This is a genomic window from uncultured Methylibium sp., from assembly GCF_902826655.1.
In the GTDB taxonomy this organism is placed as follows: domain Bacteria; phylum Pseudomonadota; class Gammaproteobacteria; order Burkholderiales; family Burkholderiaceae_C; genus Methylibium.
This window is the reverse complement of record NZ_CADEFR010000031.1, coordinates 1-40779: the sequence shown is the minus strand read 5'-3', so window position 1 is coordinate 40779 and position 40779 is coordinate 1. Positions and strand designations below refer to the sequence as shown.

36 protein-coding genes are annotated in these 40779 nt (G+C 71.5%); 20 read left to right on the top strand and 16 right to left on the bottom strand.

Translation table 11 applies throughout. From position 1 onward, the window contains the following. Positions 1–683: ABC transporter substrate-binding protein (locus QZV97_RS13275; RefSeq protein WP_295642800.1), on the bottom strand; the 683-nt coding region annotated here is incomplete at its 3' end. A 299-nt stretch (positions 684–982) separates the two neighbouring features. Here QZV97_RS13275 and QZV97_RS13270 point away from each other — a divergent pair. The 10 genes from QZV97_RS13270 to QZV97_RS13225 all read left to right on the top strand — a co-directional run bounded on the left by QZV97_RS13270 (position 983) and on the right by QZV97_RS13225 (position 13000). Continuing rightward, the gene (locus QZV97_RS13270) at positions 983–1921 is read left to right on the top strand and encodes an ABC transporter permease (RefSeq protein ID WP_295642797.1); all 939 of its coding nucleotides are present in this window, start codon (positions 983–985) and stop codon (positions 1919–1921) included. Further along, positions 1918–2973 carry an ABC transporter permease gene (locus QZV97_RS13265; protein WP_295642794.1) on the top strand — a complete coding sequence of 352 codons (1056 nt, stop codon included), beginning with the start codon at positions 1918–1920 and terminating at the stop codon, positions 2971–2973. Before QZV97_RS13270 ends, QZV97_RS13265 begins: the two co-directional genes overlap by 4 nt. Continuing rightward, the gene (locus QZV97_RS13260) at positions 2973–4703 is read left to right on the top strand and encodes an ABC transporter ATP-binding protein (protein WP_295642791.1); all 1731 of its coding nucleotides are present in this window, start codon (positions 2973–2975) and stop codon (positions 4701–4703) included. Before QZV97_RS13265 ends, QZV97_RS13260 begins: the two co-directional genes overlap by 1 nt. A 22-nt stretch (positions 4704–4725) precedes the next feature. Beyond that, positions 4726–6111, top strand: coding sequence for a hypothetical protein (locus tag QZV97_RS13255; protein WP_295642788.1), 1386 nt, complete (start codon positions 4726–4728; stop codon positions 6109–6111). 46 nt (positions 6112–6157) lie between these two features. Further along, the gene (locus QZV97_RS13250; protein ID WP_295642785.1) at positions 6158–6772 is read left to right on the top strand and encodes a helix-turn-helix domain-containing protein; all 615 of its coding nucleotides are present in this window, start codon (positions 6158–6160) and stop codon (positions 6770–6772) included. Positions 6773–6990: 218 nt separating this feature from the next. After that, positions 6991–7872 carry an alpha/beta fold hydrolase gene (locus QZV97_RS13245; RefSeq protein ID WP_295642782.1) on the top strand — a complete coding sequence of 294 codons (882 nt, stop codon included), beginning with the start codon at positions 6991–6993 and terminating at the stop codon, positions 7870–7872. Between the two features lie 232 nt (positions 7873–8104). After that, the gene (locus QZV97_RS13240) at positions 8105–8347 is read left to right on the top strand and encodes a hypothetical protein (protein WP_295642779.1); all 243 of its coding nucleotides are present in this window, start codon (positions 8105–8107) and stop codon (positions 8345–8347) included. A 48-nt stretch (positions 8348–8395) separates the two neighbouring features. Beyond that, positions 8396–8599: a hypothetical protein gene (locus QZV97_RS13235; RefSeq protein WP_295642776.1), complete on the top strand. Its 204-nt coding sequence runs from the start codon at positions 8396–8398 to the stop codon at positions 8597–8599. Positions 8600–8837: 238 nt separating this feature from the next. Beyond that, on the top strand, positions 8838–10928 hold the full coding sequence (locus tag QZV97_RS13230) for a GGDEF domain-containing protein (RefSeq protein WP_295642773.1): 2091 nt from the start codon (positions 8838–8840) through the stop codon (positions 10926–10928). Further along, positions 10925–13000, top strand: a complete 2076-nt coding sequence (locus QZV97_RS13225) for a GGDEF domain-containing protein (protein ID WP_295642770.1) — start codon at positions 10925–10927, stop codon at positions 12998–13000. Before QZV97_RS13230 ends, QZV97_RS13225 begins: the two co-directional genes overlap by 4 nt. Here the strand turns inward: QZV97_RS13225 and QZV97_RS13220 are convergent. After that, entirely contained in the window at positions 12950–15442 is a 2493-nt protein-coding gene (locus QZV97_RS13220) for an ATP-binding protein (protein ID WP_295642766.1), read from the bottom strand. The genes QZV97_RS13225 and QZV97_RS13220 overlap by 51 nt on opposite strands. Positions 15443–15526: 84 nt before the next feature. Continuing rightward, positions 15527–16498: a tripartite tricarboxylate transporter substrate binding protein gene (locus QZV97_RS13215; RefSeq protein ID WP_295642764.1), complete on the bottom strand. Its 972-nt coding sequence runs from the start codon at positions 16496–16498 to the stop codon at positions 15527–15529. Between the two features lie 140 nt (positions 16499–16638). Between QZV97_RS13215 and QZV97_RS13210 the strand changes: the two genes are divergently transcribed. Further along, positions 16639–17622, top strand: coding sequence for a tripartite tricarboxylate transporter substrate binding protein (locus QZV97_RS13210; protein ID WP_295642761.1), 984 nt, complete (start codon positions 16639–16641; stop codon positions 17620–17622). 72 nt (positions 17623–17694) lie between these two features. On the opposite strand, the gene QZV97_RS13205 is transcribed toward QZV97_RS13210, so the two are convergent. Both QZV97_RS13205 and QZV97_RS13200 read right to left on the bottom strand, forming a co-directional pair. After that, the gene (locus tag QZV97_RS13205) at positions 17695–18075 is read right to left on the bottom strand and encodes a tautomerase family protein (RefSeq protein WP_295642758.1); all 381 of its coding nucleotides are present in this window, start codon (positions 18073–18075) and stop codon (positions 17695–17697) included. A 23-nt stretch (positions 18076–18098) separates the two neighbouring features. Continuing rightward, positions 18099–19187, bottom strand: a complete 1089-nt coding sequence (locus QZV97_RS13200; RefSeq protein WP_295642755.1) for an alkene reductase — start codon at positions 19185–19187, stop codon at positions 18099–18101. A 102-nt stretch (positions 19188–19289) separates the two neighbouring features. Here QZV97_RS13200 and QZV97_RS13195 point away from each other — a divergent pair, with 102 nt between their 5' ends. Beyond that, the gene (locus QZV97_RS13195; protein ID WP_295642752.1) at positions 19290–20156 is read left to right on the top strand and encodes an HDOD domain-containing protein; all 867 of its coding nucleotides are present in this window, start codon (positions 19290–19292) and stop codon (positions 20154–20156) included. 2 nt (positions 20157–20158) lie between these two features. On the opposite strand, the gene QZV97_RS13190 is transcribed toward QZV97_RS13195, so the two are convergent. Both QZV97_RS13190 and QZV97_RS13185 read right to left on the bottom strand, forming a co-directional pair. Next, the gene (locus QZV97_RS13190; RefSeq protein WP_295642749.1) at positions 20159–21130 is read right to left on the bottom strand and encodes an NAD-dependent epimerase/dehydratase family protein; all 972 of its coding nucleotides are present in this window, start codon (positions 21128–21130) and stop codon (positions 20159–20161) included. Positions 21131–21155: 25 nt separating this feature from the next. After that, positions 21156–22991 carry an OPT/YSL family transporter gene (locus QZV97_RS13185; protein WP_295642746.1) on the bottom strand — a complete coding sequence of 612 codons (1836 nt, stop codon included), beginning with the start codon at positions 22989–22991 and terminating at the stop codon, positions 21156–21158. A gap of 137 nt (positions 22992–23128) precedes the next feature. Here QZV97_RS13185 and QZV97_RS13180 point away from each other — a divergent pair, with 137 nt between their 5' ends. After that, complete coding sequence (locus QZV97_RS13180) at positions 23129–24142, top strand: ABC transporter substrate-binding protein (RefSeq protein ID WP_295642743.1); 1014 nt, start codon at positions 23129–23131, stop codon at positions 24140–24142. Positions 24143–24151: 9 nt separating this feature from the next. On the opposite strand, the gene QZV97_RS13175 is transcribed toward QZV97_RS13180, so the two are convergent. After that, positions 24152–24922 carry a response regulator gene (locus tag QZV97_RS13175; RefSeq protein WP_295642740.1) on the bottom strand — a complete coding sequence of 257 codons (771 nt, stop codon included), beginning with the start codon at positions 24920–24922 and terminating at the stop codon, positions 24152–24154. A gap of 160 nt (positions 24923–25082) precedes the next feature. Between QZV97_RS13175 and QZV97_RS13170 the strand changes: the two genes are divergently transcribed. Then, the gene (locus QZV97_RS13170) at positions 25083–25568 is read left to right on the top strand and encodes a glutathione peroxidase (protein ID WP_295642737.1); all 486 of its coding nucleotides are present in this window, start codon (positions 25083–25085) and stop codon (positions 25566–25568) included. A gap of 13 nt (positions 25569–25581) precedes the next feature. Here QZV97_RS13170 and QZV97_RS13165 read toward each other — a convergent pair whose 3' ends face one another. Continuing rightward, positions 25582–26607 carry a hypothetical protein gene (locus tag QZV97_RS13165; protein WP_295642734.1) on the bottom strand — a complete coding sequence of 342 codons (1026 nt, stop codon included), beginning with the start codon at positions 26605–26607 and terminating at the stop codon, positions 25582–25584. Between the two features lie 4 nt (positions 26608–26611). Further along, entirely contained in the window at positions 26612–27340 is a 729-nt protein-coding gene (locus QZV97_RS13160; protein WP_295642731.1) for a hypothetical protein, read from the bottom strand. 327 nt (positions 27341–27667) lie between these two features. Here QZV97_RS13160 and QZV97_RS13155 point away from each other — a divergent pair, with 327 nt between their 5' ends. The 3 genes from QZV97_RS13155 to QZV97_RS13145 all read left to right on the top strand — a co-directional run bounded on the left by QZV97_RS13155 (position 27668) and on the right by QZV97_RS13145 (position 31483). Further along, positions 27668–28864, top strand: a complete 1197-nt coding sequence (locus tag QZV97_RS13155; RefSeq protein WP_295642728.1) for an amino acid aminotransferase — start codon at positions 27668–27670, stop codon at positions 28862–28864. Between the two features lie 13 nt (positions 28865–28877). Next, positions 28878–29282, top strand: a complete 405-nt coding sequence (locus QZV97_RS13150; RefSeq protein WP_295642725.1) for a VOC family protein — start codon at positions 28878–28880, stop codon at positions 29280–29282. 203 nt (positions 29283–29485) lie between these two features. Beyond that, positions 29486–31483, top strand: a complete 1998-nt coding sequence (locus tag QZV97_RS13145; protein ID WP_295642723.1) for a prolyl oligopeptidase family serine peptidase — start codon at positions 29486–29488, stop codon at positions 31481–31483. Between the two features lie 13 nt (positions 31484–31496). Here the strand turns inward: QZV97_RS13145 and QZV97_RS13140 are convergent, their stop codons facing one another. After that, a complete protein-coding gene (locus QZV97_RS13140; RefSeq protein ID WP_295642720.1) occupies positions 31497–32162 on the bottom strand; it encodes a glutathione S-transferase family protein in 666 nt (221 codons plus the stop codon). Then, positions 32159–33055: an EamA family transporter gene (locus QZV97_RS13135; protein ID WP_295642717.1), complete on the bottom strand. Its 897-nt coding sequence runs from the start codon at positions 33053–33055 to the stop codon at positions 32159–32161. Before QZV97_RS13135 ends, QZV97_RS13140 begins: the two co-directional genes overlap by 4 nt. Positions 33056–33130: 75 nt before the next feature. Here QZV97_RS13135 and QZV97_RS13130 point away from each other — a divergent pair, with 75 nt between their 5' ends. Continuing rightward, a complete protein-coding gene (locus QZV97_RS13130) occupies positions 33131–33565 on the top strand; it encodes a hypothetical protein (RefSeq protein WP_295642714.1) in 435 nt (144 codons plus the stop codon). 92 nt (positions 33566–33657) lie between these two features. Beyond that, complete coding sequence (locus QZV97_RS13125; protein ID WP_295642711.1) at positions 33658–35736, top strand: TonB-dependent receptor; 2079 nt, start codon at positions 33658–33660, stop codon at positions 35734–35736. Here QZV97_RS13125 and QZV97_RS13120 read toward each other — a convergent pair. After that, positions 35730–36431, bottom strand: a complete 702-nt coding sequence (locus QZV97_RS13120; protein WP_295642802.1) for a YafY family protein — start codon at positions 36429–36431, stop codon at positions 35730–35732. The genes QZV97_RS13125 and QZV97_RS13120 overlap by 7 nt on opposite strands. Positions 36432–36672: 241 nt before the next feature. Between QZV97_RS13120 and QZV97_RS13115 the strand changes: the two genes are divergently transcribed. Beyond that, positions 36673–37623, top strand: coding sequence for a cyclase family protein (locus QZV97_RS13115; protein ID WP_295642708.1), 951 nt, complete (start codon positions 36673–36675; stop codon positions 37621–37623). 13 nt (positions 37624–37636) lie between these two features. On the opposite strand, the gene urtE is transcribed toward QZV97_RS13115, so the two are convergent. From urtE to urtC, 3 genes are read right to left on the bottom strand one after another with little or no spacing between them, the layout of a single operon-like run. Continuing rightward, positions 37637–38329, bottom strand: a complete 693-nt coding sequence (urtE, locus tag QZV97_RS13110; RefSeq protein ID WP_295642705.1) for an urea ABC transporter ATP-binding subunit UrtE — start codon at positions 38327–38329, stop codon at positions 37637–37639. Positions 38330–38331: 2 nt separating this feature from the next. Beyond that, positions 38332–39216 carry an urea ABC transporter ATP-binding protein UrtD gene (gene urtD / locus QZV97_RS13105; protein WP_295642702.1) on the bottom strand — a complete coding sequence of 295 codons (885 nt, stop codon included), beginning with the start codon at positions 39214–39216 and terminating at the stop codon, positions 38332–38334. Further along, entirely contained in the window at positions 39213–40337 is a 1125-nt protein-coding gene (gene urtC, locus QZV97_RS13100) for an urea ABC transporter permease subunit UrtC (RefSeq protein WP_295642699.1), read from the bottom strand. The genes urtD and urtC overlap by 4 nt, the downstream gene beginning before the upstream one ends. Positions 40338–40779 lie beyond the last annotated feature (442 nt).

Here is a 40779-nt window from a genome sequence, read left to right as displayed (position 1 = left end):
CGGAACGGCCCGGTGCCGACCGGGTGCTCCATCGTCTTGCCCGCGTAGGCCTCGATCACCTCGCGTGCCACCGCGCCCGCGCGCGACGGGTCGGCCAGGCTCTGCTCGAAGCGCGGCTGCGGTTCGGCCAGCTTGATCTGGAAGCGGTAGCGGTCCAGCGTACGCAGGCCCTCGACCTCGCGGTCGTAGTCGAACGGCGTCTTGTTCTTCAGCGCGTCCTGGCGCAGCTCGCTCAGGCCCAGGATCCTGGCGTTCTCGTACTGGTAGAGCGTCGGGCTCTTGTTCTTCGGGTCGTAGTGGCGCTTGAGCGAATAGACGTAGTCGGCCGCCACCAGCTCGCGCTTCTTGCCCTTGAAGGCCGGGTCGTCGGCGAAGTAGATGCCGGGCTTGATCGTGACGGTGTAGGTCGTGAAGTCGGCCGAGATCTCCGGCATCGCCGCCGCGGTGTTGGGCCGCAGGCGTGCCGGGCGGGCCAGGAAGGACATCTGCAGCGGCGCGTCGTAGATGTTGGCCGCGACCGTGGCCGAGTACAGGTCCGACAGCTGGGCCGGGTCGAAGCCGGTCTCGGCGACGCGGAAGGCGTAGCGCAGCACCTTCTTCTCGGAGGCGGGCTGCACCGTCTGTGCCGGCGCGGCGGCGCCGATCGTCAAAGCCAGGGCCAGGATCAGGCCGGAACGCAACATCGACAACTCCTCGGGGCCTCGTGGGCCGGGCCGGCCGGCGTCGCCCGGCCGAAGGCGCGAAGTCTAGGGCCTGGAACTGCCGCGAGCCATGTGGCCGACCCGCATCGGCGGGCTTCGCAACCCGCTTGGACGCTCGGGCGGCATGCGAGTTGCATGCCGTGGTGGGGCGCGCCGCGGGCCCCGGGCAAACGCGGGCCGGGGCCCGTCGGCCCAGGCCCTAGACTTCGCGCCTGCACAAGAACGGCAGCCGGTCGTCACGAGCGATCCGGCTGCCGCGGTTTTCTGGAGTACCCCTGACGATGGCGGCCTATCTGACAAGGCGCCTGTGGCAAATGATCCCGACCCTCGCCGGGGTCGTGCTGCTGGTGTTCTTTCTCTTCAAGTTCTTCGGCGGCGACCCCGCCGAGATCCTCGGTGGCCTGAACGCCACGCCCGAACAGATCGACGCGATCCGCGAGCAGCTGGGCCTGAACCGCCCGGTGCTCGAGCAGCTGTGGATCTTCGTGCGGCAGATCCTCAGCTTCGACTGGGGCAAGAGCTGGGCGACCAACGAGTCGGTGGCGAACCTGTTCGCCACGCGGCTGCCGGCCACGCTGACGGTGATGGTGCCGATCCTGCTGCTCGAGGTGCTGCTGGCGATCCCCTTCGCCCTGGCCGTCGCCTACGTGCGCGGCTCGCTGACCGACCGCACGATCATGGTCGTCACGACGGTCGCGCTGGCGATCAGCTTCCTCGTCTACGTGATCGTCGGGCAATACGTCTTCGCCTTCCGCCTGGGCTGGTTCCCGGTGCAGGGCTGGAGCGACAGCCTGTGGACCAACCTGGTCCAGTACGCGCCGCTGCCGGTGCTGCTGGCGGTGCTGGTCGGCCTGGCGCCGCAGACGCGGCTGTACCGCAGCTTCTTCCTCGACGAGATCGGCCAGGACTACGTGCGCACCGCGCGCGCCAAGGGCCTGACCGAGACCACGATCCTGCTCAAGCACGTGCTGCGCAATGCGCTGATCCCGATCCTGACCAACGTCGCGGTCTCGCTGCCCGGCATCTTCGTCGGCTCCTTCCTGATCGAGGTGTTCTTCTCGATCCCCGGCCTGGGCCGCGAGGTGCTGCTGGCGGTGAACCGCAGCGACTACCCCGTCATCCAGGCGGTGACGATCTACATCGCGGTGCTGACGATGGTGATCAACCTGCTGACCGACGTGCTCTACAAGGTCGTCGACCCCCGGGTGGTCCTCAAATGAGCGCCGTGCTTCCTTCTTCTTCGGCACCGACCGCCGCGACGGCGCGCTCCGAGGGCGTCTGGGCCTCGGCCTGGCGGCGCTTCAAGGGCGACCGCGTCGGCATGGTGTCGCTGGTCATCGTCGCGGGCTTCGTGGCGCTGGTGGTGCTGGCCGGCATCGGCGTGCTGGCGAGCCAGTGGCAGCAGGAGATCGGCGTGCCCAACGCGCCGCCGACCTTCGTCGGCCCGGCCGCGCCGCAGGAGCAGGCCGCCGTCGCCGCCTCGACGACCCCGCGCATCGACCTGTCCGACATCGACCCGCTGGCGCCCAAGTACGCCGAATGGGCCGAGGCCGCCAAGAAGTACGCCACCGCCGAGCAGCCGCGCGCCCAGACCCTGCCCTTCGGCGCCGACCGGCTGGGCCGCGACGTGCTGGCAAAGGCCATCAAGGGCGCCGAGATCTCCATCCTGGTCGGCGTGTCGGCCGCGCTGCTGGCGACGCTGATCGGCACGCTGCTGGGGGCCTTCGGCGGCTTCTTCGGCGGCAAGGTCGGCGACGCGCTCGAGTGGGTCTACAACGTCTTCACCTCGATCCCCAGCATCCTGCTGATCTTCGCCTTCGCGGCGGTCACGGGGCGGGGCGTGCTGTCGGTGGTGCTGATCCTGGGCCTGACCGGCTGGACCGGCATCTACCGGCTGGTGCGGGCCGAGTTCATCAAGCACTCGGTGCGCGAGTACGTGCGCTCGGCCGAGGCCATCGGCGCATCAGCCGGCTCGCGCATGTTCCGCCACATCCTGCCCAACGTGAGCCACGTGGTGCTGGTGCAGTTGTCGATCCACGTGGTGCAGTTCATCAAGGCCGAGGTCATCCTCAGCTACCTGGGGCTGGGCGTGTCGGTCGACCAGGTCAGCTGGGGCACGATGCTGGCCGAGGCGCAGGGTGAGCTGATCCTCGGCCACTGGTGGCAGCTGGCCGCGGCGACCGCCTTCATGGCGCTGTTCGTCACGGCCTTCTCGCTGATGACCGATGCGCTGCGCGATGCGTTGGATCCCAAGCTTCGCGGAGCCGAGTGATGCTGTTGAACGTCGAGAACCTCCGCGTGCGCTTCCGCTTCGGCCGCGGCGCGCAGGCCAGCTATGCCGAGGGCGTGGGCCGCGGCGACCAGGGCGTCAGTTTCCAGATCCCCGAGAACCGCACCGTCGCGCTGGTCGGCGAATCGGGCTCGGGCAAGAGCGTGACCGCGATGTCGATCCTGAACCTGCTGCCCGAGAACGCCGAGCGCCAGGGTGCGATCAGCTTCCAGGGCCGCGACCTGCTGGCCGCCAGCCTGGGCGAACTGCAGGACCTGCGCGGCAAGGACATCGCCTGCGTGTTCCAGGACCCGATGACCTCGCTGAACCCGGTCTTCACGATCGGCGCCCAGCTGGCCGAGCCGCTGCGCGTGCACCTGGGCCTGAGCCGGCGCCAGGCGGCCGAGCGCGTGCTCGCGCTGCTGAATGAGGTCGGCCTGCCCGACCCGAAGCGCCGCATCGATGCCTATCCGCACGAGCTGTCCGGCGGCCAGCAGCAGCGCGTGATGATCGCGATGGCGATCGCCTGCGAGCCCAAGCTCTTGATCGCCGACGAGCCGACCACCGCGCTCGACGTCACCATCCAGCGCCAGATCCTCGAGCTGCTGGCGGGGCTGAAGGAGCGGCATCGCATGAGCATGCTGTTCATCAGCCACGACCTCGGCGTGGTCGGCGAGATCGCCGACCACGTGGTCGTGATGCGCCAGGGCACGGTGCGCGAGCAGGGTCCCGTGGCCGGCATCTTCGCCGCGCCGCAGGACCCGTACACCAAGGCGCTGCTGGCCTGCCGCCCGACGCTCGAGCGTCCGCCGGCGCGGCTGATGGTGATCGACGACCACATCGAGGGCCGGCAGGCCGCCAATGCCGCGCGCGTCGCCAAGCCCAAGGACCCGGACGCGCCGGTGGTGCTGAAGGTCGACGCGCTGAGCAAGAGCTTCTGGCTGCGCACGGGCGTGTTCGGACGCAAGGAGTTCAAGGCCGTCAAGGGCGTGAGCTTCGAGTTGCGGCGCGGCCACACGCTGGGCATCGTCGGCGAGTCCGGCTCGGGCAAGACCACCACCGGCCTGGCGTTGCTGCGTCTGCACGAGGCCAGCGGCGGGCCGATGCAGGGCCGGGCGATGTTCCAGAGCGCCAAGACCGGCGACGGCGCGGCGCCGCGCGACCTGCTGCAGCTCAGCAAGTCCGAGTGGCTGCCGATGCGCCGGCGCCTGCAGGTCGTGTTCCAGAACCCCTATGCCTCGCTGAACCCGCGTTTCACCATCGGCCAGACCCTGGTCGAGCCGATGAGCATCCACGGCCTGGAGCCCAGCGCCGCGGGCCGCGAGGCCAAGGCGCGTGCGCTGCTGGCCAAGGTCGGGCTCGACGCCAGCGCCTGGGGCAAGTACCCGCACGAGTTCTCGGGCGGCCAGCGCCAGCGCATCGCGATCGCGCGCTGCTTGACGCTGGACCCCGAGGTGCTGGTGCTCGACGAGGCCGTCAGCGCGCTCGACGTGTCGGTGCAGGCCCAGGTGCTCAACCTGCTGAAGGACCTGCAGGACGAACTGGGCCTCGCCTACATCTTCATCAGCCACGACCTCGCGGTGGTGCGCTTCATCGCCGACGAGGTGCTGGTGATGAAGGACGGCGAGGTGGTCGAGCGCAACCAGGTCGAGGCCCTGCTCGGCGACCCGCGTGAGGCCTACACCCAGCGCCTGCTCGGCGCCGTGCCGCGGGGCTACCGCGCGGCCGCCTGAGCCCGGCCCCCGCGAGGCGCGCGTGGACCCGCGACGAGGGCGACGCACGCTGGTGGCGGCGCTGCTCGCCCTGATCGTCGTCGCCTGCGGCGAGCCCCCGCGCCCCGACCTGAAGCGTCTCTACCAGTTCGGCATGAGCGACGCCGAGGCCGCGCCGGTGATCCTGATCCCCGGCGCCTTCGGCTCGCGGCTGCGCGACCGCGACACCGGCGAGGAGGTCTGGCCGGGCCCGTGGTGGCGCATCCTGTTCTCGTCCTATGCCGACCTCGCCGTCGGCATCGACGCGGCCACCGGTGCGCCGCTGCCGTCGCGGCTCGAGGCCTACGACATCGCCGAGCAGGCCTTCGGCCGCGACTTCTACCGACCCATCGTCGAGACGCTGACCCGCCACGGCGGCTATGTGCGCAGCCGCGTCGGCACGCCGGTCACGAAGAAGGGCGAGCGGCGGCTCTATGTCTTCAACTACGACTGGCGCCAGGACAACGTCGTCAGTGCGGGCGAGCTGCACCGCCTGATCGAGGCGGTTCGCCGCGACCACGGCGACCCGGCCCTGCGCGTGGATTTGGTCGCGCACAGCATGGGCGGTCTCGTCGCACGCTACTACCTGCGCTTCGGCACGCGCGACGTGCTGGACGGCGAGCAGCAGCAGGTCACGATGGCCGGCGCCGCCCAGGTGCGCAAGCTGGTGCTGCTGGGCACGCCCAACCTCGGCTCGGTCAGCTCGCTGCACGCCTTCCTGAGCGGCGAGCGGGTCGGCCTGGGGCGCATCGCGCCGCGCACGCTGGCGACGATGCCCAGCGGCTACCAGCTGTTTCCGCATCCACTGGCGAGCTGGCTGGTCGGCCTCGATGGCCGGGCGGTGCCGGACGACCTGTTCGACGCGGGCACCTGGCAGCGCCACCGCTGGTCGGTCTACGGCGACGGTGGCCCGGCCGATCCGGCGGCACTGGCGGCACAGCGCCGCTACTTCGTCCACCAGCTCGAGCGGGCTCGCCGCTTTGCCTGGATGCTGTCGGTCGACGAGCCGCGCTCGCCGATCCGCTACGTGATGTTCGGCGGCGACTGTCACCTGACGCCGGCGCGCCTGCTGATCGAGCAGGACGAGGGGCGCGACATGGTCCGGGTGGCACCGCAGGAGGTCCGGGCGCCGCGACCCGGCATGGACTACGAGGCCTTGATGCTCGAACCGGGCGATGGCCGGGTCACCAAGCCTTCGCTGCTGGCGCGCGACACGCTGGACCCCAGCGCACCGCAGCACGAGGACAGCTTCCTGCCGGTGGCCTACCCCTTCTTCCTGTGCGAGCACCACCAGGCCCTCACGGCCAACATCAACTTCCAGGACAACCTTCTGAACGTGCTGCTCAGCCGTCACCTGCCCTGGGACGGCGAGCGCCGCGATCGGCCGTGAAGGCCTGCGGCTTGCAATTTCGCACGACTGTGCTAAATTGCAGCTCATGGACGCCAAGACCGACCGCAGCGAGCTGACCCGCGCGGCCATCCTCGACACCGCGCTCGAGATGGCCACGGCCGAGGGCCTGGAATCGCTGAGCCTGGGCGAGGTGGCCAAGAAGCTGGGCCTCAGCAAGAGCGGCGTGTTCTCGCGCGTCGGCTCGCGCGAGGCGCTGCAGCAGGCGGTCATCGCCGAGTTCGAGCGCCGCTTCGTGCAGGCGGTGGTGATCCCGGCGCTGCGCGAGCCGCGCGGCCTGCCGCGCCTGAACGCGCTGATGCGGCTGTGGCTGCAGCGCGCGCGCGACGTCGACATCCGCTCGGGCTGCATCTTCAGCGCCGGGGCCTTCGAGTTCGACGACCGCGAGGGCCCGCTGCGCGACGCCCTGCTCGACGGCGTGCTGCGCTGGCGCGCGGCGCTCCGCCGCAGCATCGTGCAGTCGATGGAGACCGGCGAGCTGCGGGCCGACACCGACCCCGACCAGCTGGTGTTCGAACTCGACGCCCTGTTCATCGCGCTGATGCGCGACGCGCGCTTCCTGCGCGACCCCAAGGCCGCCGACCGCGCCTGGGCTGCCTACGAGCGGCTCATGCGTGGCCTGCGGACCGACCCCCAGGACTGACGGAGCCGGCCATGCCCGAGTTTCGTTCTGGCCTGCCCAAATTTCGCACAGTCGTGCGATATCGCCCGCGACGCGGGTCTGTTCGTTGAAGGAGCCTTTCATGTGGATCTTCGCCATCGCTTTCGTCGGCTACCTGGCCTACCGCGGCGCGCGCCGCATCGCGGCCGTGCTGCGCAGCATCCCGGCGCGCAACGCCGACTTCGACCTCGCCTGAGGCCATGGCCTCGACCGCGCAGGCGGCCGCCAATCCGGCCGCCGATCTGTTCGGCGGCGCGCGCGTGGCCGCCTGGCTGGGCGCCGGCCTGCGGCTCGCGCATGCGCTGCGGCCGGCCCTGGGCACGCGGCTCGCGGCACGGCTGTTCTTCACGCCGTTGCCGGGCAAGCGCGTCGCGCGCCGGCTGGCCGCCCCGCCGGGCTGGCAGATCGAGCGCTGGCCCTTCGAGCGGGCGTCGCTGACCGTCTATCGACTCGCCGGGGCCGGCGCCGGACGGCGCGTGCTGCTGCTGCACGGCTGGGGCGGCCACGCGCTGCAGCTGCTGCCGCTGGCCGAGGCCCTGCGCGCCGACGACTTCGATCCGGTGCTGCTGGACTTCCCGGCCCACGGCCGCAGCGACGGCGAGCGCAGCACGCTGCCGCAGTTCCTGCGCGCGCTGGAGTACGCCGTCGCGCGGCTGGGTCCGATCGACGCGGTGGTGGCGCATTCGCTCGGCGCGCTGGCCGCCGCCGCCGCGCTGCAGCGCGGCCTGGCGTGGCGCCGGCTGGTGTTGCTGGCGCCTTCGCCACCGCCGCGCCAGGTGCTGGGCTGGTTCGCCCGCGGCCTGGGGCTGGACCCGGCGCAGCGCGAGCGCATGCAGGCCCACATCGAAGCCAGCGAGGGCCTGCTGCTCGACCGCTTCGAGCCCGAACAGCTGGGCCGGGCGCTGCAGCTGCCGACGCTGATCGTCCACGACCGGGCCGACCGCGTTGCGCCTTTCGACATCAGCCGCCGGCTGGCCGCGCTGGGCTCCGGCGTGCGCCTGTGGCCGACCGAGGGCCTGGGCCATCGGCGCCTGCTCGGCGATGCCGAGGTCGCGGCCGCGGTGCTCGACCACCTGCGCTGAGCCCCTCGTGCAACCCGCTGTTACGCGAAGGGCGCAACGCCCTGTCGCCCGGTCGACGAAAAACGTCGCCCGTGTGACCAACGCCCGGCGCGGCGGCGGCGCCTGCGAGCTTGCCGTGTGACCCAGTGCACGCACTGGAGCCGGTGGCCGGTGGCGGGCGCCGTCGCCAGGGGCGCGCGGGCCATGGCACACAAGATGCACTTGTGCTGCCAACACGGCAGGAGGAATCCGCATGGCCCCGACCCTCAGACCCCGCTTGCGCACGCAGGCCGCCCGCGGCGGCACGCTCGGTTCGGTGTCCTCGATGCTGCGGCTCGCGGCTCGCGAGCGGCAGGCCAGCGCGGCAGCGCCGGGCTGGCTCAAGGGCCTGCAGCGCGCACTGCGCTCGGCGGGTCCGGGCCAGGGCGCAGCGCCGATCAACGGCGTGCTCGCGGGCATGGAGTTCGCGCCCAGCGAGTGGCTGAGCGGCCGCTGACACGGATACAGAGAAAGCGTCGTTGGAAATCTCGTTGGCGAGCCTCCCATGAGCAGCAGCCCCCGCTTCAGCCTTGCCTCGCAGATGGCCCGTCTCGCCACGGCCCCTCAGCGCGACAGCGGCTTCGGCGGACTCGGGCCGGCGGCGACGGGCAAGGGTCAGGTGCTGCCCACGCGCAGCGCCTCGCGGCAGCTCGAACTGCCGTTCGTCATGCCCGCGGCACTGCCGCGGCAAAGGTTGCGGACTGGTTGACGTCCAAGGGGGAGCGGGCGGGTCGGGGTGGATGAGAGCGAGCCCCTGACCAGCACGTCCCGCTCCCCTCATTTTTTTCCCTCATCGAACTTCGCGCGCTGCGGCGTGCTGCATTGCCGCTGCTGCGACGTCGGCATGCGCCCGGCCGCGGTGCGGCTGCCTACACTGCGCAGGGCCGGCCCGGCGGCGGCCTTCGGCCGCGGTTCAAGTCCGGCCCGCGATGGACGATAGAACGACGATGAGACGCCTTGACCGCACCGGCCTCCTGGCCCGTGCCTGCGTGGTGGCCTGCCTGCTGGCCGGCGCCGCGGCGGCGTCTGCCCTGGCGGCGACCGGCGAGACGACGCCCCCGGCGGCCACGGGCGACGCGGCCCTGCCCGCGCCCGCCGACCTGCGCGCGCTGGCCGAGCGTGCGCGCAACCGGCCCGATGCCACCGTGTCCAGCCTGCAGACGCTGCGTCTGCGCAGCGCCGGCGCCGGTGCGGTGCGGCTGGAACTGCTGACCGTGCTGGGCCTGACGCTCGGCGACCTGAACCGCGCCGCCGCGATGGCCGAGGTGCAGCGCGAACTGGAAACCCTGGGCCGCGACCACGCCAGCGCCGCGGCGCGTGCGGCCGCGCTGGCGGTCGCAGCCAACCTCGAGCGCCAGCAGGGCGAGCTGGCGCGCGCCGAGGCCGACCTGGGCACGGCGTTGAAGCTCAGTCCGGCGCCGGCCCTGAGCGTCGAACGCTTCCGCCTGCAGCACATGCTGACGCGGGTGCGCTACGAGCGCGGCGATCTCGACCACGCGCTGGCCGCAGCCCAGGAGACCGCGCGCATCGCCCGCGCGCTGCAAGGCGAACCGGACGGGGCCCTGCTGCAGGCGCGCGCGCTCGACCAGCTGGCCTACGTGCTGCAGCGTGCCGGGCAGAACGAGCGGGCGGTCGAGTTCAACGCGCAGGCCTGGCAGTGGGCCGTGCGCGCCGACAACCCGGCCGAGCAATCGCGGGTGCGCAACACCGAGGGCAACATCCTCAGCAACTTCGAGTCGCCGGCGCGCAGCCTCGTGTCCTTCAACGCCGCGCTGTCGCTGGCCCGCGAGGCCGGCTGGAAGGCCCAGGAGGTGCTGGTGCTGAGCAACGTCGCCGACGTGCACCTGCGCGGCGGCGCCTTCGATGCCGCGCTCGCCGCGTCCCAGCAGGCCCTGGCGGGTGCGCGCGCGCTGGGCGACAGCAGTGCCGAGTCGCTGGCGCTGACCAACCTGGGCCTGGCCGAAGTCGGCCTGCGGCGCGTCGACGCGGGCCGCCAGCACATCGACCTCGCGCTGGCCATCGAACGCCGCAAGGGCGCCCGCGCCGAGGAGGCCGCCATCCTGGTCGATGCCGCCGCCGCCTACGAGCGCGCCGGCGACCTGCGCGCCGCGATCGCTGCCCACCACCAGCTGCGCGGGCTGCAGGACAGCCTGGGCCAGCGCGACCACCAGCGGGCCGTGCTCGACCTGCAGGAACGCTACGAACGCGAGCAGCGCGAGCGCGAGATGACGGCGCTCAGCGAACAGGGCGCGATGCAGGATGCCGAGCTGCGCGGCCACGGCATGCGCCAGCGCGCCTGGGCGCTGGGCACCGTGGCCGGCGTGCTGCTGCTGGCCTTGGGCGTGCTGCTGCTGCGCCAGGACCGGCGCGACAACCGGGCCATGGCGCAGGCCAACGAACAGTTGCGCGTGCAGGGTGGGCAGGACCCGCTGACCGGCCTGTCCAACCGGCGTCACGTGCAGGCCGTGCTGCGCGAGCGGCCCGTGTCCTTCACCGGCACGCTGCTGATGCTGGACCTCGATCACTTCAAGCGCGTCAACGACAGCGCCGGCCACGCCACCGGCGATGCAGTGCTCGTCGAGGTCGCCCGGCGCCTGCGCGAGGTGCTGCGCGAGGCCGACCTGCTGGCCCGCTGGGGCGGCGAGGAGTTCCTGATGCTGCTGCCGGCGCTGCCGGCCGAGCAGGCCGAGCAGCTGGTCGAGCGCCTGCTGGCGGCGATCGGCGGCGCGCCCTTCGAGGTCGGCGGGCGCCGCCTGCCGGTCACTGCCTCGATCGGCTTCGCGACCTTTCCGCTGGTGCCCGCGCAGCTCGCGCTGCCCTGGGAGCGTGCCGTCGGGCTGGTCGACGCGGCCCTGTTCCACGCCAAGACCGAGGGCCGCAACCGCGCTTGCGGCATCCGCCTGATGCGCGCGGCCGACGACGCCGCGGTGGCGGGCATCGAGCGCGGCCTGGCGACGGCCTGGCGTCGCGGCGACGTGGCCCTGGCCGAGGTGACGGGGCCCGTGACGCCGGCCCTGCGCGCGGAGGCACTGGCATGACCCCGTCCTGGCGGCGCCGAGTGGCGGTCGGGCTGCTGGTCGCGGCGTCGAGCGCGGGCGCCGCGACGCCGTCGGCACCCCTGCCCGGCAGCGAAACCCTGGTGGCCCTGGACGCTGCGCAGCGTGCCGTCGCCAGCGACCCCGACATCGCCGCGCAGCGCCTGCGCCTGCTGACCGTGTCGGGCGCGCCGGCGCAGCGCGCGCTGGCCTGGTGGCTGCTGGACGGCCTGCACGAATCCCGGCACGACGCGGCCGCGGCGCGCGCCGCCGCCGAACTGCTGTCGCGGGACACCGAGCCGCTGCTGCGCAGCGTCGGTGCGCTGGTGCGCGCGCGGCTGGCGCGCGAGGCCGGCCAGCTCGACGTGGCTGGCCGCGAGGCGCGCCAGGCGATGAACGGCATCGAGCAGGCCTACGCCGAGGTTCGCCCCGGCGTGCTCGACGATGCGCTGCGCGCCGAGGCCTTTCGCATGCTCGGCAGCATCACCGGTGCGCTCGGACAGCTCGAGGACGGCATGCGGCAGCTGCGCACCGCCCGCCACCTGGCGCGCGCGCTGCACGATGCGCCGCGCGAGGCGCTGGCGCTCGACGAGGAAGCCCGGCTGCTGGCGGACTACGGCTACGTCGAGCGCGCGCAGGCGGCGCAGGGCGAGGCGTGGCGGCTGCTGCAGGGTGCGGCGATGCCGGAGCCGGCGTTGCAGGCCCGGCTGCTGGTGGGGCAACTGCGGCTGGCCCTGCAGCGCGGCCAGCACGAGCTGGGCAAGCTGCTGGCGCAGCGCGCACTCGCCAAGGCCGACGAGGCCGACGCGCGCCTGCTGCGCGGCGCGGCATTGACGCTGGGGGCGCAGGCGCTGCGCCTCGCGGCCGAGCCGGCCACGGCGCGGCGCTCGGCCGAAGCGGCGCTTGCCGCCGTCGCCGAGCTGCCGGCCGACGCGCCGCAGCGTCGCAGCGCGCAGGCCCAGCTGGGCCTGGCGCGCATCGCGCTCGGCCAGACGGCGGCCGGCCGCCAGGAGGTCGAGGAGGCGCTGCGCCTCGGCCCGACCGACACCCTGGCCGAGGCGCTGCTGCGCCAGCTCGACGAGGCCCTGGCCGCGGCCGGCGACGCCCGCAGCGCGCTCGAGGTCTTCCACCGCGAGCGGGCGCTGCACGACGCAAGGCTGGCGCGCGAACGCGCCGTCGTGCTGGGCGAACTGCAGGCGCGCCACGACAGCGCGCGGCAGCAACGCTCCGTCGAGGCGCTCAACCGCGGCAATGCGCTGAAGGCGGCCGAGCTGGAGCAGCGCGCGCTGCAGCAGCGCGCGCTGTGGCTGGCGGCCCTGGTCGTGGCGCTGGCGCTGGCGGTGCTGGTGCTGCTGTACCGGCGGGTGCGCCGCACCCGTTCGCAGCTCGCGGCGCGCCAGGCCCAGCTGCGCGATCTGAGCGAGCGCGACCCGCTGACGCGCCTGGCCAACCGCCGCCATTTCCAGACGGTGATGAAGGCGCGCGGCCTCGACGGCGTGTTCGAGGGCGCGGTGCTGCTGCTGGACATCGACCACTTCAAGCGCATCAACGACGAACACGGCCACGCCGCCGGCGACGCGGTGCTGGCCGAGGTGGCGCGCCGCATCGAGCGCACCGCGCGCAACGACGACCTGATCGTGCGCTGGGGCGGCGAGGAGTTCCTGGTCGTCTCGCTCAAGCTGCCGCCGGCGCGCCTGCCGGCGCTCGCGCTGCGGCTGCTGCGGGCGATCGGCGCCGAGCCGGTCGACACGCCGGCCGGGCCGCTGTCCGTGACGGCCTCGATCGGCCATGCGCGCTTTCCGCTGCCGGGCTGCCCGCCGATCGGCTGGGAGCGCGCCTTGCAGCTGGCCGATGGCGCGCTCTACCTGGCCAAGCGCCAGGGTCGCCATCGGGCGGTCGGCATCGAGCGCGTGCAGGCCCCGGACGACGCGGCCCTGCGCGCGATCGAGCAGGACCTGGAGGCGGCGGTGCAGGACGGTCGCGCCGAGCTGCTGCGCCTCGAAGGCGCGCCGCGCGACGGCGGCTCAGCCCGCGCCGCGCCGCGCCGCGAGGTGGCGGTCCAGGCAGCGCAGTAGCTCGGCGACGTCGACCGGCTTGGTCAGGTAGTCGTCGAAGCCGCGCTCGCGCGCGATGCGCACGTTGTGCGGCAGCGCATCGGCCGACAGCGCGATGCGCGGCACGCCACGCAGGCCGTCGTCGTCGCGCAGCGCGTCGAGCACGTCCAGCCCGGTCATGTCGCCCAGGTGCATGTCGATCAGCAGCAGGTCGGGCGGGTGGCTGCGGGCGCTGGCGATCGCCTCGCGGCCGTTGCGGGCGATGCGCAGCTCGCAGCCGCTGCGCATCAGCAGCAGCTGCTCGACCAGCTCGACGTTGAGGCGGTTGTCCTCGGCGTACAGCACGGTGTGCGTGCCTCCGCCGTGGCCGGCCTGCGACGGCATCGGCATCGCGGCCTGCCGCAGCGGCAGCGCGCGCGGCAGCTCGATGCTGAAGGTCGAGCCCTTGCCGGGCTGGCTGTGCACCGACACGCTGCCGTCCATCAGGTCGAGCAGGCGCCGCGTGATCGCCAGGCCCAGTCCCGTGCCCTCGACGCCGCTGCGCTCGGCACCGAGGCGGTTGAAAGGCTCGAACAGGTGCTGCTGCTGCGCCGGCGTCAGGCCGACGCCGGTGTCGCTGACGGCGATCAGCACCCGGTCGTCGCCGAGCGCCTGGCTCTCGACCACGACCTGGCCGCCCGAGTGGTTGTACTTGACGGCATTGCTGAACAGGTTGACCAGCACCTGGCGCAGCCGCATCGGATCGGCGCGCACGTGCAGCCGCGCCTCGGCGTCGGCGCTGCGACGCAAGAGCGAGATGCCGCTGGCGCGGGCGGTCGGCGCCACCAGCGCGATCGACTCGTCAATCAGCGTCGCCACCGACAGCGGCTGCAGCGCCAGCGGCAGGCTGCCGGCCTCGATGCGCGACAGGTCCAGCACGTCGCCGATCATCGCCAGCAGGTGCTGGCCGGCGCGCTCGATGTGGCCGACGCGCGTGCGCTGGCCGTCGACCAGCGGCGACGAGGCGTCGCTGAGCAGCAGCTGCGCGAAGCCCAGCACCGCGTTCAGCGGCGTGCGCAGCTCGTGGCTCATGCGCGACAGGAACTCGGTCTTGGCCTCGTTGGCGCGCTCGGCCGCCTGCGCATTGAGCATCGCGGCGTCGAGCTGCTTGCGGTCGGTGATGTCGCTGATGTAGCCGTGCCACAGCGTGCTGCCGTCGGGCAGGCGCTGCGGCGTGCCGTGCGCCTCGACCCAGCGCCGGCCGCGCGCCGGGTGGTCGATCTCGAACTCCAGCGCCCAGGGCTGCAGCGACTGGCCCGACTCGTCCAGCGTTTCCCAGACGCGCTTGCGCTGGCCCTTGACGACGCGCTCGATCATCAGGCGCGCGTCGCCGCGCACCGGGCCGTCCGGGTCGAGGTCGAACAGCGTCCGCAGGCCCGCGCTGGCATAGGGCACGCTGGCATGGCCGGCGGTGTCGGCATGGAACTGCATCAGCACGCCGGGCACGCGGTTCGTCAGCTGCGTGAACAGCAGGTCGCGCTCGCGCAGCGCCGCCTCGGCGCGCTTGCGCTGGTCGATGTCGAGCACGATCGTCACCGTGTGCTCGAAGCGGCCCGCGGCGTCGAAGACCGGCGCGGTGGCCAGCTGGGTCCACACGGTGCTGCCGTCGGGCCGCAGGTAGCGCTTCTCGAGGCTGTGGGTGCTGACCTCGCCGGCGACCATGCGTTGCAGCAGCGACTCGTCGGTCGGCAGGTCGTCGGGATGGGTGATGTCCTGGAAGCGCTTGCGCAGCAGGTCCACGCGCGGCCAGCCGGTGATCAGGCACATGCGATCGTTGACGTCGATGAAGTGCCCGTTGCGGTCGACCTGCGCCAGCCCCGCACCGGCCAGCTCGAAGCTGCGTCGCCAGCGTTCGTCGCTCTCGGTCAGCCGCGCTTCCGCGGCGCGCCGCTGGCGGTCGAGCTGCACCGCCGCGATGATCCCGGCCATGGCCTGGAACAGCGGATCCCAGTCCTGCAGCAGCGCCTCGCTGTAGCCGCCGGGCCGGTTCGCCAGGCCGATCATCCCGACCATGTCGCCGCCGTAGTGCAGCGGCACGCCGAGGAAGGCATTCAGGGGGCTGTGGCCCTTGGGCAGCCCGCCGCCGCTGCGCGGGTCGTTCGGCGCGTCGTTGGCGATCACCGGCGCGCCGCTGACCAGCCCGGCACCGAACAGCGTCTTCAGGTTGCGGAACTCGATGCCGTTGACGCGCTCGCGCTCGACCATCGCCCGCGTCGGCGCGTCCCAGGCGATGTTGGTCATCGTGAAGATCTTGAGGAAGGGCGTGCCCTTGCTGTCGCGCCAGACCTCGGCGATGAAGCCGTACTCGCTCTCGCACAGGCGCAGCAGGTCGGGCAGCATGACGTCGAAGACGCGATGCGGCTCGTCGCTGCGCACGAAGCGCGATTGGAGCTGGCGGATCAGCGCGAGCAGTTCGGAAGGCATGGCGTCAGGCGGCAGCGGCTGTCGCCGATGCTAAGCCAGCGCCCGCCGGCCAGCTCCCGTCGCCGGGGGGTGTGCGGCGCGACCTCAGGTCGGCTTGGCCAGCCCGAGGCGCTCGACCACCGCCTTCTCGCGTGCCGAGGTGTCGGCGGCGAACTTCGCGTAGGTGGCCGGGCTCATGTACATCAGCGCCTGGTCGTACTTGGCCAGCGCCTCGACGTGGTTGGGCATCTCCATCGCCTGCTTGAAGCCGTCGTGCAGGCGTTGCACCAGGCCCGCGTCCATGCCCTTGGGGCCGCCCAGGCCATAGGGCGAGGCCTGCACGATGCCCAGGCCCAGGTCCTTGAGCGTCGGCACCTCGGGGAACTTGGCGAGGCGCTGCTCGCCCCAGGTGTTGAGCACGCGCAGCTTGCCGGCCGCGACGTGCGGCGCGAAGCCGGTCGAATCGGCCGCGGCCATGATCTGCCCGCCCAGGATGGACTGCATCAGGTCGGCGCTGCCCTTGTACGGGATGTGGTTCAGCGTGATGCCGAGCTTGAGCGCGATCTCCTCCATCGTGAGGTGCGGGCTCGTCAGGATGCCGGTCGAGCCGTAGCTCAGCTGCCCCGGGTTGGACTTGGCGTAGGCGACGAAATCGGCCCAGGTCTTGATCGGCGACTCGGCCGGCACGACCACGCCGAAGGCATAGCCGGTGATGCCGATGATGTAGCTCAGGTCCTTGAGCGGATCCCAGGTGATCTTCTGCGTGTAGGGCAGGCGGAACACGCCGAGCGGGATCTGCGCGACCGTGTAGCCGTCGGGCTTGCTCTGCTGCAGCTGCTGGGCCGGCAGCGTGCCGCCGGCGCCGGGCTTGTTCTCGACGATCACCGTCTGGCCGAGCAGCTTGCCGGCGTTCTCGGCCAGCACGCGCATCGTGATGTCGGTCGGCCCGCCGGCCGGGAAGGCGACCAGCAGCTTGATCGGCTGCGCGGGCCAGGCGGTCTGCGCGCGCAGCGCGGGCAGCGCGACGAGCGCAGCGCTGCCGGCCAGGGTCTTGAGCAGGGTGCGGCGTTGCGTCATGGCGATCTCCCGGCGAATGGCGAAGCGGCGAGCTTGGCACCCGGCCCGCGTGCACGCATCGGGATTTCGCCGAACGTCGCGACGCCGTCGTGCGGCACACTGACCCTCTGCCCGCCACGTTCTGTCGCCGAGGAGACATCATGACCGTCCAGCGCCGCTCCGTCCTTGCCCTGCTCGCCGCTGCGCCCGCCGGTCTGCACGCGCAGGCCGCGTGGCCGGCGAAGCCCGTGCGCATCGTCGTGCCCTTCGCGGCCGGCGGCACCACCGACATCCTCGCGCGCGCTCTCGCGCCCGAGCTGCAGAAGGCCTTCGGCCAGGCCTTCGTGGTCGACAACAAGCCGGGCGCCGGCGGCAACGTCGGCGCGGCCGAGGTCGCGCGCAGCGCCGCCGACGGCCACACGCTGCTGATGGGCACGGTCGGCACGCACGGCATCAACGCGGCGCTGTACCCCAAGCTGCCCTACGACCCGATCAAGGACTTCGTGCCGGTGTCGCTGGTCGCCGCGGTGCCGAACGTGCTGGTGATGAACCCGGCCAAGGCCGAGCAACTGGGCATCAAGGGCGTGCCCGATCTCATCAAGTACGCCAAGGCCAACCCCGGCAAGCTCAACATGGCCTCCAGCGGCAACGGCACCTCGATCCACCTGAGCGGCGAGCTGTTCAAGAGCATGACCGGCAGCTTCATGGTCCATTTCCCCTACCGCGGCTCGGGCCCGGCGCTGCTGGACCTGATCGGCGGCACGATGGACCTGATGTTCGACAACCTGCCGTCGGCGATGCCGCAGATCCGGGCCGGCAAGCTCAAGGCCCTGGCCGTGACGAGTGCCGAGCGCTCCCAGGCCTTGCCCGACCTGCCGACCATCGCCGAAGCCGGGCCGGTGAAGGGCTACGAAGCCAGTTCGTGGTTCGGCCTGCTCGCGCCGGCCGGCACGCCGATGGACATCGTCACGCGGCTGCAGCAGGAGACCGCCAAGGCGCTGGGCGCGCCGGCGCTCAAGGAGCGGCTGCTGTCGCAGGGCGCGATCCCCAGCGGCAACACCAGCGCCGAGTTCGCGAAGCTGATCGACAGCGAAACGAAGAAGTGGGCGCAGGTCGTGAAGGTGTCGGGCGCGAAGGTAGATTAGGGAGACAGCGCCTCGGATCGCGGTACGCGTTGCGGAGCAAGCGACCCGCGGTCGCCGTCGGATCCTCGCGCGTCAGGTGTGGATCAGCCGCCCGCCGGCGAAGGACCAGTTCTCCCAGGTCGTCTCCTTGAAGACGACCATCACGTGCTCGGGGTCCAGGCCCTGGGCCTTCAGTCGGCCCATCAGGTCCTCGAGCAGCTTCTTCTTGACCTTGACGCTGCGGCCCACCGACCACAGCACCTCGATCAGCACGAAGTCGTCGCCGCGCGGCGACGCGGCGTCGGGATAGCTCGGGTCGACGCGGAAGTCGGCGGCGTCGAGTTCCAGCACGCGCTGGAACTTGTCGGTCTCCGGCACGCCGGACGCGACCAGCGCGGCGTGCACGGCATCGAGCACGCCGGCCTTGAAGGCGGCGCTCCGGGGCTTGCGGACGGTCAGCGTGACGAGTGGCATGGCAGCTCCTTCGTTGCGGCGGCTCAGGCCGCTTCCAGCGCCGGGTAGTCGGTGTAGCCCTGGGCGCCGCCGCCATAGAGCGTGTCGCGGTTCAGCGGCGCGAACGGCGCGCCGCGCTTCAGCCGCTCGACCAGGTCCGGGTTGCTGATGTAGGGCCGGCCGAAGGCCACGACGTCGGCCGCGCCCGAGGCGACGGCGTCCACCGCCATCTGCCGGTCGTAGCCGTTGTTGACCATCCACGGTGCCTTCGCGCGCTCGCGCAGGGCCGCGTAGTCGAAGGGTGCCACGTCGCGCGGCCCGCCGGTCGAGCCCTCGATCACGTGCACGAAGGCGAGCTTCAGCGGCGCCAGTTGCTCGGCCACGTGGTTGAACAGCGGCTGCGGGTTCGAGTCGCTGGCGTCGTTGGCGGGCGTCACCGGCGACAGCCTGAGGCCGGTGCGGCCGGCGCCGATCTCCTGCGTGATCGCCGTCATCACCTCGAGCAGCAGGCGCGCGCGGTTCTCGATCGATCCGCCGTAGGCGTCGGTGCGCTGGTTCATGCCGTCGCGCAGGAACTGGTCGAGCAGGTAGCCGTTGGCGCCGTGCACCTCGACGCCGTCGAAGCCGGCCTCGATGGCGTGGCGCGCGGCGACGCGGTACTGCTCGACGATGCCCGGCAGCTCGTCGAGGGCCAGCGCGCGCGGCGCCGAGACGTCCTCGAAGCCCTGGGCCGTGAAGGTCTTGGACCTGGCGCGGATCGCCGACGGCGCCACCGGCACCTCGCCGTCGGGCAGCAGCGAGACGTGCGAGATGCGGCCGACGTGCCACAGCTGCACGACGATCTTGCCGCCGCGCTCGTGCACGGCGCGGGTGACGGGCTTCCAGCCTTCGACCTGCTCGCGGCTGTAGATGCCGGGCGTGTCCAGGTAGCCCTGGCCCAGCGGCGAGATCTGGGTCGCCTCGGTGACGATCAGGCCGGCGTTGGCGCGCTGGGCGTAGTACTCCACCGCCAGCGGCGAGGGCACGCGGCCGGGCGCCGCCCGGTTGCGCGTCAGCGGGGCCATCGCCACGCGGTTGGCCAGGGCGATGTCGCCGAGGCGGACGGGATCGAACAGGCTGGGCGTGGACGGCATGAGCGCAACTCCTTCACGAAAGCGTTCCGGTCACTCTAAAAGCAAGGTCAAAGGCGCGCTGCTGCAAGTTCTCTCGTTCCGTGCTTGCTTCTAGCATCCCGTATGGCCATCGATCCCGCCCTGCGCAACCTCGACATCGACCTGCCGGCCTGCCCGCAGGTCCTGGTGAAGCTCTCGCTGCTGATGCACGACGAGGACGCCAACCTGCAATCCATCTCGTCGCTGATCGAGACCGACATGGCGCTGGCGTCGGCGGTCGTTCGCACCGTCAACTCGGCGCTGTTCGGCCTGATGCGGCGCGTCGAATCGGTGCCCGAGGCCGCGCGCTACCTGGGCACCCGCGAGGTGTCGGCACTGACTTTCGAGATCGGCCTGCGCGGCGCCTTCCCACCGAGCCCGCTGCTCACCGCCCTGTGGGCGCGCGCTGGCAAGCGCGGCCTCGCGATGGGCCGTGCGGCCCAGGCGCTCGACATCGATCCCTGGCTGGCGCACACCGCCGGCCTGTTCGCCGAAAGCGGCCAGGCCGCGCTGGTCGCCCACGACGGGCCGACCTACGAGGCCCTGGTCACGCTGGCGCCTGATGCGCTGGCGCAACTGCAGGCCGAAGCCGCCGCCTACGGCGCGACGCATGCGGCGCTGGGTGCCGCGCTGTGCCAGGCCTGGGGCCTGTCCGGCGATGTCGCCACCAGCGTGCGCCTGCGCCCGGCGGTGCTGCGCAGTCTGGCGGTGGCCGACACCGGCCACGGCGCCGACCGCGACGCCGGCGACGAGATGTCCGCGCCCTGGCTCACCGAGTCGCTGTCGGTGCAGCGCCTGCTGGTGCTGGCCGCGGTGGTCGACGCTGCGCTCGACGGCAGCAGCGACGCGGCGCTGGCCCGACTGTGCGCGGCGCTCGGCGCGACGGCCGGGCTCGACGCCGCGCTGCTGCACGAGGCCGTCGTGGCCAGCGTGTCGCGCCTCGGCGAGTAGTCTCAGGCCGCGTCGGCCAGCAGTTCGGCTTCGCGCCCGGCGCTCAGCGTCTCGACCTCGCCGACGACCGGCGGGTCGCGCGCGCGGTCCCAGTCCAGCGTCGCGCGCACCGTGTCGGCCAGCGGCCGCAGTCGCAGGCCGGCCTGCAGCGCGCGTTCACAGCGTGCCAGCAGCATGCCGCCGAAGTCCGCGTCGTCCTCGGGCAGCCACAGCGGCAGGCCGGTCCACGGCGCCACGCCGTCGGCCCGCAGTTCCGCATCGCTGCGCCACACCCACCGGGCATCGCTGTTGGCGACGTCTCGGCAGGTCTCGAGCAGCTCCAGCATCGTCAGCACCTCGCGCGGCCCGACCGCGTGGAAGACGCCACCCTGCCGGCGTTCGGCCAGTTGCACGCACCAGGCCGCCAGGTCGCGCGCGTCGATCCACTGCACCGGCCGCCCGGGCCGGCCCGGCGCCAGCACGGCCCCGCCGCGCGCGACGCGCCGCGGCCAGTAGGTGAAGCGCCCGGTCGGGTCGTGCGGGCCGACGATCAGCCCGGGCCGCACGCAGCTCAGGCGCCCCGGCAGCGCGGCGGCGAGCGCTTCCTCGCTGCGCGCCTTGAGCGGGCCGTAGCCCTCGTGGCCGTCGGCCACGGGCGCCGCCTCGTCATAGGCGCAGCCCGGCGGGAACGCCCGGCAGACCGAGATGCTGGAGACGAAGACGTAGTGACCGATCGCATCGGTGCCCAGGGCATCGAGCACCGTCGCCACATGGCGCGGCGTGTAGCCGCTGAGGTCGATCACCGCATCGAAGCGCTGGCCGCGCAGCGCTGCAGCGTCGCCGTTGCGATCGCCGACCAGCGTGCGCAGCGCCGGGAACAGCCCGGGCGCGCGCCGGCCGCGGTTGAACAGCGTCGGCGCGTGACCGGCCGCGAGCGCTGCCTCGACGACGTGGCGGCCGAGGAAGGCGGTGCCGCCCAGCACCAGCAGCTTCATCGGCCCGACCCGTGCCGCGTTTCGGTCAGGCGATCACGGTCGCCAGCAGGCCGACGACCCCCAGGCCCAGCGCCGCCAGCGCGTCGCCGGCGATCAGGCCGCCGCCGAGCAGCGAGGTGGTGCTCATGTCGCTGGGCAGCGCCTGCTCCGAGGGCTGGCGCGGCCTGCGGGCCTGCAGCCAGTTGGCGCTGCTGCTGATCACGCCGCCGATCGCCAGCCAGGCCGAGGTGGCGATGCCGAAGAAGGTGCCGAAGGAATAGGCGTAGGGCGAGGGCAGCACGACCGCGTCGATGAGGAAGTCGCCCGCGCCGCCGGCCTTGCCGCTGGCCTTGAAGCGCTGGTAGGCCGGGGTCGAGAACAGCCAGCGGCGCACGATCTGCACCGCCAGGCCGAGCGCGATGCCGAGCACGATCGCGTGACGCTGGAAGGGCTTGTCGTCGGTCAGGCTGCGCAGCGCGCCGACGAACTTGTAGGTCATCGCCGACTGCCATTGCGCGGGCGATTCGCCGGCCTTCATCACCGTCTGGTCGAGCGCCAGCACCGGGTAGGCGCTCATGAAGAGCTTGGCGAAGCCGACCGTCAGCACCGCGCCGACCACCAGCCCCAGCACCTGGAAGCGGAACTGCAGCGTGCGCGGCGTGCCCAGGCGCCAGCCGGTCGAGCGGTCCTGCTGCATGTCGCTGCCGACGCTGCAGGCCACCAGCAGGATGCCGCCGGCCATCAGGCCGACCGTCGGGTCCTTGAGGCCCAGCGCGGCCATCAGCACGATGGCCGCGACGAAGGCGGCCGAGATCGGCGCCGAGTCGCTGATGCCCAGCGAGATGCCGACGATCAGCGAGAACACCAGCACCAGCAGCACCGCCAGCACCAGGAAGCCGATCGGCTGGTGCAGGATGGTCGCGCCCAGCACCACCACCATCGCGCCCCAGAACACGATCCACGCGACGAGGCGCGGATAGTTCATGCGCTTCCACGCGGGCTCGGGCTCGGTCGATGCGGCCGGCGGCGACTGCCAGCGTCGCCACGCCTCGATCAGCAGCTCGCCGATGTCGAGGATGGCGGCGCCCATGATCAAGCCCAGGCCGATCAGGAAGGTGATCTTGCGGAAGGGCTCGTCGGGCTGCAGCCAGCCCATGTCGACGAAGGTCGGGATCAGCATCGAGCCGGTCAGGCCGGCCACCAGCGCCGCGATGCCGATGCGCGCGCCGACCAGCATGCCCGCGCCCAGCGTCGACGTCGACAGCTCGATCGCGCCCAGCGCCGCCACCTTGGCCGAGGCCAGGCCGCCGGTGATGCCGAGCGCGATGCCGCCACCCAGGCGCGCGACCGAGCGCTTCAGCAGCGCCGGGTCGGTGAGGGCGCGCAGGATGTTGGCGACCGCGAAGCCCGAGGGGAAGGTCAGCTGCAGCCGGTCGACGAGGATGGGCGTGTACAGCATGCCGACGCCCGCGCCGAACATGCCGATCGCGCCCATGAAGAGCATGAGCTGCCAGGCCGGCGGCTGCGGCAGGCCCATCCACACCATCGCCTGGATCAGCACGCCCATGCCGGACATGCCGGCCACCGAGGCGGCCGCGGTCTGCATGTAGTTGGCGCCGTGCTTGCCTTCGGGGCCGTAGCCCAGCGTGACCGTCGATCCCAGGATCCCCGCGACGACCTGGCCGCCGACGAAGAAGCCGATCGAGAAGTTCATGTACGAGGCCGTCACCCCGCCCAGCGGGCCGAGGATGAAGATGCCCAGCGCGGCCAGCATCAGGTAGTACTGCCAGGAGCCGATGGCGGGCAGCCACGCCCAGCGCTGGCCGGTGGCAGGGGCGGCGCGCTCGAAGGCGCCCGGGGCGGTCGGGAGGGGTGTGCTCATGACGGGGCCGGGCCTCGGTCGACCGGGTGGGTCGGCGGGCGCCTGGGCTTCTCGGGAATTTGCGGTGCGCGGATTGTCGCGGCGGCGCGGGCTGGCACGATAGAGGCCCGTCCCTTTTGTATGACAAAGGCCTGACCATGCAACGCCGCTCCGTGGTGTTTGGCGCGCTCGGCGCGGCCGGCCCGCTGCGCGCGTCTCGCGCGGCGGCCGGCGAGCGCGTCGTCTTCGCCACCAACTGGAAGGCGCAGGCCGCGCACGGCGGCTTCTACCAGGCGCTGGCCGACGGCAGCTACGCCCGCGCCGGGCTCGACGTTCGGATCCGCCCCGGCGGGCCGCAGGTCAACAACCGGCCCTTGCTGCCGGCCGGCCGCATCGACTTCCTGATGACCGGCAACCTGCTGCACAGCTTCGACAACGTGAAGAACGGCGTGCCGACGGTCGCGGTGGCGGCGATGTTCCAGAAGGATCCGCAGGCGCTGTTCGCGCATCCGGGCGCCTACCCGCGCTTCGAGGACCTGAAGCGCGCGCCGGTGGCGTGGATCGCGAAGGACGCGCAGTTCAGCTGGTGGGCCTGGCTCACGCGCGTGCACGGCTTGCGCGACGAGCAGCTGCGACCCTATGCCTACAACCTCGGCCCCTTCCTCGCCAACCGGCAGAGCATCCAGCAGGGCTATGCGATCGAGGAGCCGATCTCGATCGAGCGCCAGGGCGGCTTCGTGCCGCAGACGCACCTGCTGGCCGACCACGGCTTCTCGACCTACTCGACGCTGATCGAGGCCACCGCCGAGACGGTGGCGAAGCGACCCGCGCTGGTGCAGCGCTTCGTCGATGCGTCCATCCTGGGCTGGGTCAACTACCTGCACGGCGACCGCCGCGCGGCCGATGCGCTGATCCTGCGCGACAACCCCGACATGACCGCCGACACGATCGCGAAGTCGGTGGTCCTGATGAAGACGCTGGGCATCGTCGACTCCGGCGAGGCCGAGTCGCGCGGCATCGGTGCGATGCAGCCCGAACGCGTGCGCGATTTCTTCGAGCAGATGGTCAAGGCCGGCCTGTACCGGGCGGGCGACGTGGACCTGGCCAGGGTGGCGACGACGCAGTTCGTGAATCGAGAGGTCGGTGTGGCGCTGTCGCGCCGGCTGCGCTAGCGGCGCGGCTCAGCGCGCCCGGCGCCGTCGGTTGCTGACGGTGCGCAGCACGCCGAGCAGCTCGGCGACGTCGATCGGCTTGGGCAGGAAGGCGTCGCCGCCGGCCAGCGTGGCGCGCACGCGATCGCTGGCCGAGGCCTGCGCGCTCATCAGCACCACGGTCGGCGCGCCCTTGCGGCGCTGCTTGATCTGCTGGCACAGGCTCAGGCCGTCCAGGCCCTTCATGTCGACGTCGGTGAAGACGACGCGAAAGCGATGCTTCGTCAGCTCGGCCAGGGCCTGCTCGCCGCTGGCCGCCTCGGTGACGCGGCAGCCGAGCTTGCCGAGCTGGACCTGCAGGAAGCGGCGCGCGATGTCGGTGTCGTCGACCACCAGCACGTCGATGTCGAAATTGGCCGCGGCCGGCGTGGCGGCGGCGCGGGTGCGCTTGGGCTCGACGGGCGTCGAGGCATAGGGATCGGCCACCGACTGCCGCGCCACCACCAGGGTCTCGAGCGCGCGGGCCACCTGGGTCGGGTCGATGGGACGGGCCAGATGCATGATCGCGCCCTTGGGCAACTGGGCGCCGACGAAGACACCCCAGTCCATGCGGCCGGCGCTGCGCACCGCCTCGACGGCCGAGGCGCGATCGGCATCGACCACGCAGAAGTCGCTGTCGGCCAGCACCGTCACCGGATCGAAACCCAGCTTGGGCGTGGCGGCCAGCCGGAAGTAGCTCTCCAGGGCCTGTCGCTCGAAAGCACTGAAGCCCTGGAGTGCGACGCGGTAGCGCGTGCTCACCAGGGCCTCCGCGGGGCGGGGAACTTGGAACCATCCATGCGACGCATGCTCCGTCCTCGGCCGCAGGGCGTCAATCCCACTTCTTCACGAGACGCCGGGGGTCCTTGGGGGTGGACTAGCATCGGGTTTCGCCACCGTCGGCGTGCCCGGAGCTCCCGCGATGACCACCGTCTACGACTTCGAAGCCCAGACCATCACCGGCCAGAAGGTCGCGCTGGCGGACTGCCGGGGCCAGGTGCTGCTGATCGTCAACACGGCCAGCGCCTGCGGCTTCACGCCGCAGTTCACCGGCCTCGAGGCCTTGTGGAAGGAGTACGGCCCGAAGGGCCTGGCCGTGCTGGGCTTCCCGAGCAACGAGTTCGGTGCGCAGGACCCGGGCAGCAACGACGAGATCGCGAGCTTCTGCCAGCTCAACTACGGCGTCAGCTTCCCGATGATGGCCAAGGTCCAGGTCAACGGCCCCAAGGCGCACCCGCTCTACCAGTGGCTGACCCAGGAGGCCAAGGGCCTGCTGGGGACCCAGGCCATCAAATGGAACTTCACCAAGTTCCTGGTCGGCAAGGACGGCCAGGTGCTCAAGCGCTATGCGCCGACCGACAAGCCCGAGTCGCTGAAGAAGGACATCGAGGCCGCGCTCGCGGCCTGAGGCCGCCTTTCGCTCAGGCCTCGTCGATCGACAGGACCACCATGGTCTGGTTCAGCAGCTGGTAGGCGATCTCGCCGAAGGTCATCGGCCCGGTGATCGGCCCGGTGCGCTTGCCCTCGAGCTCGGAGTACATGTAGTTCAGGATGCAGTTGCAGCTCCAGGCCGTGTGCACAGCGTCGTGCGGCAGCGCGGCGGCCAGCGCGGCCCCGTAGTCGGCCACCGGCCTGGCGAGACGGTATTCGGTGTCGTCGAACACCGGCGCGTAGAAATCCACCCGGCGATCCGCCTCGTCGACCCCCTTGAACGACACGTTGATCATCGCGCCCGAGTAGTCGGCCACCAGCGGCAGCCGGGTGTCGATCGACTGCGCCTTCAGGTAGTCGGCCAGATTGGCGAGCCTGCCGTTGACCAGGCAGTCGCGCGCGTGGAAGCCCGACTCGGGGAAACGGATGCGGTCGCCGTCGCCTTGCTCGAACAGGTTGACGATGTCCAGCCGCGCGACCTGCGCCGGCGCCAGCGGCACGTGCATCACCAGCGCGCGCGCGCCGTCGACCTCGCCGGTGGCGCCGTGCACGACCACCGGCGACCGGCTGCCCAGGTCGTCGAGGTGGATCCCGGCGATCCAGCCCAGCAGCGGCTTGAGGTACATGTCCTCGTACTGCGGTGCCTCGCGTGCGAACTGCGAATGCAGCTCGCCGAAAGCCGGGATGATGACCAGCGAGAAGCCGTTCTCCGGCGCGTCGGTGCAGATCCGCGGCAGCTCGGCCGCGTCGTACCAGCGCAACTGCGGCTCGAGGCCGGCCGCCGTCGGCAGCTTCGTGACGAAGACGTGGTCGCGGGTCGTGCGGCCGCCGTCCTGGCCGACGAAGTAGGGGATGCTGCCGCCGATCCACAGGCCGCGCGGCAGGCGCCTGAGCAGGGCGTCCTCGGCAGCGACGGCATAGCAGCCGCCGCTGCGCAACAGCACCGAGGCTTCCTCGACGGACATCAGCGCGCCGGTGGCCGGGCGCAGCGACGATGCGGGGGGGCGAGCGTTCACGGCGTCATCCCATCCGCAGCTGGGTGAGCTCGTGCGCGAGCACGCGCTCGTTCTTCACGAAGTAGCGGTGCAGGTCGCGCAGCTTGAGGAGGCGCACCTCGTCGTCGGAGATGACCTCCAGCTGCGAGCGCACGCGGGTCAGCATCAGCTTCAGGCTGAGGACCTTGATGTCGAGCTTGAGGTCGCCGCTGACCACGCGCAGCCACACCGGGTCGGCCACGTCGGGCACGGCCGTGGCGACGCCGGGGGCCACGTCGACGGCGGCCGCGGCGGGCCGTGCCGGCGCCATCGCAGCGCCGGTCTGGCTCTGCACCAGCCCGTTGTCGATCGCGAAGCGGTAGCGCCAGACGTCGTTGAGCGACAGGCCCATCATCTTGCAGATCGCCGTCAGCTCCATGCCCTCGGTGAACATCGCGAACACCTGCTGGGCCAGCGCGTGCGTGAAGGGCATGCCGGGGTCGCCGGTCCAGGAGCTGCGGCTCAGGTCGGCGCCGACCGGGGCGCTGACGTGCAGGAAGAAGCGGACCGGGCCGAGCGCCAGGTGCTGCCAGGTGTGCTGCTCGGTGCGCGCCGCCTGGGCCTTGCGTGGCCGGCCGAACCAGCTGCGCTCGACCTCCGGGGCCACCCAGACGTCGCAGCGCCGCTTGCGCAGGTCCAGCTGGTAGTCGCCGATCTCCCACGCGTTGCCGATCAACAGCAGCTGGCGCAGCAGGGCCTTGTCGATACCCGTCATGTGCATGTCTCCTCTGCACGGCACCTTGGCCCCTGTTCCGGCAGAGGCTCGATGCGTTCCGGGCGGCGTCGCACGCAAGGATGGGGCCTGCGCGGCTTCGGGCGGCCCGGCCGGCGCATGCCGGCCGGGCCGCAGCCAAGGAAGTCACGGCCGACGAGCGGTCTCGCCGGCCGATGGCCGATCCGCGGCAGGCGCCGAGCCACGCCGCGAAGGTTCAGAGTGCTACGCCGATGCGTCACCGCGTGGCGCAAGCTGTGGCGGAACGAAGCAGCGCCGAGGCGGGGGCGGGCCGCTGCTTCGATAATGCCGGCCATCAGAGGAGCCAGCATGTTCGAGCACATCGACCCCTATCCCGGCGACCCCATCCTGAGCCTCAACGAGGACTTCCAGAAGGACCCGCGACCGCACAAGGTCAACCTCAGCATCGGCATCTACTTCGACGCGGCCGGGCGCATTCCGGTGCTGGACTCGGTGCAGCGCGCCGAGGCGATGCTGCTGGAGGCCGGCGGCCCCAAGCCCTACCTGCCGATCGAGGGCGCGGCCAATTTCCGTCGCGAGGTGCAGGCGCTGCTGTTCGGTGCCGACCACGAGGCGGTGCGCACCGGGCGCATCGCGACGATCCAGTCGGTCGGCTCGAGCGGCGGGCTCAAGGTCGGCGCCGACTTCATCGCGCGCTGGTTCCCCGGCAGCGAGGTCTGGGTCAGCGACCCGACCTGGGACAACCACCGCGCGATGTTCGAGGGCGCGGGACTGAAGGTCCACACCTACCCCTACTACGACCCGACCACCGGCGGGCTGAGGTTCGACGCCATGCTCGCGGCGCTGCGCACGCTGCCGCCGCAGAGCGTCGTGCTGCTGCACGCCTGCTGCCACAACCCGACCGGCGTCGACCTGAGCGCCGCGCAATGGGACGCGCTGATCCCGGTGCTGCGCGAGCGTCGCCTGCTGCCCTATCTGGACCTGGCCTACCAGGGCTTCGGCGACGGCATCGAGGCCGATGCCTATGCCGTGCGCGCGCTGGCCTCGGCCGGCGTGCCCGGCTTCGTCGCCAATTCCTTCAGCAAGAGCATGAGCGTCTACGGCGAGCGCTGCGGCGCGCTCAGCGTCGTGTGCCCGACGGCACGCGAGGCCGAGCACGTGCTCGGCCAGCTGAAGGCGACGGTGCGCCGCAACTACTCCAGCCCGCCGATCCACGGCGGTCAGATCGTGGCGTCGGTGCTCGGCGTGCCGGCGCTGCGCGCGCGCTGGGAAGAGGAGCTCGCCGCGATGCGCGAACGCATCCTCTCGATGCGGCGCGCGCTGCACGGCGCGGTGTCGGCACAGCTGCCCGGCCGCGACTTCGGCTACTTCCTGAGCCAGCGCGGCATGTTCAGCTACACCGGCCTGAGCGCCGTGCAGGTCGACGCGCTGCGCGAGCGCCACGCCGTCTACCTGGTGCGTTCGGGCCGCATGTGCGTGGCCGGACTCAACCCCGGCAACGTGCAGGCGGTCGCGAGCGCGATGGCCGACGTGCTGCAGGCCTAGAGGCGTTCGTGTCATGAGCGACGACAACCCGAGCGCGATCTCGCACGTCTCGATCGGCAGCAACCGCCACGACGAAGCCTGCGCCTTCTACGACGCCGTGCTGGCGACGCTGGGCGTGCGGCGCGTGATGGAACACGAGGGCGCGGTCGCCTACGGCAAGGCCTTCCCCGAGTTCTGGGTGCAGCGGCCGATCGACGGCCGGCCGGCGAGCGTCGGCAACGGCACGCACATCGGCTTCATCGCCGCCAGCCGCGCGCAGGTCGAGGCCTTCTACGCCGCGGCGCTGGCGCACGGCGCGCAAGGCGATGGCCCGCCCGGCCCGCGCCCGCACTACGGCGAGCCCTACTACGGCTGCTTCGTGCGCGACCTTGACGGGCACAAGGTCGAGGCGTCGTTCTGGGACGAGACGCCGGCCTGAGCGCGGGGCGCATGCAATAGATCACGAGAAAGCGCAGTCCTCGCTTGCGGGGGTGTGCGGCTGGCGTTCGGCGTATGCACGCTGCTAGAGTTTCCGCCGGCAAGAACGGCAGGGAGCGGGCAATGACAGAACACCGTGCTTGGAGTGGCGCGGCCTTCTCGCGGACGTGCGCGCACGTGAGAGGCGCGATGCGCGCTGCGGGCATGGCGGCGCTGCTGGTGGTCGGCAGTGCGGCCTGGTCGCAGGCTGCTCCTCCGCTGGTCGATGACTTCTTCCGCGCGGCCGCGATCGACAGCGCGCGGCTGTCCCCGTCGGGCCGCTACCTGGCGATCGTCATCGGCGCCAAGGGCGCGCGCGCCCGGCTCGCCGTGCTGGATCTCGATCAGCCCGGCCTGGCGGCGAAGGTCATCGCTCGCTTCGAGGACGCCGACGTGACCGACGTACGCTGGGTCGACGACCAGCGCCTGCTGTTCGGCGCGACAGACAGCGATGCGCCGGTCGACCGGCGTCGTCCGCGCGGGCTGATGGCAGTCAACCGCGATGGCAGCGAACTCCGCGCGCTCATCAAGCGGAAGTGGACGGAACGTATCAGTGAAGGCAACACGCGCATCGTCAGTCGCCTGCTCGAACCGGATCACTACTTCCATTCCATCGTTAACGATGGGAGCGGCGACGTCATCGTGGGCCAGGCCCGCTGGGACAACGTGGGCGACGTCACCAGCGTGGTGCTGCGCCGTCTCGACACGCGCACGGGGGCTGTTCGTCCCCTGGCCAAGGCGCCCGACAGCCACACGGTCGACTGGGTCGTCGACGCGGAGGGTGAGGCGCGTGCGGCACTGTCCGAGTCGGCGGGGCGCTCTCGCCTGTACTGGCGTGCCCCCAAGGACGCGGACTGGACCCTGCTGCTCGACGAGCCTGCCGCTTTCGGCACTGCCATCCAGCCGCAGTGGGTGGATGCCGACACGCTGTACGTCACCGCACCCACGGGCCCGGCCGGCACGCGGGCATTGTTTCGCTTCGATGTCGCGGCGCGTCGTGTCGTGCCGGAGCCGCTGTTCAGCATCGACGGCTTCGACTACAGCGGCGATCGCGAGCACGACGGCGGTCGCACGGTTGGCATCCACTACACGGCCGATGCGGAGGGCAGCCATTGGTTCGATGCGGGCCTCCAGGCGGCTCAGCGCGAGGTCGATGCGCTCCTCCCTGGCACCGTGAACCGTCTGACCTGCACGCGTTGCAGCGGTTCGCCTCGTCTGCTGGTGCGTTCGCACTCCGACCGGCAGCCGGCGGTCTTCCGGATCTTCGACACGAAGAGCCGCAAGCTCGAGATGGTCGGGGCCTCGCGCCCCTGGATCGACCCGAAGCAGATGGCCGAGCAGGACTTCGTGCGCGTCGCCGCACGCGACGGCCGCTCCCTGCCCATCTACGTGACGCGCCCGCGCGGCAAGAGCGCTCAGCCGCGGCCGGCGGTCGTGCTGGTGCACGGCGGCCCGCACGTGCGCGGCAACTCCTGGGGATGGAACGAAGAGGCGCAGTTCCTTGCCTCGCGAGGCTATGTCGTCATCGAGCCGGAGTTCCGCGGCGGCGACGGCTTCGGCTGGGCGCATCTGGCGGCCGGCTTCAAACAGTGGGGCCTTGCCATGCAGGACGACGTCACCGACGCGACGCGCTGGGCGATCCGCGAAGCAGGTGTCGATCCGAAGCGCATCTGCATCGCGGGCGCCAGCTACGGCGGCTACGCGACGCTGATGGGACTGATCCGGGAGCCGGAGCTGTATCGCTGCGGCATCAACTGGGTCGGCGTGACCGACCCTGGTCTGATGTTCTCGATCAACCACAGCGATCTGCCCGAGGACTGGAAGCGCCATGGCATGCGCATCATGCTGGGAGACCCGGAGAAGGACAAGGAACGCTTCGCGCAGACCTCGCCGATCGCGCAGGCTGCGCGCATCACCCAGCCGCTGCTGATGGCCTACGGGGCGGTCGATCGACGCGTGCCGATCGAGCACGGCACCCGCTTGCGCGACGCGGTGACGCGCCACAACCGCGATGTCGAATGGGTCGTCTACGCCGATGAAGGGCACGGTTGGGGCTCGCCGGACAACACGCGCGATTTCTGGACTCGCGTCGAGAAGTTCCTCGCCCGCCACATCGGCCCCTCGGCCGCAGTGGCCGACGCGACGGCACCTGCAGCGCGTTGAGATCGCCCCCGGGCTAGACCCAGGGCAGCGCCAGCCCCTCGCGCTCGAACGCCTGCCGCACTGCCGGCCGCGCCAGCATGCGCTGCAGATAGGGCCCCAGATGCGGCAGGCTGCGCGCGGGGCGCGCGAAGTAGCGCGTCCAGCGGCACAGCATCAGCGCGTAGGCGTCGGCCGCGCGGTAGTGCTCGCCCAGCAGCCAGGGCCCGCCGTGCGACGCGAGCTGCGCGTCCAGCTGGTCCAGCAGGCCGTCGACGCGCGCCGCGGCGCAGGCCTTCACCTCGGCGGCTCCGGCGGTGTTGCCGTCGGCGACCCAGCGCTGCGGATAGAAGTAGGCGATCAGCGTGGCCTGCAGCGTGTTGGTCAGCCAGGCCATCCACTTGTAGTGGTGCGCGCGCTCGACGCTGCCGAGCGCCGGCGCCAGCGCTGCCTGCGGGTGCGTGTCGGCGAGATGCAGGCAGATCGCGGCGCTTTCGTACAGCACCAGCTCGCCCTGCGGGCTGCGCTCGACGTAGGCGGGCAGCAGGCCGTTGGGGTTGAGTTTCAGGTAGGCCGCGGTCTTGTGGCCCTGCGCCGAGGTGTCGACCGGCACGAGCTCGAAGTCCACGCCGATCTCGGTCAGCAGGATGTGCGGCGCCATCGCGGCGCTGCTGGGAGCGTGGTGCAGCTGGATCGTGGTCATGGCGCGGCCTTGGCCTTGAGGAGCGAGTTGAACGTGCCGCGGCTGGCCAGGGTGTTGAGCGCCAGGCCTGCGATCACCAGCGCGGTGGCGCCGAGCTTCCAGCCCGGCATGCCTTCGCCCAGCAGCGCGGACGAGGCCGCCATGCCGAACACGGGCACCAGCAGCGCGGCCGGCGTCACCGTCGCGGCCGGGTGGCGCGAGAGCAGCCAGTTCCAGGCGCCGTAGCCGAACAGCGTGTTGCCCACGGCCTGCCACGCGACCGCCGCCCAGGCGACCCAGCCGGCGTGCTGCAGGCTGGCGACGATCACGGCCGGGCCTTCGAGCGCGAGGCTCAGCGCCGCGAGCGCCGGCGTCGCGAAGACGCTGCTCCACACCATGAAGCCCAGCATGTCGACGCGGCCGGCCGAGCGCGCCACCATGTTCGCGCCGGCCCAGGCCAGCGCCGCGCACAGCACCAGCACCAGGCCCAGCGCGGTCAGGTTGTGGCGGTCGATGTGGCCGGCGATCACCGCCATGCCGGCGACCGCCAGCGCCAGCGCCAGGGCCTGCACGGTCTTCGGCCGTTCGCCGTCGAGGGCCATCGCCAGCCCGATGGTGAAGAACACCTGCACCTGGATCACCAGCGAGGCCAGGCCGGGCGCGATGTCGGCGCGCATCGCATAGAACAGCAGCCCGAACTGCCCGGCCCCCAGCAGCACGCCGAAGGCCGCCAGCTTGCGCAGCGGCACCGCCGGCCGGCGCACGAACAGCAGCAGCGGGAAGGCCGACAGCGCGAAGCGCAGGGTCGCGAACAGGAAGGGTGGCAGCTCGGCCAGCCCCCACTTGATGACCACGAAGTTCGTGCCCCAGACGAAGACGACCGCCAGGGCCAGCAGCAGGTGCGAGACGGGCATGGAGCCGGCAGTGTAGGCGCGGGTGCATCCGCTTGCCGGCGGCCGGCGTAGGACTTGCAATCCCTGCTGCCGATCATGAACACCCTGCCTCTCGCCCGACGCCGCCGACCGCTGCTGCAATGGCTGGCGGTGGCCTTGCTGGCCGCAGCGCTGCCGCTGCAGGGTCTGGCGGTCGGCATGGCCAGCGTCAGCGCACCGGCGCACTTCCATGTCGATGATGGCGATCGCCTCGACGTCTACTTCGGCGACGACGAGCCGGCGCACCCGCATGCGGCCGTCGGGCATCACGGACACGAGCTCGGCGACCCCGGCGTCGTCTACGTCGCCGCTTCGCAGGACGGCGACGCCGGCGGCGGCTCGGTCCTGAAGAACCCGCCGACGGGCCTGGAAGCGACCGGCCTTGCCGCCGGCGTGCCGGCGCTGCCGCACGCCGTGCCCGAACGCCCGCTCGCTTCGTGCGCGGGCTTCCTGTCGCGCGTCGTCGCACCGCTCGAGCATCCGCCGCGCTGAGGCGCCCCCCGCGGCCCCGTCCGGGCGCCGCTCGTCGATCGTCCCCTGCACATCGAGCAGCCGCCTGTCGAGGCCTGGCTGCGGGAGCCGTCATGCAACACCGCCTCACCCCCCGGGTGCGACCTCGCGTCGCGACCCTGAGCCTGGCCCTGGCCGCGGCCTGCGCCTTCCCGACCGCCCGTGCCGGCGGCGAGCAGACCCTGGAGCGGGTCGTCGTCAAGGGCTCGGCCACCGAGCAGGTCGGCGTCGCCGAGGCCGCCAGCGTCGGCACCGTGACGCAGAAGCAGCTGGAAGCGCGCACCGTCTACCGCAGCGGCGAGCTGCTCGAGGCCACGCCCGGCCTGGTCGTCAGCCAGCACAGCGGCGAGGGCAAGGCCAACCAGTTCTACCTGCGCGGCTTCAACCTCGACCACGGCACCGACCTGCGCACCAGCGTCGACGGCATGCTGGTGAACCAGCGCACGCACGCGCACGGCCAGGGCTGGACCGACCTCAACTTCCTGATCCCCGAACTGGCGACCGGGCTGCGCTACAAGAAGGGCACCTACGACGCAGCAGAGGGCGACTTCGCGTCGGCCGGCGCGGTCGAGGTGCTCTATGCCGACCGGCTGGAGCGCGGCATCGCGAGCATCGGCCTGGGGCAGAACGGCTACCGACGCGTGCTGCTCGCCGACTCGCCGGCCGTCGGCGACGGCCACCTGCTCTACGCCCTGGAAGGCATGCGCAACGACGGCCCCTTCGTGAACCCCGACGGCTACCGGCGCTTCAACGGCGTGCTGCGCTATTCGCGCGGCGACCGCGCCAACGGCTGGAACGTCACGCTGATGGCCTACGACGCGAAGTGGAACGCCACCGACCAGATCCCGAAGCGCGCCGTCGATGCCGGCCAGCTGGACCGCTTCGACACCATCGATACCAGCGACGGCGGCCAGGCGCAGCGCCACAGCCTGTCGGGCGAATGGCGGCGCACCGACGAGGCGAGCGCCACGCGCCTCAACGCCTACGTGGTTGCGTCCAGGCTGGACCTGTACTCCAACTTCACCTACTTCCTGGACGACGAGGTGAACGGCGACCAGTTCGCGCAGCCGGACCGGCGCGTGACGACCGGCGTCAACGCCAGCCACACGCTCGCCACGCCGCTGCTCGGCCGCGCCGCGGAGACGACGTTCGGCGCGCAGTTCCAGAACGACAACATCCACAACGGGCTGCTGCGCACCGTACGTCGCGAGACCATCGGCACCACCCGGCGCGATCACGTCGTCGAGTCCAGTCTCGGCCTCTACGTCCAGACCCTGGTGCCGTGGACGCCGAGCTTCCGCACCGTGGCCGGCGTGCGCGCGGACCACTACCGTTTCGACGTGCAGAGCGACAACCCGGCCAACCCGGGCAAGGCGAACGACACGCTGGTCAGCCCCAAGCTCAGCCTGATCTTCGGACCCTTCGGCAGCACCGAGTTCTACCTCAACGCCGGCACCGGCTTCCACAGCAACGACGCGCGCGGCACCACCATCAGCGTCGACCCGGCGAGCGGCGACCCGGTGGACAAGGTCACGCCGCTGGTGCGGTCGAAGGGCTACGAGCTGGGCGCGCGCACCTCGCTCATCCCGGGCCTGCAGACCTCGCTGTCGCTGTACCGCCTGGACATCGACTCCGAGCTGCTCTTCATCGGCGATGCCGGCGGCACCGAGGCGACCCGGCCCAGCCGCCGCACCGGCTTCGAGCTGGCCAACTACTACCGGCTGAACGACTGGCTCACGGTCGACGCCGACATCGCCTTCGCGCGCGCCCGCTTCAAGGACGCGGCGCCCGAGGGTCGTCGCATCCCCGGCGCGGTGGAAGGCGTGGCCTCGCTGGCGATCGCGGTGGACAACCTCGGCCCGTGGTTCGGTGCGCTGCAGGCCCGCTGGTTCGGGCCCCGGCCGCTGCTCGAGGACAACAGCGTGCGCTCCAAGAGCACCGCGACGCTGAACGGCCGCATCGGCTACAAGCTCACGCGCGACCTCAGCGTCGAACTGGAGGGCTACAACCTCGCCAACCGCAAGGCCTCGGCCATCGACTACTACTACGAGTCGCGGCTGGCCAGCGAGCCCTCGGGCGTCGCCACGCCCGACATCCACTTCCACCCGATCGAGAGCCGGTCCTTCCGCGTGACGATGGTGTTGCGCTACTGAGCGGCGCGCTGCCCGGCGCGCCCCTCCTCGATCCGGCACAGGTCCGCCAGCGTGCGGCCCGGCTCGTCGCGGAAGCGCGCACCGGTCGGCTTGATCGAGGCGATGCGGTCGACGCGGAAGTTGCGGAAGTCCTTGCGCAGCTCGCACCAGGCCGCCAGCGTCCACGCCGCGTCCCACAGGAAGCAGCCGAGCGGGCGCACGACGCGCACGCTGGCCCGGCCCTGCAGGTCGACGTAGCGCAGCCGCAGCTTGGCGCGCGACTCGGCCGCGTGGCGCAGCGTCAGCAGGTGTTCCCGCGTGGCGGCGTCGAAGGCCGGCACCGGGGCGTACAGCGCCAGGCTCTCGGCGGCGGCGCGTGCCGGCGCGGGCAGCACCGCGACGATCTTGGACAGCGCGGCCTCGGCCCGCTGCGCGAGTTCGGGGTCGAGGCGCGGCTGCGCCAGCCGCACCGACGCCACCAGGGCCTTGGCCTCCTCGGCGCCGAACATCAGCGGCGGCAGGTCGTAGCCGGCGCGCATGCGGTAGCCGACGCCGGCCTCGCCCTCGATCGGCACGCCCTGTGCCTGCAGGTCCGAGACGTCGCGGTAGACGGTGCGCACCGACACCGCCAGCCGCTCGGCCAGGAAGTCGCCCGTCGACAGCCGGCGGCCGCGCACCAGCTGCACCAGCTCGAACAGGCGGTCGGCGCGGCGCATCGGCAGGGGCTCGGTCTCGATCAGGACGTCGGCGTGCATCGCGGGGCCGCGCAGGCCGGGGCGGGGTGGACGATGCGGCAGGCGAGGTTCATGGCGGGCGGTGGCGTCGACGAAGCCGCGATCTTGCCTGCGGCCTACTGACAACGGGGTGGCAGCAGTGTCGCGGCCGAGCCGTTATCGTGCGCTGCCCGACCCGAGGCGTCGCCAGAACGCCGATCCCACCCACATTCAAGGAGACGACATGAACCCTGCTCCCTTCCTGCAACGCCTGGCGGTCGCTCTGGCGCTGGCATCGGCCCTGCCGCTGGCCGCCGCGTCCGACGACTGGTGCAAGTCGAAGTACGGGCCGGCCGACGAGATCGGCGCGGCCAACCTGCTGACACCGCAGCTGGCGCTCGAGGCGGCGAAGCTGGTCAAGACCGGCAAGACCTACCGCCTGGGCGTCGAGACCAACAGCAAGACGCCCGCCTTCGGCCCGCGCAGCTGGGCGCTGGTCGTCAACCAGCCGGGGCAGGCGGGCGGCATCGGCCTGGGGCCGACCAAGACCAACTACAACGACGACATCTACATGGGCTATGTCGGCACCGGTTCGCAGATCGACGGCCTGGGCCACATCGGCGTCGACAACGTCTACTACAACTGCAACAGGAACAGCGAGTTCGTGCAGGCCAACGGCCTGAAGAAGCTCGGCGTCGAGAAGATCCCGCCCTTCGTCACACGCGGCGTGCTGCTCGACATGACGGCCTACTACGGCAAGGACATCCTGCCCGAGGGCACCGCCTTCAACCGCAAGGAGATCGACGAGCAGGCGAAGCGCCAGGGCGTCGAGATCCGCAAGGGCGACGTGGTGCTGTTCCACACCGGCTGGCAGTCGCTGGTGGGCAAGGACGACAAGCGCTTCATCTCGGGCGAGCCGGGCCTGGGCAAGGACGGCGCGCTCTACCTGGCCAGCAAGAACGTGCTGGCCGTCGGCGCCGACACCTGGGGCCTGGACGCCATCCCCTTCGAGCCCGGCGTCGGCGTGTTCGAGGTGCACCAGATCCTGCTGCCGAGGAACGGCATCTACATCCTCGAGAACATGGACACCGCCGAACTCGCGAAGGACAAGGCCTGGGAGTTCATGTTCGTGCTGGGCGTGTCGCGCTTCACCGGCGGGGTGCAGGGGATCGTCAACCCGGTGGCGATCCGCTGACTGCGCACACCACTCAGATGGACATGCGCGCCTTGACGCCGTCGGCGTGCATGTCCTGTCCGCGACCCCGCTGCACCACCGCGCCGCGCTCCATCACCAGGTACTGATCGGCCAATTCGGCGGCGAAGTCGTAGTACTGCTCGACCAGCAGGATCGCCATCGAGCCGCGGTCGGCCAGCTTGCGGATCACGCGGCCGATGTCCTTGATGATGCTGGGCTGGATGCCTTCGGTCGGCTCGTCCAGGATCAGCAGCCGCGGGCCCGCGGCCAGCGCGCGCGCGATCGCCAGCTGCTGCTGCTGGCCGCCGGAGAGGTCGCCGCCGCGGCGGCCGAGCATCTGCTTCAGCACCGGGAACAGCTCGTAGAGCTCGGCCGGGATCGTGGCGCTGCCGGGCTTGCTGGCCAGGCCCATGCGCAGGTTCTCCTCGACGGTGAGGCGGCCGAAGATCTCGCGGCCCTGCGGCACGAAGCCCACGCCGAGGCGGGCGCGCTCGAAGGGCGTGCTGCCCGTGATGGGCTGGCCGGCCAGCTTGACGCTGCCGCTGCGGATCGGCACCAGGCCCATCAGCGACTTCAGCAGCGTGGTCTTGCCCACGCCGTTGCGGCCCAGCACCACCGTCACCTCGCCGGCGCGCGCGGTGAAGCCGACGCCGCGCAGGATGTGCGAGCCGCCGTAGTACTGGTGCAGGTCTTCGACTTCAAGCATGGTCAGCGTCCCAAATAGACTTCGACGACCTGCTCGTTGGCCTGCACCTCGGCCAGCGGCCCCTCGGCCAGCACATGGCCCTCGTGCAGCACGGTGACCTTCTTCTTCGGGTTGTCCTGGGTCAGCGCGTGGATGAAGCTCATGTCGTGCTCCACCACCACCAGCGAGTGATCGCCCTCCAGCGACAGGAAGAGCTCGGCGGTGCGCTCGGTCTCCTCGTCGGTCATGCCGGCGACCGGCTCGTCCAGCAGCAGCAGCCGCGGGTCCTGCATCAGCAGCATGCCGATCTCGAGCCACTGCTTCTGGCCGTGCGACAGCAGGCCGGCCAGGCGCTGCGCCTCGTCCTTCAGGTGGATCAGCACCAGCACCTCGGCGATGCGGTCGCGCTGCGTGCCGTTCAGCCGGTGCAGCGCCGCGGCCAGCGCGCGCCGGTCGCCGGCGAGCGCCAGCTCGAGGTTCTCGAACACCGTCAGCTGCTCGAACACGCTGGGCTTCTGGAACTTGCGGCCGATGCCGACCTTGGCCACGCCGGGCTCGTCGAGACGCAGCAGGTCGATGGTCGAGCCGAAGTAGGCCTGGCCCGCGTCGGGCCGCGTCTTGCCGGTGATGACGTCCATCATCGTCGTCTTGCCGGCGCCGTTGGGGCCGATGATGCAGCGCAGCTCGCCGGCCTCGATGGCCAGCGACAGCGCGTTCAGCGCCTTGAAGCCGTCGAAGCTGACGGTGATGTCGTCCAGGTAGAGGATGGGGCCGTGCGTCGTGTCCAGCACGCCGGGCTGGACCACGCGCCCGTAGCTGGCCGCGCGGCCGCCCGACTGGCCGGGCACCGGCAGCTGCGCCAGGCGCTCGCGGGCGCGCGTGCCGGCTTCCATCAGCTCGGGCGTCATCTCGTGCCGCCCTTCGTGCGGCCGGCACGCAGCCGGCGATAGAGCCCGATCAGGCCATTCGGCAGGAACAGCGTCACCGCGATGAACAGCACGCCCAGGAAGTAGAGCCAGAACTCCGGGAAGGCCTGCGTGAACCAGCTCTTCGCGCCGTTGACGAAGAAGGCGCCGACGATGGGACCGATCAGCGTGCCGCGTCCGCCGACCGCGGCCCAGATCGCGATCTCGATGCCGGCGGCCGGCGACATCTCGCTCGGGTTGATGATGCCGACCTGCGGCACGTACAGCGCGCCCGCGATGCCGCACAGCACCGCCGACAGCGTCCAGATCGCCAGCTTGTAGGCCACCGGGTCGTAGCCGATGAACATGGTGCGGCCCTCGGCGTCGCGGATGGCCTGCAGCACGCGGCCGAACTTGGTGCCCATCAGCCAGCGCGCGCCGACGAAGGCGCCGATCAGCGTCAGCCCGGTGATGACGAAGAGCAGCATGCGCATCGACGGCGTCGCGATCGGATGCCCGAGGATGCGCTTGAAGTCGGTGAAGCCGTTGTTGCCGCCGAAGCCGGTCTCGTTGCGGAAGAACAGCAGCATCGCGGCGAAGGTCAGCGCCTGCGTGATGATCGAGAAGTACACGCCCTTGATGCGCGAGCGGAACGCGAAGTAGCCGAACACGAAGGCCAGCAGCCCCGGCGCCAGCACCACCAGCGCCATCTGCGCGACGAAGGAGTCGCTGAGCGCCCAGTGCCAGGGGAATTCCTTCCAGTTCAGGAACACCATGAAGTCCGGCATCTCGGACTTGTACTGACCGTCGGTGCCGATCTGGCGCATCAGGTACATGCCCATCGCGTAACCGCCCAGCGCGAAGAACAGGCCGTGACCCAGCGACAGGATGCCGGCGTAGCCCCAGATCAGGTCCATCGCCAGCGCGCAGAGGGCGTAGCACATGATCTTGGCGATCAGGCCGACGGCGTAGTCGCTGAGGTGGAAGGCGCTGGCTTCCGGAACCAGGAGGTTCAGGGTCGGTGCGACGACGGCGATCGCGATCGTGGCGGCCATCACCCCCGACCATGTCCTGGCAGTGAGCAATCTGCCAGCCGGCGGGGATTGGGTGAGGACGGCGCTCATTGGTTTATGCCCGCTGGCCGCGGGAGGGGGCGCCGGTCTCGCCCGGCAGGCGAGTCACTTTCTTTGCTGGCTCAAAGAAAGTAACCAAAGAAAGAGCCCGAACGCCAGACATGTGGGTTGAGCGGATCGATCGCTGCGCTCCGGACTTCTGCGCACCCTGGCTCGCCCGCGAGGGGCTCGAACAACGCGGTCTTGCATCGACCGCCTTGATTCGAAGCACCGAGCGTCCAACGACGCAGCGGCCTTGGACGCGCGGGGGCCGAGAGTGCCCTCGTCCTTCAACAACCGAAATGTTCGAGCCCCTCGCGGGCGAGCCGTGGTGTGCCAAAGCTCCAAGCGAGCGCAGCGATGCGGGCATCCACAGCGAGCCAGATGGCTGGCGTTCGAGGCCCTTTGCTTGGGTTACTTTCATTTGGGCCAGCAAATGAAAGTGACTCGCCTG

Excerpts from the sequence above, each read along its gene's own strand:
- QZV97_RS13245 (WP_295642782.1), top strand. The coding sequence starts at position 6,991 with ATGGCCTCGACCGCGCAGGCGGCCGCCAATCCGGCCGCCGATCTGTTC.
- QZV97_RS13195 (WP_295642752.1), top strand. The coding sequence starts at position 19,290 with ATGGCCATCGATCCCGCCCTGCGCAACCTCGACATCGACCTGCCGGCC.
- QZV97_RS13115 (WP_295642708.1), top strand. The coding sequence starts at position 36,673 with ATGAACCCTGCTCCCTTCCTGCAACGCCTGGCGGTCGCTCTGGCGCTG.
- QZV97_RS13200 (WP_295642755.1), bottom strand. The coding sequence starts at position 19,187 with ATGCCGTCCACGCCCAGCCTGTTCGATCCCGTCCGCCTCGGCGACATC.
- QZV97_RS13230 (WP_295642773.1), top strand. The coding sequence starts at position 8,838 with ATGAGACGCCTTGACCGCACCGGCCTCCTGGCCCGTGCCTGCGTGGTG.
- QZV97_RS13160 (WP_295642731.1), bottom strand. The coding sequence starts at position 27,340 with ATGACGGGTATCGACAAGGCCCTGCTGCGCCAGCTGCTGTTGATCGGC.
- QZV97_RS13185 (WP_295642746.1), bottom strand. The coding sequence starts at position 22,991 with ATGAGCACACCCCTCCCGACCGCCCCGGGCGCCTTCGAGCGCGCCGCC.
- QZV97_RS13125 (WP_295642711.1), top strand. The coding sequence starts at position 33,658 with ATGCAACACCGCCTCACCCCCCGGGTGCGACCTCGCGTCGCGACCCTG.
- QZV97_RS13135 (WP_295642717.1), bottom strand. The coding sequence starts at position 33,055 with ATGCCCGTCTCGCACCTGCTGCTGGCCCTGGCGGTCGTCTTCGTCTGG.
- urtE (WP_295642705.1), bottom strand. The coding sequence starts at position 38,329 with ATGCTTGAAGTCGAAGACCTGCACCAGTACTACGGCGGCTCGCACATC.
- QZV97_RS13130 (WP_295642714.1), top strand. The coding sequence starts at position 33,131 with ATGAACACCCTGCCTCTCGCCCGACGCCGCCGACCGCTGCTGCAATGG.
- QZV97_RS13215 (WP_295642764.1), bottom strand. The coding sequence starts at position 16,498 with ATGACGCAACGCCGCACCCTGCTCAAGACCCTGGCCGGCAGCGCTGCG.
- QZV97_RS13270 (WP_295642797.1), top strand. The coding sequence starts at position 983 with ATGGCGGCCTATCTGACAAGGCGCCTGTGGCAAATGATCCCGACCCTC.
- urtD (WP_295642702.1), bottom strand. The coding sequence starts at position 39,216 with ATGACGCCCGAGCTGATGGAAGCCGGCACGCGCGCCCGCGAGCGCCTG.
- QZV97_RS13265 (WP_295642794.1), top strand. The coding sequence starts at position 1,918 with ATGAGCGCCGTGCTTCCTTCTTCTTCGGCACCGACCGCCGCGACGGCG.
- urtC (WP_295642699.1), bottom strand. The coding sequence starts at position 40,337 with ATGAGCGCCGTCCTCACCCAATCCCCGCCGGCTGGCAGATTGCTCACT.
- QZV97_RS13225 (WP_295642770.1), top strand. The coding sequence starts at position 10,925 with ATGACCCCGTCCTGGCGGCGCCGAGTGGCGGTCGGGCTGCTGGTCGCG.
- QZV97_RS13155 (WP_295642728.1), top strand. The coding sequence starts at position 27,668 with ATGTTCGAGCACATCGACCCCTATCCCGGCGACCCCATCCTGAGCCTC.
- QZV97_RS13220 (WP_295642766.1), bottom strand. The coding sequence starts at position 15,442 with ATGCCTTCCGAACTGCTCGCGCTGATCCGCCAGCTCCAATCGCGCTTC.
- QZV97_RS13150 (WP_295642725.1), top strand. The coding sequence starts at position 28,878 with ATGAGCGACGACAACCCGAGCGCGATCTCGCACGTCTCGATCGGCAGC.
- QZV97_RS13120 (WP_295642802.1), bottom strand. The coding sequence starts at position 36,431 with ATGCGCCGCGCCGACCGCCTGTTCGAGCTGGTGCAGCTGGTGCGCGGC.
- QZV97_RS13170 (WP_295642737.1), top strand. The coding sequence starts at position 25,083 with ATGACCACCGTCTACGACTTCGAAGCCCAGACCATCACCGGCCAGAAG.
- QZV97_RS13140 (WP_295642720.1), bottom strand. The coding sequence starts at position 32,162 with ATGACCACGATCCAGCTGCACCACGCTCCCAGCAGCGCCGCGATGGCG.
- QZV97_RS13190 (WP_295642749.1), bottom strand. The coding sequence starts at position 21,130 with ATGAAGCTGCTGGTGCTGGGCGGCACCGCCTTCCTCGGCCGCCACGTC.
- QZV97_RS13145 (WP_295642723.1), top strand. The coding sequence starts at position 29,486 with ATGGCGGCGCTGCTGGTGGTCGGCAGTGCGGCCTGGTCGCAGGCTGCT.
- QZV97_RS13180 (WP_295642743.1), top strand. The coding sequence starts at position 23,129 with ATGCAACGCCGCTCCGTGGTGTTTGGCGCGCTCGGCGCGGCCGGCCCG.
- QZV97_RS13210 (WP_295642761.1), top strand. The coding sequence starts at position 16,639 with ATGACCGTCCAGCGCCGCTCCGTCCTTGCCCTGCTCGCCGCTGCGCCC.
- QZV97_RS13240 (WP_295642779.1), top strand. The coding sequence starts at position 8,105 with ATGGCCCCGACCCTCAGACCCCGCTTGCGCACGCAGGCCGCCCGCGGC.
- QZV97_RS13235 (WP_295642776.1), top strand. The coding sequence starts at position 8,396 with ATGAGCAGCAGCCCCCGCTTCAGCCTTGCCTCGCAGATGGCCCGTCTC.
- QZV97_RS13250 (WP_295642785.1), top strand. The coding sequence starts at position 6,158 with ATGGACGCCAAGACCGACCGCAGCGAGCTGACCCGCGCGGCCATCCTC.
- QZV97_RS13260 (WP_295642791.1), top strand. The coding sequence starts at position 2,973 with ATGCTGTTGAACGTCGAGAACCTCCGCGTGCGCTTCCGCTTCGGCCGC.
- QZV97_RS13205 (WP_295642758.1), bottom strand. The coding sequence starts at position 18,075 with ATGCCACTCGTCACGCTGACCGTCCGCAAGCCCCGGAGCGCCGCCTTC.